50 protein-coding genes and 2 pseudogenes (1 of these 52 only partly in view) are annotated in these 57,111 nt (G+C 70.5%); 32 read left to right on the forward strand and 20 right to left on the reverse strand.

What is annotated here, in order from left to right; all coding sequences use genetic code 11:
* Window positions 1-244: 244 nt before the first annotated feature.
* The 6 genes from ACIBLC_RS34025 to ACIBLC_RS34050 all read right to left on the reverse strand — a co-directional run bounded on the left by ACIBLC_RS34025 (window position 245) and on the right by ACIBLC_RS34050 (window position 6,442).
* Window positions 245-1,234: a zinc-dependent alcohol dehydrogenase family protein gene (locus ACIBLC_RS34025; protein ID WP_399215229.1), complete on the reverse strand. Its 990-nt coding sequence runs from the start codon at window positions 1,232-1,234 to the stop codon at window positions 245-247.
* A complete protein-coding gene (locus tag ACIBLC_RS34030) occupies window positions 1,231-2,109 on the reverse strand; it encodes a carbohydrate ABC transporter permease (protein WP_399215230.1) in 879 nt (292 codons plus the stop codon). The genes ACIBLC_RS34025 and ACIBLC_RS34030 overlap by 4 nt, the downstream gene beginning before the upstream one ends.
* The gene (locus ACIBLC_RS34035; RefSeq protein ID WP_399215231.1) at window positions 2,109-3,047 is read right to left on the reverse strand and encodes a carbohydrate ABC transporter permease; all 939 of its coding nucleotides are present in this window, start codon (window positions 3,045-3,047) and stop codon (window positions 2,109-2,111) included. Before ACIBLC_RS34035 ends, ACIBLC_RS34030 begins: the two co-directional genes overlap by 1 nt.
* Complete coding sequence (locus ACIBLC_RS34040) at window positions 3,044-4,414, reverse strand: ABC transporter substrate-binding protein (RefSeq protein ID WP_399215232.1); 1,371 nt, start codon at window positions 4,412-4,414, stop codon at window positions 3,044-3,046. The genes ACIBLC_RS34035 and ACIBLC_RS34040 overlap by 4 nt, the downstream gene beginning before the upstream one ends.
* 137 nt (window positions 4,415-4,551) lie before the next feature.
* Window positions 4,552-5,322: a DeoR/GlpR family DNA-binding transcription regulator gene (locus tag ACIBLC_RS34045; protein ID WP_399215233.1), complete on the reverse strand. Its 771-nt coding sequence runs from the start codon at window positions 5,320-5,322 to the stop codon at window positions 4,552-4,554.
* 310 nt (window positions 5,323-5,632) lie between these two features.
* Window positions 5,633-6,442 carry an NAD-dependent epimerase/dehydratase family protein gene (locus ACIBLC_RS34050; RefSeq protein WP_399215235.1) on the reverse strand — a complete coding sequence of 270 codons (810 nt, stop codon included), beginning with the start codon at window positions 6,440-6,442 and terminating at the stop codon, window positions 5,633-5,635.
* Window positions 6,443-6,718: 276 nt separating this feature from the next.
* Here ACIBLC_RS34050 and ACIBLC_RS34055 point away from each other — a divergent pair, with 276 nt between their 5' ends.
* Together ACIBLC_RS34055 and ACIBLC_RS34060 are read left to right on the forward strand one after the other, a co-directional pair.
* Window positions 6,719-7,660, forward strand: coding sequence for a 5-dehydro-4-deoxyglucarate dehydratase (locus ACIBLC_RS34055; RefSeq protein WP_399215236.1), 942 nt, complete (start codon window positions 6,719-6,721; stop codon window positions 7,658-7,660).
* Window positions 7,661-7,691: 31 nt separating this feature from the next.
* The gene (locus ACIBLC_RS34060; RefSeq protein WP_399215237.1) at window positions 7,692-8,858 is read left to right on the forward strand and encodes a hypothetical protein; all 1,167 of its coding nucleotides are present in this window, start codon (window positions 7,692-7,694) and stop codon (window positions 8,856-8,858) included.
* Here ACIBLC_RS34060 and ACIBLC_RS34065 read toward each other — a convergent pair.
* The gene (locus ACIBLC_RS34065) at window positions 8,834-10,030 is read right to left on the reverse strand and encodes an MFS transporter (protein ID WP_399215238.1); all 1,197 of its coding nucleotides are present in this window, start codon (window positions 10,028-10,030) and stop codon (window positions 8,834-8,836) included. The genes ACIBLC_RS34060 and ACIBLC_RS34065 overlap by 25 nt on opposite strands.
* A gap of 61 nt (window positions 10,031-10,091) precedes the next feature.
* A complete protein-coding gene (locus tag ACIBLC_RS34070; RefSeq protein WP_399215239.1) occupies window positions 10,092-11,060 on the reverse strand; it encodes an NAD(P)-dependent alcohol dehydrogenase in 969 nt (322 codons plus the stop codon).
* A 160-nt stretch (window positions 11,061-11,220) separates the two neighbouring features.
* On the opposite strand from ACIBLC_RS34070, the gene ACIBLC_RS34075 reads away from it, so the two are divergent.
* The 16 genes and pseudogenes from ACIBLC_RS34075 to ACIBLC_RS34150 all read left to right on the forward strand — a co-directional run bounded on the left by ACIBLC_RS34075 (window position 11,221) and on the right by ACIBLC_RS34150 (window position 28,976).
* Window positions 11,221-11,808: a TIGR03086 family metal-binding protein gene (locus ACIBLC_RS34075; protein ID WP_399215240.1), complete on the forward strand. Its 588-nt coding sequence runs from the start codon at window positions 11,221-11,223 to the stop codon at window positions 11,806-11,808.
* Between the two features lie 170 nt (window positions 11,809-11,978).
* On the forward strand, window positions 11,979-12,755 hold the full coding sequence (locus ACIBLC_RS34080) for a GntR family transcriptional regulator (RefSeq protein ID WP_399215241.1): 777 nt from the start codon (window positions 11,979-11,981) through the stop codon (window positions 12,753-12,755).
* Window positions 12,752-13,666 (forward strand): dihydrodipicolinate synthase family protein, encoded by a 915-nt coding sequence (locus tag ACIBLC_RS34085; protein ID WP_399215242.1) that lies wholly within the window; start codon window positions 12,752-12,754, stop codon window positions 13,664-13,666. Before ACIBLC_RS34080 ends, ACIBLC_RS34085 begins: the two co-directional genes overlap by 4 nt.
* Window positions 13,663-15,384: an L-arabinonate dehydratase gene (araD, locus tag ACIBLC_RS34090; protein ID WP_399215244.1), complete on the forward strand. Its 1,722-nt coding sequence runs from the start codon at window positions 13,663-13,665 to the stop codon at window positions 15,382-15,384. Before ACIBLC_RS34085 ends, araD begins: the two co-directional genes overlap by 4 nt.
* 100 nt (window positions 15,385-15,484) lie before the next feature.
* Window positions 15,485-16,423 carry a carbohydrate ABC transporter permease gene (locus ACIBLC_RS34095; RefSeq protein ID WP_399215245.1) on the forward strand — a complete coding sequence of 313 codons (939 nt, stop codon included), beginning with the start codon at window positions 15,485-15,487 and terminating at the stop codon, window positions 16,421-16,423.
* A complete protein-coding gene (locus ACIBLC_RS34100) occupies window positions 16,420-17,316 on the forward strand; it encodes a carbohydrate ABC transporter permease (protein ID WP_399215246.1) in 897 nt (298 codons plus the stop codon). Before ACIBLC_RS34095 ends, ACIBLC_RS34100 begins: the two co-directional genes overlap by 4 nt.
* Entirely contained in the window at window positions 17,313-18,473 is a 1,161-nt protein-coding gene (locus tag ACIBLC_RS34105) for a Gfo/Idh/MocA family protein (RefSeq protein ID WP_399215247.1), read from the forward strand. Before ACIBLC_RS34100 ends, ACIBLC_RS34105 begins: the two co-directional genes overlap by 4 nt.
* On the forward strand, window positions 18,470-19,324 hold the full coding sequence (locus ACIBLC_RS34110; RefSeq protein ID WP_399215248.1) for a PmoA family protein: 855 nt from the start codon (window positions 18,470-18,472) through the stop codon (window positions 19,322-19,324). The genes ACIBLC_RS34105 and ACIBLC_RS34110 overlap by 4 nt, the downstream gene beginning before the upstream one ends.
* A complete protein-coding gene (locus ACIBLC_RS34115; protein ID WP_399215249.1) occupies window positions 19,324-20,889 on the forward strand; it encodes a family 43 glycosylhydrolase in 1,566 nt (521 codons plus the stop codon). Before ACIBLC_RS34110 ends, ACIBLC_RS34115 begins: the two co-directional genes overlap by 1 nt.
* Before the next feature lie 106 nt (window positions 20,890-20,995).
* Window positions 20,996-22,348: an ABC transporter substrate-binding protein gene (locus ACIBLC_RS34120; protein ID WP_399215250.1), complete on the forward strand. Its 1,353-nt coding sequence runs from the start codon at window positions 20,996-20,998 to the stop codon at window positions 22,346-22,348.
* 125 nt (window positions 22,349-22,473) lie between these two features.
* Window positions 22,474-23,262, forward strand: coding sequence for a rhamnogalacturonan acetylesterase (locus ACIBLC_RS34125; RefSeq protein ID WP_399215251.1), 789 nt, complete (start codon window positions 22,474-22,476; stop codon window positions 23,260-23,262).
* 161 nt (window positions 23,263-23,423) lie between these two features.
* Entirely contained in the window at window positions 23,424-24,734 is a 1,311-nt protein-coding gene (locus tag ACIBLC_RS34130) for a polysaccharide lyase family 1 protein (protein ID WP_399215361.1), read from the forward strand.
* Between the two features lie 2 nt (window positions 24,735-24,736).
* Window positions 24,737-25,840: pseudogene (locus tag ACIBLC_RS34135) on the forward strand (pectinesterase family protein); the annotation flags it as partial.
* 9 nt (window positions 25,841-25,849) lie between these two features.
* A pseudogene (locus tag ACIBLC_RS34140) lies at window positions 25,850-26,788 on the forward strand (pectinesterase family protein); the annotation flags it as partial.
* 180 nt (window positions 26,789-26,968) lie between these two features.
* The gene (locus ACIBLC_RS34145) at window positions 26,969-28,081 is read left to right on the forward strand and encodes a pectate lyase (protein ID WP_399215252.1); all 1,113 of its coding nucleotides are present in this window, start codon (window positions 26,969-26,971) and stop codon (window positions 28,079-28,081) included.
* A 100-nt stretch (window positions 28,082-28,181) separates the two neighbouring features.
* The gene (locus tag ACIBLC_RS34150) at window positions 28,182-28,976 is read left to right on the forward strand and encodes an HAD family acid phosphatase (RefSeq protein ID WP_399215253.1); all 795 of its coding nucleotides are present in this window, start codon (window positions 28,182-28,184) and stop codon (window positions 28,974-28,976) included.
* Here ACIBLC_RS34150 and ACIBLC_RS34155 read toward each other — a convergent pair.
* Window positions 28,973-31,183 carry a family 43 glycosylhydrolase gene (locus ACIBLC_RS34155; RefSeq protein WP_399215254.1) on the reverse strand — a complete coding sequence of 737 codons (2,211 nt, stop codon included), beginning with the start codon at window positions 31,181-31,183 and terminating at the stop codon, window positions 28,973-28,975. The genes ACIBLC_RS34150 and ACIBLC_RS34155 overlap by 4 nt on opposite strands.
* Window positions 31,184-31,436: 253 nt before the next feature.
* Between ACIBLC_RS34155 and ACIBLC_RS34160 the strand changes: the two genes are divergently transcribed.
* A complete protein-coding gene (locus ACIBLC_RS34160) occupies window positions 31,437-32,594 on the forward strand; it encodes a right-handed parallel beta-helix repeat-containing protein (RefSeq protein WP_399215255.1) in 1,158 nt (385 codons plus the stop codon).
* A 208-nt stretch (window positions 32,595-32,802) separates the two neighbouring features.
* Here the strand turns inward: ACIBLC_RS34160 and ACIBLC_RS34165 are convergent, their stop codons facing one another.
* Window positions 32,803-33,666, reverse strand: a complete 864-nt coding sequence (locus ACIBLC_RS34165) for a hypothetical protein (RefSeq protein WP_399215256.1) — start codon at window positions 33,664-33,666, stop codon at window positions 32,803-32,805.
* Entirely contained in the window at window positions 33,663-34,229 is a 567-nt protein-coding gene (locus tag ACIBLC_RS34170) for a SigE family RNA polymerase sigma factor (RefSeq protein WP_399215257.1), read from the reverse strand. Before ACIBLC_RS34170 ends, ACIBLC_RS34165 begins: the two co-directional genes overlap by 4 nt.
* A 256-nt stretch (window positions 34,230-34,485) precedes the next feature.
* On the opposite strand from ACIBLC_RS34170, the gene ACIBLC_RS34175 reads away from it, so the two are divergent.
* Window positions 34,486-35,937: an NCS2 family permease gene (locus tag ACIBLC_RS34175; RefSeq protein ID WP_399215258.1), complete on the forward strand. Its 1,452-nt coding sequence runs from the start codon at window positions 34,486-34,488 to the stop codon at window positions 35,935-35,937.
* A 59-nt stretch (window positions 35,938-35,996) separates the two neighbouring features.
* Here the strand turns inward: ACIBLC_RS34175 and ACIBLC_RS34180 are convergent, their stop codons facing one another.
* Complete coding sequence (locus tag ACIBLC_RS34180) at window positions 35,997-37,448, reverse strand: peptidoglycan D,D-transpeptidase FtsI family protein (protein WP_399215259.1); 1,452 nt, start codon at window positions 37,446-37,448, stop codon at window positions 35,997-35,999.
* 100 nt (window positions 37,449-37,548) lie between these two features.
* Complete coding sequence (locus ACIBLC_RS34185) at window positions 37,549-38,322, reverse strand: IclR family transcriptional regulator (RefSeq protein WP_399215260.1); 774 nt, start codon at window positions 38,320-38,322, stop codon at window positions 37,549-37,551.
* Window positions 38,323-38,454: 132 nt separating this feature from the next.
* On the opposite strand from ACIBLC_RS34185, the gene ACIBLC_RS34190 reads away from it, so the two are divergent.
* The 7 genes from ACIBLC_RS34190 (at window position 38,455) to ACIBLC_RS34220 (ending at window position 45,136) form a co-directional block, all read left to right on the forward strand.
* Complete coding sequence (locus ACIBLC_RS34190) at window positions 38,455-39,984, forward strand: aldehyde dehydrogenase (NADP(+)) (protein ID WP_399215261.1); 1,530 nt, start codon at window positions 38,455-38,457, stop codon at window positions 39,982-39,984.
* Window positions 39,985-40,032: 48 nt separating this feature from the next.
* A complete protein-coding gene (locus ACIBLC_RS34195; protein WP_399215262.1) occupies window positions 40,033-40,641 on the forward strand; it encodes a DUF1349 domain-containing protein in 609 nt (202 codons plus the stop codon).
* A 224-nt stretch (window positions 40,642-40,865) separates the two neighbouring features.
* The gene (locus tag ACIBLC_RS34200) at window positions 40,866-41,372 is read left to right on the forward strand and encodes a GNAT family N-acetyltransferase (RefSeq protein WP_399215362.1); all 507 of its coding nucleotides are present in this window, start codon (window positions 40,866-40,868) and stop codon (window positions 41,370-41,372) included.
* A 75-nt stretch (window positions 41,373-41,447) separates the two neighbouring features.
* On the forward strand, window positions 41,448-42,167 hold the full coding sequence (locus tag ACIBLC_RS34205) for a DsbA family oxidoreductase (protein ID WP_399215363.1): 720 nt from the start codon (window positions 41,448-41,450) through the stop codon (window positions 42,165-42,167).
* A 97-nt stretch (window positions 42,168-42,264) separates the two neighbouring features.
* Entirely contained in the window at window positions 42,265-43,314 is a 1,050-nt protein-coding gene (locus tag ACIBLC_RS34210) for an aminotransferase class V-fold PLP-dependent enzyme (RefSeq protein ID WP_399215263.1), read from the forward strand.
* A gap of 57 nt (window positions 43,315-43,371) precedes the next feature.
* On the forward strand, window positions 43,372-43,968 hold the full coding sequence (locus tag ACIBLC_RS34215) for an RNA polymerase sigma factor (RefSeq protein WP_399215264.1): 597 nt from the start codon (window positions 43,372-43,374) through the stop codon (window positions 43,966-43,968).
* A gap of 97 nt (window positions 43,969-44,065) precedes the next feature.
* Window positions 44,066-45,136, forward strand: coding sequence for a maleylpyruvate isomerase family mycothiol-dependent enzyme (locus ACIBLC_RS34220; protein WP_399215265.1), 1,071 nt, complete (start codon window positions 44,066-44,068; stop codon window positions 45,134-45,136).
* Window positions 45,137-45,255: 119 nt separating this feature from the next.
* On the opposite strand, the gene thpD is transcribed toward ACIBLC_RS34220, so the two are convergent.
* The 5 genes from thpD to ACIBLC_RS34245 all read right to left on the reverse strand — a co-directional run bounded on the left by thpD (window position 45,256) and on the right by ACIBLC_RS34245 (window position 49,996).
* The gene (gene thpD / locus ACIBLC_RS34225) at window positions 45,256-46,143 is read right to left on the reverse strand and encodes an ectoine hydroxylase (protein WP_399215266.1); all 888 of its coding nucleotides are present in this window, start codon (window positions 46,141-46,143) and stop codon (window positions 45,256-45,258) included.
* Between the two features lie 3 nt (window positions 46,144-46,146).
* Entirely contained in the window at window positions 46,147-46,551 is a 405-nt protein-coding gene (locus ACIBLC_RS34230) for an ectoine synthase (protein WP_399215267.1), read from the reverse strand.
* A gap of 62 nt (window positions 46,552-46,613) precedes the next feature.
* The gene (gene ectB, locus ACIBLC_RS34235) at window positions 46,614-47,888 is read right to left on the reverse strand and encodes a diaminobutyrate--2-oxoglutarate transaminase (RefSeq protein ID WP_399215269.1); all 1,275 of its coding nucleotides are present in this window, start codon (window positions 47,886-47,888) and stop codon (window positions 46,614-46,616) included.
* 70 nt (window positions 47,889-47,958) lie between these two features.
* Window positions 47,959-48,498, reverse strand: coding sequence for a diaminobutyrate acetyltransferase (gene ectA / locus ACIBLC_RS34240; protein ID WP_399215270.1), 540 nt, complete (start codon window positions 48,496-48,498; stop codon window positions 47,959-47,961).
* Between the two features lie 397 nt (window positions 48,499-48,895).
* Window positions 48,896-49,996, reverse strand: coding sequence for a pyridoxal-phosphate-dependent aminotransferase family protein (locus ACIBLC_RS34245; protein WP_399215364.1), 1,101 nt, complete (start codon window positions 49,994-49,996; stop codon window positions 48,896-48,898).
* 204 nt (window positions 49,997-50,200) lie between these two features.
* Here ACIBLC_RS34245 and ACIBLC_RS34250 point away from each other — a divergent pair, with 204 nt between their 5' ends.
* The 5 genes from ACIBLC_RS34250 to ACIBLC_RS34270 all read left to right on the forward strand — a co-directional run bounded on the left by ACIBLC_RS34250 (window position 50,201) and on the right by ACIBLC_RS34270 (window position 55,050).
* Window positions 50,201-51,133: a transporter substrate-binding domain-containing protein gene (locus tag ACIBLC_RS34250; protein ID WP_399215271.1), complete on the forward strand. Its 933-nt coding sequence runs from the start codon at window positions 50,201-50,203 to the stop codon at window positions 51,131-51,133.
* Entirely contained in the window at window positions 51,130-51,963 is an 834-nt protein-coding gene (locus tag ACIBLC_RS34255; RefSeq protein ID WP_399215272.1) for an amino acid ABC transporter permease, read from the forward strand. The genes ACIBLC_RS34250 and ACIBLC_RS34255 overlap by 4 nt, the downstream gene beginning before the upstream one ends.
* Window positions 51,960-52,781, forward strand: a complete 822-nt coding sequence (locus tag ACIBLC_RS34260; protein WP_399215273.1) for an amino acid ABC transporter ATP-binding protein — start codon at window positions 51,960-51,962, stop codon at window positions 52,779-52,781. Before ACIBLC_RS34255 ends, ACIBLC_RS34260 begins: the two co-directional genes overlap by 4 nt.
* A 10-nt stretch (window positions 52,782-52,791) precedes the next feature.
* Entirely contained in the window at window positions 52,792-53,883 is a 1,092-nt protein-coding gene (locus ACIBLC_RS34265; RefSeq protein WP_399215274.1) for an amidohydrolase family protein, read from the forward strand.
* Between the two features lie 258 nt (window positions 53,884-54,141).
* The gene (locus tag ACIBLC_RS34270) at window positions 54,142-55,050 is read left to right on the forward strand and encodes an SCO1860 family LAETG-anchored protein (RefSeq protein WP_399215275.1); all 909 of its coding nucleotides are present in this window, start codon (window positions 54,142-54,144) and stop codon (window positions 55,048-55,050) included.
* Window positions 55,051-55,163: 113 nt separating this feature from the next.
* On the opposite strand, the gene cobC is transcribed toward ACIBLC_RS34270, so the two are convergent.
* Both cobC and ACIBLC_RS34280 read right to left on the reverse strand, forming a co-directional pair.
* On the reverse strand, window positions 55,164-56,255 hold the full coding sequence (gene cobC, locus ACIBLC_RS34275) for an Rv2231c family pyridoxal phosphate-dependent protein CobC (RefSeq protein WP_399215276.1): 1,092 nt from the start codon (window positions 56,253-56,255) through the stop codon (window positions 55,164-55,166).
* Window positions 56,233-57,111, reverse strand: the 3' portion of a protein-coding gene (locus ACIBLC_RS34280; RefSeq protein ID WP_399215277.1) for a sirohydrochlorin chelatase. Its footprint extends 51 nt past the window's final position; the window shows 879 of its 930 coding nt (coding positions 52-930); its start codon lies off the right edge, out of view; the stop codon is at window positions 56,233-56,235. Before ACIBLC_RS34280 ends, cobC begins: the two co-directional genes overlap by 23 nt.

A 57,111-nucleotide genomic window follows, 5' to 3' on the forward strand; every position in this document is an offset into this window, starting at 1 on the left:
CATGGGTCCACTGGGGGGCCCCCGGGGGGGGGCGGGGGGGCGGCCCCCCCCCCGGGGGGGGGGGGGGGGGGGGGGGGGGGGGGGGGGGGGGGGGGGGGGGGGGGCCGGGGTTTTCGCCCCCTCCGCCCCTTCCCGTCCCTTGTTCCTGGGGCTCCGCCCCAGACCCCGCTCCTCAGACGCCGGAGGGGCTGAAGGCACGCCGGAGGGCTGAGAAGCACTCCGGAGGCTGAGGATCCGCCGCCCGTTACGGCACCACCACGATCTTCCGGCCCACCCCCGACGCGAACTGCTCCAGTGCCTGGGGATAGCTCGTCAGGGGCAGGCGGTCGCTGATGAAGACGTCGGGGTCCAGGACACCGGTCGCGAAGAGTTCCGCCGCTCGTTCGAAGCTGTGCAGGACGGCCATCGAGCCGGTGATGGTGATCTCCTGGTTGTAGATGCGGTACGGGTCGATCGTGACCCGGGTCGCGTAGTCCGCCACTCCGAACTGGAGGAAGGTGCCCGCCTTGGCCACCCGTTCCAGGCCGTCCTGGATCGCCGCGGCGTTGCCGGTCGCGTCGATGACCAGGTCCCAGCCCTGTGGGCGGTCGAGTTCGTCGGCGTTCGTGGCCGAGGCGGAGACGCCCAGCTGCTGGGCCGTCACCAGGCGCCGCTCGTTGAGGTCGACGACGTCCACGCTCGCCGCACCGGTGCGCTTGGCCAGTTCGAGCATCATCAGGCCCATCGTTCCGGAGCCGTAGATGAGGACGTGGGCGCCGAGGCGGGAGTTGAGGACGTCGTAGCCGCGTACCGCGCAGGACAGGGGTTCGACGAGGGCCGCGTCCTGGGTGCGGACGTGCTCGGGGAGCTTCACGCAGTTGGCGACGGGAGCGACGGCGAACTGGGCGGCGCCGCCGGCCGTGGTGACGCCGATGGCGGCCCAGCGTTCGCAGAGGTTGTTGTGGCCCGTACGGCAGTACCGGCACTCGTAGCAGTAGAGGGAGGGGTCCACGGCCACGCGGTCGCCGACCGAGAGTTCGGTGACCTGGGTGCCGACCCCGACCACCGCGCCGGCGAACTCGTGCCCCGGCACGATGGGCAGCTTGGGGGCGAACTCGCCCTGGAGGATGTGCAGGTCGGTGCCGCAGAGGCCGCAGGCGGCGACCTCGACGACGACCTCGCGGGGGCCCGGCGTCGGGTCCGGGACCTCGGCCACCACGGCGCGGCCCACGGACTCGATGACTGCGGCCTTCATTTCACGGCTCCCAACGAGAGGCCCTGGACCAGCTTGTCCTGGGCAGCGAACCCCGCGGCGAGTACCGGCAGGGAGATGACGAGCGACGCGGCGCACACCTTCGCCAGGAACAGGCCCTGGCTGGTGATGAAGCCGGTCAGGAAGACGGGGGCCGTCTCGGCGACCACGCCGGTGAGGACCCTGGCGAAGAGGAGTTCGTTCCAGCTGAAGATGAAGCAGATCAGGGCCGTGGCGGCGATGCCGGGCAGCGCGATGGGGCCCACCACCCGGCCGAGGATCGTCGGCAGCCTCGCGCCGTCGATCTGGGCGGCCTCGATCACCGCCACCGGGACCTCGGCGAGGAAGGACTGCATCATCCACACCGCGATCGGCAGGTTCATGGAGGTGTAGAGGATGACCAGGAGCCAGATGTTGTCGAGCATTCCGGCGTTCTTGGCGAAGAGGTAGATCGGCAGGAGGCCCGCCACCACCGGGAGCATCTTCGTCGACAGGAAGAAGAACAGGACGTTCGTCCACTTCTTCACCGGGCGGATGGACAGCGCGTACGCCGCGGGGAAGGCCAGGAGCAGGACGCAGAGGGTGGAGACCAGCGACGCGACGGTCGAGTTGAGGAGCGCGGGCCAGGGGCTCGCGCCGCCGCCGGTGCCGAAGAACTCGCGGTAGCCGTCGAGGGTGAGGGCCGCCCCGAAGGACGGCGGGTTGGTCGCCGCGTCCGTCTCGGAGTGGAAGGACGTCAGCGCCATCCAGGCGATGGGGAGGAAGAAGACGATGCCTGCCAGCCAGGCGGCCAGGCCGAGGCCCGCTCCCCGGCCTCGGCGAGTGGGACGGGCGGGAACGGCAGGAGCGGTACGTGCGGGTGTCGCTGTGGTGGCCATCAGCGGGACCCCTCCTCGCGGAACAGGGACGAGACCACGCGCAGTGCGAAGGTCGCGATGATGATCGAGCCGATGACGACCAGGACGCCGGCCGCGGAGGCGAGGCCGTTCTCGTGGGCCTGGTAGAAGCTCTGGTAGACGGTGTAGGGGAGGTTCGCGGTGCCCAGGCCGCCCGAGGTGATCGTGAAGACCGCGTCGAAGTTCTGGACGATGTAGATCGAGCCGAGCAGGGCGCCGAGTTCGAGGTAGCGGCGCAGGTGGGGGAGTGTGAGGTAGCGGAAGACCTGCCAGCCGTTCGCGCCGTCCACCTTCGCGGCCTCGATCTGCTGGTGGTCGCGGCTCTGCAGCCCCGCGAGCAGGATCAGCATCATGAACGGGGTCCACTGCCAGACGAGGGACGCCTCGACGGCCAGCAGCGGTGTGTTGGAGATCCAGTCGGGTTCCGGGCCGCCCACATAGTGCAGCAAGCCGTTGAAGAGGCCGTACTCCGGGTTGTAGAGCACGTGTTTCCAGAGCAGGGCCGCGGCGACGGGGACCACCAGGAACGGTGCGATGAGGAGGGTGCGGACGATGCCCCGGCCGCGGAACTTCCGGTCCAGGAGCAGGGCGAGCAGCAGGCCGAGGACCAGGCTGACCAGGACCACGGTCACGGTCAGCAGGATCGTCGTCCAGACCGAGTGGCGCAGGTCGGCGTCGGTCAGTACGTCCGTGTAGTTGCCGAAGCCGGTGAACTCGCGGGCGTCCGGGTAGAGGGCGTTCCAGTCGAAGAAGGAGATCACCAGCGTGGCCACGAAGGGCAGCTGGGTCACCACGACCATGAAGATCAGGGCCGGCAGGAGAGGGGCGCGGGTGGCCCAGGCGCGCAACCGGTCGGAGGGCGGCCTTCGGGTGTCGGGTACCGAAGTGGTGGCCGGGGGTGCTGTCGTCGTGGCGGTCATCGTCCCTCGTACTCCTTCGAGATCTCTTCGGCGAGACTCTGGGACTTCTTCAGGGCCGACTCGACGGACTGGCGTCCGGCGATGGCCGCGCTGATCTCCTGGGAGACCCTGGTGCCGAGGTCGGTGAACTCGGGGATGCCGACGAACTGGATGCCGGGCGCGGGGCGCGGCTGGACTCCGGGGTCGGTGGGCTTGGCGCCCTCGATGGCGTCCTTCGTCATCTCCTGGAAGGCGCCGGCCTCCTTGAGGTAGTCGGCGTTCGTGTAGGTCGAGGCGCGCTTGCCGGCCGGGACGTTGGACCAGCCGATCTCGTCGCCGACCAGTTCCTCGTACTCCTTGCTGGACGCCCAGGAGACGAACTTCCAGGCCTTGTCCGGGTTCCGGGACGCGTCCTGGATGCCCCAGGCCCAGGTGTAGAGCCAGCCTGAGGAGTCGGTCTTCTCCACGGGGGCGGGTACGTAGCCGATCTTGTCCTTGACCGGAGAGTCGGCCGCCTCCAGCGAACCCGCGGCGGAGGTGGCGTCGTACCACATGGCCGTCTTGCCCTGGGTCAGGTTGTTGAGGCACTCGGCGAAGCCGGACTGGGCGGCGCCGGCCTCGCCGTGCTCGCGGACGAGGTCGACGTAGAACTTCGTGGCCGCCTCCCACTCGGGGGAGTCGAGCCGCGCGTTCCAGTCCTTGTCGAACCAGGTGCCGCCGAAGGTGTTCACGACGGTGGTGAGGGGGGCCATGATCTCGCCCCAGCCGGGCAGGCCGCGCAGGCAGATGCCCTTCATGCCGGACTCGGCGCCGTCGACCTCGGCGGCCAGCTCGCCCACCTGCTGCCAGGTGGGGTGCGCGGGCATCGTGAGGCCCTTCTCCGCGAAGACGTCCTTGCGGTACATCAGGAAGGACGACTCGCCGTAGAACGGCTGCCCGTAGAGCTTGCCGTCCTCTGCCGTGAGGGACTGCCGCATCGGCTTGAGGATGTCCTCCTCGTCGTACGCGGAGTCGCCGCGCACGTAGGAGTCCATCTCGTGCAGCCAGCCGTTCTTGGCGTAGATCGGTATCTCGTAGTTGCTGAGGGTGGCGACGTCGTACTGGCCCGCCTGGTTGGCGAAGTCCTGGCTGATCTTGTCGCGGACGTCGTTCTCCGGCAGCACGGTGAAGTTCACCTTGATGCCGGTCTCCTTGGTGAAGTGGGCGGCGGTGAGCTTCTGCAACTCGACCATCTGCGGGTTGTTGACCATCAGTACGTTGATGGAGTTCCCGCCGGAGCCCGCCCCGCCCGCTCCGGTCCAGCAGCCGGAGAGCAGCGGGGTGAGCAGCGTCCCTGCGGCGGCCGCGGCGAGCAGTGCGCGCGGCCTCCGTCGGCTCGGGGTTCGCATGGATCACTCCTGGACATAGACATAAGGGGAGATAAGGGATGTGGAGCGGTGTGCGTGTGCCCTGGGTGGGTGAGTTGGGTTCTCGGACTCGGGTGGGTTGGGTTCTCGGACTCGAGTGAGTCGGGTGAGTCGGGTTTTCAGACGCGGATGACCTGCGGGCCCTGCAGTGAGTACCGGTGTGCCTCGGAGGCCGGCAGCAGCGTGCTGGTGACGATCGCCTCCAGGGAGCTGATGTCGGCGAACCGGCAGAAACTGACCGCGCCGAACTTGGTGTGCACGCCCGCGAAGACCGTGCGCCGGGAGGCCCGGATCGCCTGGGCCTTGACCTCGCTGACCGCCGGGTCGGGGGTGGTGAGGCCGTGTTCGCGGGAGATGCCGTTGGCGCCGATGAACGCCAGGTCGATGACGAAGCCGGCGAGCATCTTCGTCGTCCAGTGGTCCACGGTCGCCAGCGTGCCGGGGCGGACCCGGCCGCCGAGCAGCAGGACGCTCGTGTTGTCGGCCTCGGCGAGCGCGCCCGCGGTGGCCAGGGAGGCGGTGACCACGGTGAGCTGGCGGTCCCTGGGCAGCGCCTCCGCGATGAGCTGCGGAGTGAAGCCCTCGTCGACGAAGACCGTCTCGGCGTCTCCGAGCAGCTCGGCCGCCGCGGCCGCGATCCGGCGCTTCTCGGGCACCTGGCTCGTGGTGCGGAAGGCGAGCGTGGTCTCGAACCCGGCGCTCTCCACGGGATAGGCGCCGCCGTGGGTGCGGCGTACCAGGCCGTGGTCCTCCAGGGTGCGCAGATCGCGCCGTACGGTCTCCTTCGCGACGCCCAGTTCGGCGGCGAGCGCGGTCACGTCGACCGAGCCCGTACGGCGGGCGGCCCGGACGATCTCGCGCTGACGCTCCTCCGCCGTCATGGCTGCCATGGCCGTCACCCGCTCCCTTGCCCGGTGTGCGAGACCGCTCCGGGTGAACGCGACGCCGCGCACTGCCCGTTCGGGCCCGGTGGGTTCTTGTAGGGAAGTTCTACAGCGGGTATCGGCCACTGACCAGGCTTGTTGCATGCCCGATGGTGCCCGGCTGGGCCCGTTTCACGTCACGGGTGCCCGCGGCGGACCAGGGGCGGAGCGGCTGGGGAGGTGGGATCGGGCAGGGGCTGTGCCCGAACACGGGAGCGGGCGGGCCCGTTCGGTGCCCGCCCGCCCTCGGACGTTTCGCCTTGGTGCCGCCGTGGCCTCAGTACGGCCAGATCGGCGGGTGCGTGGTGAAGTGGCCGCCGAGGTGGGCGTGGTCCGGGTTGTCCGGGTCGAGCTCGCCCTGTTCGGCGATGATCTTCTCCGCGTACGGCTCGGAGTCGTCCCGCGGTTCGTAGCCGAGCGCCCGGGCGGTCGAGAGGTCCCACCACAGGCGGGTGTTGGCGGAGGAGCCGTAGACGACCGTGTGCCGTACGTCCTCGGCGGTCAGGGCCGCGTGGAAGAGGCGGGCGCCGTCCTCGGGGCTCATCCAGACGGAGAGCATGCGCACACTCGACGGCTCCGCGAAGCACGAGCCGATGCGGACCGAGACCGTCTCCTGGCCGTGCTTGTCCCAGTAGAACTGGGCCAGGTCCTCGCCGAAGGACTTCGACAGGCCGTAGAAGGTGTCCGGGCGGCGCGGGGTGTCGATGGGGATGAGGGGGTCGTCGCCCCGCGGGCGCGGGGTGTACCCCACCGCGTGGTTGGAGGAGGCGAAGACGATGCGCCGTACGCCCTCCTCGCGGGCCGCCTCGTACAGGTTGTACGTTCCCTCGATATTGGCCTTGAGGATCTTGTCGAAGGAGGCTTCCAGGGAGATGCCCGCGAGGTGGATGATCGCGTCGACGCCCCGTACCGCCTCGCGCAGTGCCGCCCGGTCGGCGAGGTCCGCGGTGATCGCGTCCGGCTCGCCCTCGACGGGGAGCAGGTCGAGGAGGCGCAGCTCGTAGCCGTACTTCGGGAGCAGGCCCCGCATCAGGGTGCCGAGGCCGCCGGCGGCGCCGGTGAGCAGAACGGTTCGGGGAGCGGGCATCCTCGGGTCTCCTTGAATCGGCACCGTAGGTCATGCGCATGTATGTACGAGATTCACATCCATGGACACGCTAGGGATTGTCGACGGTTCACGTCAAGTCTCGCGCGGAGGGGGGAAATCCGCCTCCGTGAAGCGAGTGTGCGCGCTTGACCGGCCCCAAGGTCGCGGCTTAGCGTGGATCCGTTCAGAAATATGGACATGGATCAGAAACGTGCACCGAAAGACGGTCACTGAGATACGTGCGCTGATGAAGAGTGCACCGCATAGGGAGAGTCCGTGACGTCAGCCCCCCTTGCCGCTCGGCTCAGCATCCCCAGCGGGCCGCTGTTCTTCCCCGTCACCGCGTACGGCCCTGACGGCGCCGTCGATCTCGACGTCTACCGGGAGCATGTGCGGCGCGGCGTCGAGGCCGGGGCCGCCGCCGTCTTCGCCTGCTGCGGCACCGGGGAGTTCCACGCGCTCACCCCCGAGGAGTTCGAGGCGTGCGTCGGCGCGGCGGTCGAGGCGGCGGACGGGCGCGTGCCGGTCGTCGCGGGCGCCGGGTACGGCACCGCGCTCGCCGTGCGGTTCGCCCGGCTCGCCGAGACGGCCGGGGCCGACGGACTGCTCGCCATGCCGCCGTATCTCGTCGTGGCCGGGCAGGAGGGGTTGCTGCGGCACTACCGCGAGCTCGCGACGTCGACCTCGCTGCCGGTGATCGTCTATCAGCGCGACAACGCCGTGTTCACACCGGAGACCGTGGTCGAACTGGCCCGCAGCGAGGGGATCATCGGGTTCAAGGACGGGCTCGGGGACCTGGACCTGGTGCAGCGGATCGTGAGCGCGGTGCGCAGTGAGGTCCCGGGTGAGTTCCTCTACTTCAACGGGCTGCCGACGGCCGAGCTGACCGGGCTCGCGTACCGCGGGGTGGGCATCACGTTGTACTCCTCCGCCGTGTTCTGCTTCGCTCCCGAGGTCGCCCTGGCCTTCCACAAGGCGCTCAACACCGGGGACGACGAGGTCGTGAACCGGCTGCTCGACGGTTTCTACCGGCCGTTCGTCGACCTGCGGGCGCAGGGGCGCGGGTACGCCGTCTCGCTGGTCAAGGCGGGAGTACGGCTGCGCGGGCTGGACGTGGGCGAGGTGCGGCCGCCGTTGCACGAGCCTGCCGCGGACCATGTGAAGCGGCTCGCGGAGCTGATCGAGCGCGGCTACGCGCTGATCGAGGAGGGCGCGTGACCGTGCCGCAGCGGATCCCCCGGGAGGGCAAGTGAGATCGTCCGCGTTCGTCTATCCCTGGGACGTCGTCGGAGACCCGGAGGCCGCCGGCCGGATCGCCCATCTCGGCGTACGGCAGGCGACACTCGCCTCCGCGTACCACTCCACCCGCGCGCTGACGCCACGCCACCCCCGGCACCGGATCGTCACCGCCTCGCACGCCGCGGTGCTCTACCCCGTGGGCGAGCGGTGGGAGGGGCGGACGCCGCGGCCGTACGCGGCGGGGGACTGGGCGCCGGGTGACGCGTACGGGGAGGCCGCCGACGCGCTCGCCGGGGCCGGACTCGACGTGCACACCTGGGTGGTGCTCGCGCACAACTCCCGTATGGGGGAGGAGTTTCCGGAGACCTCCGTGGTCAACGCCTACGGGGACCGCTATCCGTGGGCCCCCTGTATCGCCCAGCCCGGCACGCGCGCCTACCTGGTCGACCTGGCCGTCGAGGCGGCGGTGCGGCCCGGGGCCGGCGGTACCGAACTGGAGTCACTCGGCTGGTACGGGCTCGCACACCTGCACGGCCACGACAAGACGGCGGGGGTGGGGCTCGGGGAGGCTGGGCAGTACCTGATGTCGTTGTGCTTCTGCCCCTCGTGCCGGACCGGCTTCGGGCAACAGGGTCTGGATCCGGACGAGTTGGCGGCCTCGGTCCGGCGGGCCCTGGAGCCCGTGTGGCGGGGCGAGACTCCCGGCGGGGGCTGGGAGGCCGTGGAGAAACTGCTCGGCGGCGAGCCCGCGGCGGCCACGCGCGCCTGGCGGGACTCCGTCGCCCGTTCCCTCCAGGCGGAGACCGTCGCCGCGGTGGGCTCGGCCGCCCCCGAGGGGTTCCGGATCCTGCTGCACGCGGACCCGGTCTCCTACCACTGCGGCGCGAACGCCGGCGTGGACCCCGGGCACATCCTGTCCGTCGCCGACGGTGTCGTCGTCCCGTGCGCGGGCGGGCCCGGACTGCTGACTCCCTTTGCCGAGAGGGGTGTTGAGGGAAGCGTGCTCGCGGCGAACTTCACCGTGGTGAGCGGTATGGGGGGCCGTCCGGCGGAGCTCGGCGAGGACGTGGCGGGGGCCGTCGGGCGGGGAGCCACCGAGGTACGGCTGTATCACGCGGGGCTGGCGTCCGACGAGGACCTGTCGCTGGTGACTCAGGCGCTCGCGCGGCTCGGCTGAGACCGCAGCAGGGGCACGACCGTCACCAGTCGCACAAGGCCGAGTACCGCCAACAGCACCTGGTGGTCGATGAGTTCGACCAGGCCCGCGCCCACCGCGAGGCCGGCCGCGTTCGGGGCGAACATCAGGGTGTTGGCGGTGGCTGTCGCCGTGCCCAGCAGTGCGCCCGGGGTCTCGCGCTGGACGGCGGTGAGCGCGGCGATCAGCACACAGGGGAGGCCGGCACCGATCACCGCGGCCGAGGCGAGGGCCACCGCGTCGTACGGGAGGGCGCGCGCCGTGACGGCCAGGGCGGTGAGGGCGATGCCGTATCCCGCGAAACGGCGCTCGCCCAGACGGCGCAGGAGAGGGCCCGCGGCCACCCCGGTCACCACCGAGCCGGTGCCCTGCACGGCGTACAGGAGACCGACGTACGCGGGTGAGTGGCCGAGGCCCTCGGCGACCGCGTAGACCGTCGCGCCGTTGACGCCCGCGAAGAGCATGGTCGTGCCGCCGGCCAGCACGAGCGGGCGCAGCCGGGGGTGCGCCCAGAGGCGGCGGGTGCCCTCGGCGGTCCGCGCGCGCCAGTCCGAGGCGGCCTTGGGCGGCGGTGCCTCATGCGTCCGCAGCAGCGCGTACACACCCGCGGCCAGCGCGAACGTCACGGCGTCCAGGAGCGCCACCCGCGCCCCGCCGTACACGGCGTACAGGCCCGCGCCGGCGAGCGGAGCCAGCAATTTCATCCCCTCGTTGGCCGTCATGCGCAGGCCGTTGAAGTCGCCGAGGAGCGACCTGTCGACGGCCGAGACGATCAGCGCCGACTCCGCCGCGTCATGGACGACGCCCGCGGCGCCGTACACCAGGAGCACCGTGAAGAGGATCCACAGGCGGTCCGGCGCGTCCACGGCGAACAGGACCGGCAGCAGCGCGGCGAGCAGCAGGTTCGTGCCGATGAGGAGCGGCCGCCGGCGGGTGCGGTCCGCGAGGGTGCCCAGGGCGGGGCCGACGAGGGTCGGCGCCCAGAGCGCGAAGACGCAGAGCGCGGCCAGGCCGTCCGAGCCGGTCAGGTCCTTGACCCAGACGCCGGACACCAGCCACAGCGCCGACGAGCCGAAGCCGGAGACCACGACCGCACTCAGACACAGACCCGCGTTCCGGTCCCGTAGGACGCGTGTGACCACCCATGTCGCCATGCCGTCATCGTGCGGCTAAGGACCTGGTCCGGGGATCGGGCAGATGCCCTGTACATCCTCGTCAGACGGTGAGGACGAGCTTCCCCCGCGGGTGGCCCTTCTCCAGGTGCCGGACCGCGTCGGCTGCCTCGGCGAGCGGGTAGGTGCGGTCGATGGCCGGGGTGATCTTCCCCTCCTCGGCAAGGTTCTTGAGGGTCAGGAGGTCCTCGTGGCGGGGGAGGGAGACGAGGTTGCGGAGGTTCTGGCCGACGAAGGGCGAGAGCAGGGACGCCCGGAGTTCGCGGCTCATCCCGCCGAAGAAGGCGCTCCCGCCCTCTCCGCCGACCATGACCAGGGTGCCGCGCGGTGCCAGGACCCGGCGCAGCAGGGGCAACGGTCGCTGCCCCGCGCAGTCCACGATGACGTCGTACCGGTGCGGGCCTGCGGTGATGTCCTCATGGGTGTGGTCGAGGACGTGGGTGGCGCCCAGGGACCGTACGAAATCCGTGCCGGTTGGACCGCAGACGCCGGTCACCACGGCGCCGTACATCGCGGCAAGTTGGACGGCGAAGGACCCGACGCCGCCGGAGGCGCCGATGACGAGCACCTGGTCGCCCGGCGCCGGGCGGGACCTGCCGCTCAGGGCCTGGAGGGCGGTCATGCCGGAGACGGGGAGGGCGGCGGCCTGTTCGAAGGTGAGGCCGGGAGGCTTGAGGACGAGCCGCTTGGCCTTGGCACGCGCGAACTCGGCGAACGAGCCGTCGCAGTTGCCGAACACCTCGTCGCCCGGCTTGAACGCGGTCACCTTCGCGCCGACCGTCTCGACCCGGCCCGCGCCGTCCCAGCCCCGGACGGGATTCCTGGGCCTGCGCACCCCGAAGGCGGCGCGGGCGACCAGCGGCCTGCCCGTCATGAGGTGCCAGACGCTCGGGTCGACCCCCGCGGCGCGCACCTCGACCAGCACCTCGTCGTCCCGGGGCGCGGGCCGGTCGATGTCACGCAGTTCCAGCAGGTCGGCGCTGCCGTAGGCATCCTGGACGATGGCTTTCACGGGGGTTCCCCTTCTCGCGGGCTGTGGCATCGAGCATCCCGGCGGCTCGAACGCCTGACCAGCCTCCGGAGGGCCGTCCTCAGGGCGCGGGCGATGAGTTTTCGTACGTTCGCCGGTCTACCCAGCAGTGGAGACACGTACGAACTCTGAGGAGAAGCGGATGACCGACGGGATGCTCGACCTCGGGCCCCAGACCCGGATCCTCGCGCGGTTGGGGGCGGGAGTGACCGACGGGCAGCTGACGGCCGCGACCCCCTGTCCGGACCTGGCCGTGCACAACATGCTGGGCCACCTGATCGGGCTCGCCACCGCCTTCCGGGACGCCGCGCGCAAGGATCTCGGGCCCACCACGGACACCAGCCCGGAGGCCGCCGTGCCGGACATCGAGCCCGGCTGGCGCGAGGCGCTGCCCAAGGTGATGGACGAGCTGGCGGAAGCCTGGCGCGACCCGGCCGCCTGGACCGGTGACACCCGGGCGGGCGGGGTGTCGCTGCCCGGCGCGGTCGCGGGCGCCGTCGCCGTCGACGAACTGGTCGTACACGGCTGGGACCTGGCCCGTGCCACCGGCCAGCTGTACGAACCCGACCCCGCCGCCCTGCGGATGGCGCACGAGTTCCTGCTCGCCGCGGCCGCGGATCCGGGCCGGGGCGGAGGCATCTTCGGGCCCGTGGTGCCGGTTCCCGACGACGCGCCGCTGCTCGACCGGACGATCGGGCTCAGCGGGCGTGATCCCGGCTGGAAGCCGTAGCGCTCCGACACCCAAGAAGGCGGTGTGACAGGCCGATTGGCCCGTCACACCGCCTTCTTTTGTGAGAAGCGTTGACGAAACAAAGGCGCGCCCCTACTTTCAACGCGTCGTACTTCGTACGTCATATATGAGACGCGATATGTGAGATCCGAGAGATCCGAGAGGCGCGCATGACCTCTGTGCCCACGCCGATTCCGTCCCGCACGCAGTTCGTGCTGGAAGGCATCAAACACCGCATCCTCACCGGGCAGTTGACCCCGGGACAGGCCCTTGTCGAGACCGAGCTCGCCGCGCAGTTCGGGGTGTCCAAGACGCCCGTGCGCGAGGCGCTCAAGACCCTGGCCGGTACCGGGCTCGTCGTGATGAACCAGTACAAGGGCGTCACGGTGCGCATGGTGGACGCGGACATGGCGCGCGAGGTGTACGACGTACGGCTGCTGCTCGAACCGGAGGCGCTGCGCCGGGCCGTCCGCCGGAAGGCCTCGCTGGAGGCCGCGCGCGACGCCCTGACCCGTGCCGACGAGGCCTCCGACACCGCCGAACGCTCCCTGGCCAACCGGGAGTTCCACCGCGCCCTGTACGTGCCCTGCGGCAATCCGCTGCTCGGCCGGATGCTCGACGAGGTGCGGGACCAGGCCGCGCTGGTCTCCGCCGTGGCCTGGGCCGCCGATCCCTCCTGGGAACGCGAGGCCGGCGAGCACCGGGAGATCCTGCGGCTCGCCCTCGACGGAGACGCCGACGGCGCGGCGGCGGCGCTGCACGGCCACATCGCGTCGTTCGTACGACGGGCCTTTCCCCAGTTCCAAGAAGGGGACTTCCCGCAGGGCCGGGACGGGAATCTCCCGCAGGGCCGGGACGAGAACCTGCCGCGGGGCCGGGTCGGAAACCTCCCCCAGGGCCAGGACGCCGCCTTCTCCCAGGGCCCGAGCGAGGACGGACAGGCATGACAGCGTCAGCGACGTACGAGACCCAGCGGGCGGCGCTCGCCGAGGTCGTGGCGATCCCCGTGACTCCGTTCGCGCAGGACGGGACCATCGACCGCGACACCCACCGGGCCCTGCTGCGCCGACTGCTCGACGGAGGGATCACGACCCTCACGCCCAACGGCAATACCGGCGAGTTCTACGCCCTCACACCCCAGGAGCGGCAGCTCGTCACGGAGTTGACCATCGAGGAGTCGGGGGACCGGGCGGTCGTCCTGGCCGGAGTCGGGCACGACGTGCCGACCGCCGTGGCCACCGCACGGCACGCACGTGACCTCGGGGCGCAGATGGTGATGGTCCATCAGCCCATCCACCCGTATGTGTCGGAGAGCGGCTGGGTCGACTACCACCGGGCGATCGCGGAGTCCGTGCCCGAACTGGGAGTCGTGCCCTACATCCGCAATCCGCTGCTCCCCGGCGAGCGGCTCGCCGAGCTCGCCGACGACTGCCCGAACGTCATCGGCGTGAAGTACGCCGTGCCGGACGCCGCCCGCTTCGCCGCCTTCGCCAGGGACGCGGGACTCGAACGGTTCGTGTGGGTCGCGGGTCTCGCCGAGCCGTACGCGCCCTCGTACTTCTCCGCGGGCGCCACCGGCTTCACCTCGGGGCTCGTGAACGTCGCCCCGTCCGTTTCGCTGAACATGATCGAAGCGCTTCGATCGGGCGACTACCCGGCCGCCATGAAGGTCTGGGAGCAGATCCGCCGCTTCGAGGAACTGCGCGCGGCCAACGCCTCCGCCGACAACGTGACCGTGGTCAAGGAAGCCCTGGCCTCCCTGGGCCTGTGCCGCCGCGACGTGCGCGCGCCGAGCAGCCCGCTGCCCGAGGACGCGCGCGCCGAAGTCGCCGAGATCGCCGCGGGGTGGTCCATATGAAGCGCCCCGAGGAGCTCAGAAGCCACCAGTGGTACGGCACCGAGGGGCTCCGCTCGTTCAGCCACCGGGCCCGGACCCGCCAGCTCGGCTATCTGCCCGAGGAGCACCTGGGCAAGCCGGTCATCGCGATCCTCAACACCTGGTCCGACATCAACCCCTGCCATGTGCACCTGCGGGACCGTGCGCAGGCCGTCAAGCGCGGGGTGTGGCAGGCCGGCGGCTTCCCGCTCGAGTTCCCGGTCTCCACGCTCAGCGAGACCTTCCAGAAACCGACCCCGATGCTCTACCGCAACCTGCTCGCGATGGAGACCGAGGAACTGCTGCGGTCCTACCCCGTCGACGGGGCCGTGCTGATGGGCGGCTGCGACAAGTCCACGCCCGCGCTCCTGATGGGGGCCGCCTCCGTCGACCTGCCGGCGGTCTTCGTGCCCGCCGGGCCCATGCTGCCGGGACACTGGCGCAACGAGGTCCTCGGCTCCGGCACCGACATGTGGAAGTACTGGGACGACAAGCGGGCCGGTCTCATCGGGGACTGCGAGATGACCGAACTGGAGAGCGGGCTCGCCAGGTCGCCGGGGCACTGCATGACGATGGGGACGGCGTCCACGCTGACCGCCGCGGCGGAGGCGCTGGGGGTGACGGTGCCGGGCGCGTCCAGTATTCCCGCCGTCGACTCCGGGCACGACCGGATGGCCGCCGCCTCGGGCCTGCGGATCGTCGAACTCGTCCGCGAGGACCGGAAGTTGTCCGAGCTCCTCACCCCGGAGGCCTTCGAGGACGCCGTGACGACCGTCCTCGGGCTCGGCGGTTCGACCAACGCCGTGATCCATCTGATCGCCATGGCCGGCCGCGCGGGTGTCACGCTCACGCTCGACGACTTCGACCGGATCGCGCGGACCGTTCCGGTACTGGCCAACGTCCGCCCCGGCGGCGGCCCTTACCTGATGGAGGACTTCCACTTCGCGGGCGGCCTCCCCGGGTTCCTGTCGCGGATCACCGACCTGCTGCACCTGGACCGGCCGACGGTGTCCCACGACAGCATGCGCGAGCAGCTCTCAACCGCCCTGGTCCACAACGACGATGTCATCCGGACCAGGGAGAACCCCGTCGCCGACGAGGGCGGAGTGGCGGTACTGCGCGGCAACCTCTGCCCCGACGGCGCCGTCATCAAGCACATCGCCGCCGAGCCGCGCCTGCTCAAGCACACCGGCCCCGCCGTCGTCTTCGACGACTACCGGACCATGCAACGCACCATCAACGAACCGGAGCTGGGCATCACGGCGGACAGCGTGCTGGTGCTCCGCAACGCCGGACCCAAGGGCGGTCCCGGCATGCCCGAGTACGGGATGCTGCCCATCCCCGACCACCTCCTCAAGCAGGGCGTACGGGACATGGTGCGGATCTCCGACGCCCGGATGAGCGGCACGAGTTACGGCACCTGTGTGCTGCACGTGGCACCCGAGTCGTACGTAGGCGGACCGCTCGCCCTGGTGCGGACCGGCGACACGATCACCCTCGACGTCGGGGCGCGGTCGCTCCGGCTCAACGTGGACGACGCGGAGCTTGTGCGACGCGGGGCGGAGTGGACGCCGCCCCCCGAGCGGTACGAGCGCGGCTACGGAGCGCTCTACAACGATCAGATCACCCAGGCGGACACCGGCTGCGACTTCGCGTTTCTGGCCCGGCCGGGCAAGGTGCAGGACCCGTACGCAGGCTGAGGGCAACCTGAACCCCACCTTCCTCGGTCGATATGTCGAACGACGTACGTGAAGCGCTTCACCGCGAGGCCGCTTCCATGCACAGGAACGGAGAACAGTCATGGCCCAAGCCGCAGCCGTGGCGAAACAGCCACCGGCGCCACCCCGGCGGCGCCGTGGCTCAGCGACGCCCCGCAGGCTCCCGTACCTGCTGATCGCACCGGCGGCCCTGCTGATGCTGGGCTTCATCGCCTACCCGGTCATCAGCGTCTTCTACTACAGCCTGCAGAACTACAACCCCACCAAGCCGTGGCGCAACGGCTACGCGGGCCTCGACAACTTCGTGCACGCCTTCACCGACGACCCGCAGTTCTGGGACACGCTCACCTTCAGCGCCAAGTGGGTCGTCGTCGAGGTCGGGCTGCAACTCCTCTTCGGCCTCGCCCTCGCGCTGATCGTCAACCAGACCTTCGTGGGCCGCGCCATCGGCCGCGCACTGGTGTTCTCGCCGTGGGCCGTGTCCGGTGTACTGACCTCCGCGATCTGGGTACTGCTCTACAACTCCCAGACGGGCATCACCCGTTACCTCGCCGACGCCGGCATCGGCACCTACGGCACGAGCTGGCTGTCGGACACCTCTACCGTCTTCCCGGCCGCGGTCGTCGCCGATCTGTGGCGCGGAGTCCCCTTCTTCGCGATCCTGATCCTCGCCGACCTCCAGTCCGTCTCCAAGGACTTGTACGAGGCCGCCGAGGTCGACGGCGCCGGCCGGTTCCGGCAGTTCCTGCACATCACGCTGCCGCACCTCAAGGACGCCATCGTGCTGTCCACGCTGCTGCGCGCGGTGTGGGAGTTCAACAACGTCGACCTGCTCTACACCCTGACCGGCGGCGGGCCGGCGGGCGAGACGACCACCCTGCCGCTCTACATCGCCAACACCAGCGTCGACGCGCACAACTTCGGCTACGCGTCCGCCCTGACCACCGTCGCGTTCGTGATCCTGCTGTTCTGCTCGATCGTCTACCTGCGGCTGAGCAAGTTCGGAGGCGGAGACAAGTGATCACCAAGGAGGCCGTCGAGGTCGCGCCCGTCGCCACGCCCCTGACCGCCGAGCCGCAGCGCCCGCGGAAGCACCGCCGGGCCTGGGACGAGGTCCCGCGCTGGCAGATCTACCTCCCGCTCGGCATCTACCTGCTCTTCACCCTCATCCCCTTCTACTGGATCCTCCTCTTCGCCCTCCGCCCGCCCGGCTCGACCTCGCTCCTGCCGTGGCCCATGACCTTCGAGCACTTCGACAAGGTGTGGACCGAGCGCAGCTTCGGGACCTACTTCCAGAACAGCGTCCTCGTCGGCCTCGCCACGCTCGTGATGACCACGGTCGTCGCGCTCGCCGGCGGATACGCCCTGGCCCGCTTCGACTTCAGGATCAAGCGCGCGTTCATGCTGGCGCTGCTCTGCTCCCAGTTCGTGCCGGGCGCGCTGCTTCTCGTGCCCCTCTTCCAGATCTTCGCCGAGCTCCAGATGCTCAACTCGCTCGGCAGCGTCATCATCGCCGAGACGGTCTTCCAGCTCCCGCTGTCGATGATCCTGATCAGCGGCTTCATCAGGAACGTGCCGTACTCCCTGGAGGAGGCCGCCTGGGTCGACGGCTGCAACCGCTTCAGCGCCTTCCGGGTCGTCGTACTGCCTCTGCTGCGGCCCGGGTTGATCGCGGTCGGCTCCTTCGCCTTCGTGCACTCCTGGAACCACTTCCTGTTCGCCCTGATGTTCCTCAGCAACCAGGACAAGCAGACCCTCCCCGTCGGTCTCAACACCCTGATGAGCTCCGACAGCGTCGACCTGGGCGCCCTCGCGGCGGGCGGCATCATCGCCGCCGTACCGGTCGTCATCGTCTTCGCGTTCATCCAGAAGTGGCTGATCACGGGCTTCAGCGCGGGGGCGGTGAAGGGATGAGCACGCTCGACAGGGCGCTTCCGCTGCCGGTCGTGCTGGCCGGGGCCCGCGGTCACGGCCACTGGCATCTGGAGAACATCCGCCGGCTCCAGGACAAGGGGATCGTGCGGCTGGCGGGGATCTGCGAGCTGACCCCGCTGACCCAGGAGGAGCTGGGCCTGGACGAACTCCCGCAGCAGTCAGCCGACTTCGGGGCTCTCCTCGACTCCACCGGCGCCGCGATCGCGGTGATCTGCACGCCCATTCCCACCCACACCGACCTGGCGCTGACGGCCGCCGCGAGGGGCGTACACCTGCTCCTCGAGAAGCCGCCCGCGCCGTCGTACGCGGAGTTCCGCAGGATGGCCGACGGGGTCGCCGCGGCCGGGGTCGTCTGCCAGATCGGCTTCCAGTCTCTCGGATCGCACGCCGTGCCCGCGATCCGGGAGCTGATCGCCGAGGGCACCCTCGGCCCGGTCCTCGGGATCGGCGCGGCCGGGGCCTGGGCGCGGGACGAGGCGTACTACCGCCGGGCGCCGTGGGCGGGCAGGCGGCGCCTGAACGGCGCCGAGGTGATCGACGGGGTGCTGACCAACCCGCTCGCGCACGCCGTCGCCACCGCGCTCGCGCTGAACGGCGCCACCCGCGCCGAGGAGGTCGAGCGGATCGAGACCGAGCTGCTGCGGGCCAACGACATCGAGTCCGACGACACCTCGTGCGTGCGCGTCACCACCGCGACGGGCCGGATCACCGTCGCCGCCACCCTCTGCGCCGAGCGGCCCGGCGAGCCGTACGTCCTGGTGCACGGCGGCAGCGGGCGGATCACCTTCTGGTACAAGCAGGACCGCGTGCTGGTGCAGCGGTCCGGGCGCGGCCCGCAGGAGATCGAGTACGGCAGGACGGACCTGCTGGAGAACCTCGTCGAGCATTTGACGGACGGGGCCGAGCTGCTGGTACCGCCCGACTCGACGGGCGCGTTCATGAGGGTCGTCGAGGCGATCCGCCTGGCGCCGGACCCGGCCGCGCTCCCCAGGGACGCCTGGGACCCGGTCCCCGGTGAGAACCGCCGGGTCGTCCACGGCATCGACGCGCTCGTGACCGCCGCCGCCGAGAACCTCGCCCTCTACTCCGAACTGGGCGCCTCCTGGGCGCTCCCGAACGAGGTGAGCACGCGTTGAACACGTCGAACAGCAACGACTCGCTGGTCCTGCGCATAGGGGAGCGCCCGGTCGGCCGCTACGTCACCCGGCCCGAGCTCTCGCCCCGCCTCTCGCCGCGCCCGTATCTGCACCCCGTCACCACCCTGGCCGGCACGGCTGTCACCGAGCTCAGCCCCGCCGACCACCTCCATCACCTCGGCGTCGGTGTGGCCGTTCCCGACGTCGAGGGGCACAACTTCTGGGGCGGGCGCACCTATGTACGTGAGCAGGGGCCGACCGAGCTCGACAACCACGGCGCCCAGCGGCACACGAGCTTCCAGTTGCGGGACCCCGACGGTTTCGTGGCGGAGCTGCGCTGGGTGGCGGCGGGCGGCGAGCTGCTGCGCGAACGGCGTACGGTCGCGGCCACCGAACTCACCGACACCGCTTGGGCGTTGGACTTCACCTTCTCGCTGACGAACACGACTTCCGGCGCGCTGTCCTTCGGCAGCCCCGCCACGAACGGGCGGCCCGGCGCGGCCTACGGGGGCTTCTTCTGGCGTGCCCGCAAGGAGGCCGAGGCCCCGCTCGTCTTCACCGCCGGTGCCGAGGGCGAGGACGCGGTCCACGGCAGCCGCGCCGACTGGCTCGCGCTCGCGGGCGCCACCTGGACCCTCGTCTTCGCCGGGGCCACCGAACAGACCCGTCGCGACCCGTGGTTCGTGCGCACCGCCGAGTACCCGGGCGTCGGCTCCTCCCTCGCGCACGGCGAACGGCTGCCGGTCGCGCCGGGCGGGACGGTCGTACGGCGGGTCGTCACCGTCGTCGCCGACGGCCGCCTCGGACGGGCCGAGGCCGCCGCGCTCGTACGGAAAGCGGTGAGCCCGTGATGGCGCTGGCCTCCTCCGACCTGGGCGACGGAACCTACCGCAACCCCGTCCTCGACGCCGACTGGTCCGATCCCGACCTGCTGCGGGTCGGCGACGACTTCTACCTCACCGCCTCCAGCTTCGGCCGCGTCCCGGGCCTGCCGCTGCTGCACTCCCGTGACCTGGTCAACTGGACGCTCGTCGGACACGCCCTGCAACGCCTTGAACCCGCGCGGGAGTTCAGGAGGCCGAGGCACGACTGCGGGGTGTGGGCGCCGTCCCTGCGGCACCACGAGGACCGCTTCTGGATCTTCTGGGGCGATCCCGACCAGGGCGTCTTCCAGGTCAACGCCCCCGAGATCCGGGGCCCTTGGACCCGGCCGCATCTCGTCAAGCCGGGCAGGGGACTCATCGACGCCTGCCCGCTGTGGGACGCGGAGACCGGCGAGGCGTACCTCGTGCACGCCTGGGCCAGGTCCCGGTCCGGGATCAAGAACCGGCTCACCGGCCACCGTATGCGGCCCGACGGCACGGGACTGCTCGACGACGGCAAGGTGATCGTCGACGCCGACCGGCTGCCCGGCTGGTTCACCCTCGAAGGGCCCAAGCTCTACCGGCACGACGGCTGGTTCTGGATCTTCGCCCCCGCCGGGGGAGTGGAGACCGGCTGGCAGGGCGCCTTCCGCTCGCGCGACTTCTTCGGGCCGTACGAGGAGCGGGTCGTCCTCGAACAGGGCTCCACCGAGGTCAACGGCCCCCACCAGGGCGGCTGGGTGCGCACCCGGCACGGCGAGGACTGGTTCGCGCACTTCCAGCAGCGCGGCCCGTACGGCAGGGTCGTCCACCTCCAGCCGATGCGCTGGGGCACGGACGGCTGGCCCGTACTGGGCGACGAGGGCACCCCCGTCGCCGTACACAGGAAGCCGGAACTGCCCGCCCAGCCGCCGTCCGCGCCCGCCGTGGACGACGACTTCCCCGGCGGCCGGTTCGGACGTCAGTGGCAGTGGACCGCCAACCCGCAGGACGGCTGGGCCACCCAGCACTCCGGGGACGGACTGCGGCTCACCTGCGTACGGTCGGCCGACGCGCACGATCTGCGAAAGCTGCCGAACGTGCTCACCCAGCGGCTGCCCGGGATCGCCGCCACCGTCGAGGTCGAACTCTCGCTCGGCGGCGAGGGCGTGGGAGCGGGCGCCGGACTCGCCGTGCTCGGGGACGCGTTCAGCTGGATCGGACTCGAGCGGCAGGAGGGCGGATCGGTACTGCTCGTGCACCGGTTCGCGGAGTCCGTGGCCACGGGGGCATCTCCCACGCCTACAGGGCAGTGGGGGAGCGAACGGGACGCGGCCCGTCCGGTCGAGGCGCCCGAAGGACGGGCGCGGCTCTGGATCGAGATCGGCGCGGGTGCCCGCTGCCGTTTCTCCTACGACGTCGGCGGCGGCCGGCAGCCCTCGGGCCAGGTCTTCGCCGCCACCCCCTGGCGCTGGGTCGGCGCCCTGCTCGGGCTCTTCGCGCTCGCACCCGCCGGCAGTGGCCCCGCCGGCGCGGCCACGTTCACGCGGTTCCGGATCTCCGCCCGCACCTGAAGTCACCTCACTCGTAAGCCTGTTGGGAGCCGCAATGACGCACCTCCGTAGCAAGCGCTTGCCAGATCACGCAACCCCGTTGGATCCAGAAGAAGAGAGCCGATCAATGAAGATCACTACGCGAAGTGGCAGCCGAGGCGCGCGACGTGCGGCCGCGGCCGTCGCGGTGGGCGCCGTGCTCGCGCTGACCGCCACCGCCTGCGGTGACGACGGCAGCGGTGCCGGCGGCGACAAGGGCGACGAGGGCTCGGGCAAGGGCGAGATCACCTTCTGGGACAACAACACGGCCGTCCGCCGTGACATCTGGATGGAGATCATCAAGGACTTCGAGAAGAAGTACCCCGACATCAAGGTCAACTACGTCGGGGTGCCCGCCGAGAGCGTCCAGTCCAAGTACGACACCTCCATCCAGGGCGGCGGCCTGCCGGACGTCGGCGGGGTCGGCGCGGCGATGCTCGCCGGGATCGCCGCGCAGAACGCCCTCGACCCGCTCGACGCGCGCCTGGCGAAGAGCTCGCTCGACGGCAAGCTGAACGAGGGCATGGTCGAGTCGGTGACCGCCGCGGGCGGCCAGGAGAAGCTGTTCACGATCCCCACCTCGGCCAGCAACGGCGTGCTGTACTACCGCACCGACCTGTTCGAGGCGGCGGGCCTGGACGCGCCCACCACCTGGAGCAAGTTCTACGAGGCCGCGGACAAGCTGACCGACCGCGACAAGAACGAGTTCGGCTACACCATTCGCGGCGGCGCGGGCTCCATCGCCCAGGCCCTGGACGCGATGTACGGCCAGACCGGGATCACCGAGTTCTGGAGCGGCGACAAGACCACGGTCAACGACCCTAAGAACGTTGCCGCGTTGGAGAAGTACGCCGCGCTCTACAAGAAGGACACCCCCGAGGCGGACGTCAACAACGACTTCACCAAGATGGTCGCGCAGTGGGACAGCGGCACGATCGGCATGCTGAACCACAACCTGGGCTCTTACCAGGACCATGTGAAGGCGCTGGGCACGGACAAGTTCCGGGGGCTGGCGAACCCGACCACGGACGACGGCACGCGCGTCCAGGTCTCCAACCCCGTCGACGGACTCGCCCTGTTCAAGTCCAGCAAGAACAAGACGGCGGCCTGGAAGTTCATCGAGTTCGCCGCCTCGCACGAGTCCAACAGCAAGTGGAACGAGTCGGCGGGCGCGATTCCCGCCAACACCGAGGCCGCGCAGGATCCGTGGATCGGCGAGGCCGAGCCGACGAAGCTCGCGGCCGAGGCGCTGAGCAGTGGCAGCACCAAGATTGTGCAGCTGCCGTACTACCTGCCGGACTGGAACACCATCTCCAAGGCCGACAACGAGCCGAACTTCCAGAAGGTGCTGCTCGGGAAGATGTCGGCGAAGGAGTTCCTGGACACGGTGGCCGAGCAGCTCAACACGGCGCAGGCCGAGTGGAAGCAGCAGCAGGGCTGAACTTCGTAAGGCCGTGGGTCGGTCCGTGGTCCGAACGGTTGTCTTCCGGCCGCGGACCGGCTGTGGCTGGTCGCGCATTTCCCCGCGCCCCTTGAATCGCACCCCCTGTTGAAAGGCACAGCGTCGTGTCCCTCAGCCGCAGACAAATCACCACCGCAGCCCTTGCCGCCGTTCCCCTCACCGTCGCCCCGGAATCCCCCGCGTCGGCACGCCCGAACCGTCGCACCCTCTACATCGCCGGTGACTCCACCGCCGCCCAGAAATACGCCGACGCCGCCCCCGAGACGGGCTGGGGCATGGCCCTCCCCTTCTTCCTCCGTGAGGGCATCGTGGTCGCCAACCACGCGGTGAACGGGCGGAGTTCGAAGAGCTTTGTCGACGAGGGCCGCCTCGACGCGATCCTCGGAGTCATCAGGCCCGGCGACCTCCTGCTCGTCCAGTTCGGGCACAACGACGAGAAGAGCGCCGACCCCGTCCGGTACACCGAGCCCTGGACGACGTACCAGGACCACCTCCGTCTCTACCTGGACGGCGCGCGGGCCCGGGGCGCCCGCCCGGTCCTGGCCACCTCCGTGGAGCGCAGGAAGTTCGACGCGGACGGCAACGCCGTGCCGACCCACGGCGACTACCCGGCGTCGATGCGCGCCCTCGCCGCGGACGAGCGGGTCGCGCTGCTCGACATCCAGGCCCTGTCGCTCGCCCTGTGGCAGCGGCTCGGCGTCGAGGAGACGAAGAGGTACTTCAACTGGACCGCGACCGAGCAGGACAACACGCACTTCAACCCGCCCGGCGCGATCGCCGTGGCCCGGCTCGTCGCGGCAGGGCTGCTGCGCCGGAGGGTGCTCGCGCCCCGGGACGTACGCCGTCTCGGCGAGGTGATCCCCGAGTCGTGGATCACCTGGCCCACCGCCTGACCCCGCCACGCACCGCTACTCGAGCCTGACCCCGCCACCCACCGTCCGAACGCGCTACCCGACGCCGAACGCGCTACCCGACGCCGGACCCGCTACCCGACGCAGGAACCCGCCTCCCGACCCGCTGGAAAGAGAGCCGCACCATGAGCACACGCCGCACGATGAGCACACAGATGTGTCATGCACGCGTCATGGGATCGCTCGTGGGCTGCACCGCCCTGGTGCTGGCCCTCACCGGCACCACCGCCCAGGCCCACACCCGCGACCCCGGCCGGCAGACCCTCGCCGCCGGTGACGGCTGGGCCTCGGAAGGCGCCGGCACCACCGGCGGTTCGGCCGCCGTCGCCGGCAGCGTGTACACCGTCGCCACCTGGGCCGAGTTCAAGGCCGTGCTGGCCGTCGGCGGCACGGCGCCGAGGATCATCAAGGTCAAGGGCACCATCGACCCGGTCGCCGAGGGCTGCGCGGCCTTCCATGCACCGGGATACGACTTCGCCGCCTACCTGGAGAAGTACTCCCCGGAGAGCTGGGGCCTGGACACCGACCTCTCCGGCGAGCCCGCCGACAGCCCCGAGGGACTGCGCGCGGCCTCCGCCGCCAACCAAAACAAGATCATCAAGGCCGACGTCCCCGCCAACACCACCATCATCGGAATCGGCGAGAACGCCGGAATCAGAGGCGGCAGCCTCCAGATCAAGGGCGTCGACAACGTCATCGTCCGCAACCTGACCATCGAGGCGCCCCTCGACTGCTTCCCGCAGTGGGACCCCACCGACACCGAGACCGGCGCCTGGAACTCGGAGTACGACGCGGTCGTCGTCTACGGCTCCAACCATGTCTGGATCGACCACAACACCCTCACCGACGGCCGCTACCCCGACAGCACACTGCCGACGTACTTCGGCGAGGTCTACCAGCAGCACGACGGCCTCCTCGACGTCGTGCGCGGCGCCAACTACGTGACAGCGTCCTGGAATTCCTTCCAGGACCACGACAAGACCCTGCTGATCGGCAACAGCGACAGCGCCGCCTCCACCGACGCCGGCAAGCTCAAGGTCACGCTGCACCACAACCTCTTCGACGGCATCGTGGAGCGTGCGCCACGCGTCCGCTTCGGGCAGGTCGACGTCTACAACAACCACTTCGTGGTCGGCGAGGGCCAGTCGTACTCGTACTCATTCGGCGTCGGCGTCTCCTCCCAGCTCTACGCCGAGAAGAACGCCTTCTCGCTGCCGGACGGCATCAGCCCGGCCAAGACCCTGAAGAAGTGGAGCGAGGCCCCGCTCACCGCCCGGAAGAACTACGTCAACGGCGCACCCATCGACCTGATCGCCGTGCACAACGCGGAGATCCCGGCCGAGACCCTCCAGTCCGGCGCCGGCTGGACACCCACCCTGCGCACGAAGGTCGACTCGCCGCGGGCCGTTCCGGGCGTCGTCGACCACCGTGCGGGCGCCGGAGAGATCTGCTGACCATGGCCGAACCCGGGATCGACAGAAGGACGTTCATCGTCGCGAGCACCGGGGCCGCGCTGGCTCTCGGGCTCGCGGCCCCCGCCGCCCGCGCCAACGACCGCGCCCCCTTCGGGCGTTACGGTTCGCCGTCCGCGCGACTCACCGGACAGACCCTGTACGTCCACCCGGGCGGCCTCGGCGACCACACCACCGTGCAGGCCGCCGTGACCGCCTCGACCGGCGCCGGCCGTACGCTCGTCATCGCGCCCGGCACCTACCGCGAGACCGTCGCAGTCGGCGCCGACCGCACGGAGATGACCTGGATCGGCGCCTCCGAGGACCCCCGCGCGGTCGTCATCGTGTACGACAACGCCAACGGCACCCCCAAGCCCGGCGGCGGCACCTACGGCACGACCGGCTCCGCGACCACGACCGTGCAGGCCGACGGCTTCACCGCCCGCTGGATCACCTTCGCCAACGACTGGCTGCGCGCCGACCACCCGGAGATCACCGGCACGCAGGCCGTCGCCATCAAGGTGCAGGGCGACCGCTCGGCCTTCACGCACTGCCGGTTCCTCGGGCACCAGGACACGCTGTACGCCGACTCCCTGGCGCTCGGCACGATCGCCCGCCAGTACTTCGCGCACTGCTACGTCGAGGGCGACGTCGACTTCGTCTTCGGCCGGGCCACCGCCGTGTACGAGGACTGCAACTTCCACACCCTGAACCGTACGGACCTGGCCGGCGCCCCGTACGGCTTCGTCTTCGCGCCGTCCACCGCCGTCGCCAACCCGCGCGGCTACCTGGTCACCCGGAGCCGCGTCACCAGCGAGGCCCCGGACGGCCACTACAAGCTGGCCCGCCCCTGGGTGCCGGGCTCGGACACCACCGCCCGGCCCATGCTGACCGTCCGGGACTCCCGGCTCGGCGCCGGCATCGACGCGGTGGCGCCCTACACCAACATGTCGGACACCTACCCGTGGCAGAGCCAGCGCTTCGCCGAGTACCGCAACACAGGACCCGGTGCCGAGATCAGCGTCCCGGCCAACCGCCCCCAACTCACAGACCAGCAGGCCGTGTTCGCGACCCGCGAGGAGTACCTCGGCGACTGGACGCCCTGGCGGACACGCGGTCGCACCCTCCATGTCCGGCCCGGGGGCTCGGTCCAGGCCGCCGTGGACGCCGTGAGCGGCAGCGGCTGGACGATCGTCGTGCACCCCGGCACCTACCGCGGGACCGTCAACATCCCGGCCGACAAGCGGGACTTGACGATCCGGGGCGCCCATCACGACCCCCGCGCGACCGTCATCGTGTTCGACAACGCCAACGGGACCCAGCGGCCCGACGGTTCCGGGACCTACGGCACCGCGGGCTCCGCCACCTTCACCTCCGCCGCGCCCGACCTGACCGTGCGCGGGCTGACCATCGCCAACGACTGGCTGCGCGCCGACCACCCGGAGATCACCGGAACGCAGGCCGTCGCCGCGTACGTCACCGGAGACCGCTCGCACTTCTCCGAAGTCCGCCTGCTGGCCCACCAGGACACCCTGTTCGCGGACACGACGGCGCTCACCGCCTTCGACCGGCAGTACTACCGCGACTGCTACATCGAGGGCGATGTCGACTTCGTCTTCGGCCGGGCCACCGCCGTCTTCGACCGCTGCCACTTCCACACCCTCGACCGTGACGTCACCTTCCGGCCCGAGGGAATGGTCTTCGCACCGTCCACGGCGCGCGCGAACCCGCGCGGATTCCTGGTCACGGACGGCCGGATCACCTCCGGCGCCGAGGACGGGGCGTACAAGATCGCACGGCCCTGGGTGCCCTCGTACGAGACGACGGCCCGGCCCTCGCTCGTCGTCCGGGAGACCCGGCTCGGGCCCGGCATCGACGCGGTAGCGCCCTACGTCGACATGCGTGAGGCCTACCCGTGGCAGTCCATGCGCTTTCGCGAGTACCGCAACACCGGCCCCGGCGCGGAGATCACCGTGCCGGAGAACCGTCCCCAACTCACGCGCGCGGAAGCCGAGTCGCACACCCGGGCGACCTACCTCGGTGACTGGCGGCCGTGAACCTCCCGGCGTGAACCCCCGAACCCCCGAACCCCCGAACCCCCGAACCCCCGAACCCCCGAACCCCCGAACCCCCGAACCCCGGCACCCCCGAACCGCCGGACACCGGATCCTTCCGGACCCCGAATCCCCGCATCCCGAAGTCCCCGAATCCCGAATCGACGAAAGGACCCGCACTCCATGTCTCGTCGTACCGCTCTCTCCCTCGGCGCCGCCCTGGCGCTCGGCGCAGGCCTCGCCGCACTTCCCACCCAGGCCCAGGCCGCGACCGTCGTCGTGGACACCACCGCCGAGCTGACCAGCGCGATCTCCGGCGCCTCGGCCGGCACGGTCATCCAGGTGCGTGCCGGCACCTACTACCCCACGGCCACCCTTCAGTCGACGGCCAACGGCACCTCGTCGAGCCCGGTCACCCTCCAGCCGTACGGCTCGGAGACGGTGAAGATCGACGGCTCGTCGCTGCCCGACGGCGACTGGATCTTCAAGCTGACGGCCGACTACTGGAACGTCTCCGGCATCACCTTCCAGAACTCGCCCGACAGCGCCGTCGTCTGCCAGTCCTGCACCGGAACGGTGTGGAGCAACATCAAGACCATCAACGGCGGCGACTCCGGCTTCACGCTCACCGGCGACGGCACCGTCAGCAACACGGTGAGGAACATCGACTCCTACGGCAACTACGACGCCGCCACCCATGGCGAGAACGCGGACGGCGTGGCCGTGAAGTTCGGCTCGGGAAGTGGGAACCTGATCACCGGCGCGCGCCTCTACAACAACTCCGACGACGGCCTCGACTTCTGGTCCTTCTCCTCGCCCGTCACCGTCGAGCACACCTGGGCCTTCGGCAACGGCAGGAACCGCTGGTCCGACTCGGCCTTCGCGGGCGACGGCAACGGCTACAAGCTGGGCGGCGACGGCGAGGTCGTCGCGCACGTCGTCAACAACTCCGCCGCCTGGGACAACGCCGGCAGCGGCTTCACCGAGAACTCCAACACCGGCGCGATCGTCATCAACCGCACCACTGCCTACGCCAACGCCAAGTACGGCTACTACTTCGCCACCGGCGCCGCCAGGCTCGGCAAGAACCTCGCCGTGAGCAACGGCACCGCGGCCGTCTCCAAGGGCTCCTCGGTGACCTCGGCAGGCAACAACTGGGACTCCGGCATCGCCACCCCCGCCTTCGTCTCCACGAACGCGTCCACCACGTACAACGCCCGCCAGTCGGGCGGCACGCTGCCCGCGACCACCTTCCTGACGACGGGCTCCACCACCATCGGAGCCACGATGAACTGAGAGCGAGCACCGGACGCGAGGCTAAAGGTTGCCTATGGATCAGGTATCCATCGGGCAACGAGCCTCGCGTTCGGGCGGGTTACGCGCGTAGAAACCTGTCATGCATAAGCCATTGCGAATAGCGGCCGTCGCCGCCACCTGTGCCGTCGCCGGTGCCGCCCTGTACGGCACGGGTATCGCCACCGCCGGCCAGTCGACGGCGAACAGCACCAAGGAGCCCCACAACATCGGACTCCTGGTGGGGGAGATCGACACCTACTACGGCACCACCCTCGACGCCGACGGCGTGTACCAGGCGTCCAAGAGCAGCCCGTACGCCAAGGACCTGGCGCACATCGAGTCCGACGCGAAGAAGTACATCAAGAAGGTCGCGGACAAGGGCAGGCATCAGGGCGAGAAGCCCGCGGTCGTCTTCGACATCGACGACACGCTGCTGCTCTCCCTCGACTACGAGAAGAAGACCAACTACACCTACAACTCGACCACATGGGCCGAGTACGTGGCCAAGGCGGACCGTCCGGCCGTCTTCGGCACCCCCGAACTCGTCGCGTACGCCGAGTCCAAGGGCGTCGAGGTCTTCTACAACTCGGGCCTCAAGGAGTCGCAGCGCGCCTCCGCGGTCGCGAACCTGAAGAAGGCCGGCGTCGACATCAACCTCGACGCCGGCCACATGTTCCTCAAGGACGCGGCCAACCCGCCGTCCTACCTGAGTGCCTGCGCCACCGCCGCCGCCTGGAACTGCACGACCGTGCAGTACAAGTCCGGCACGCGCAAGCACATCGAGTCCCTCGGGTACGACGTCGTCGCCAACTTCGGAGACCAGTACTCCGACCTGGAGGGCGGCTACGCCGACCGGACGTACAAGTTCCCGAACCCGACGTACTACGTGAGCTAGTCCGTCCGTACGGGCCTGATCGACTCAAGGGTCGGCACCACCGGCTCGATCGTGCCGTCCGCCGCGAACGTCATGCGGTCGATGGTCGTCTCCCGGTTGGTGCCGTCACCGCCCGGCCGGCCGGGGCCGTTCAGGGCGAACCGGTGGTAGACGATGTACCAGTCGTCCGTGCCGGGGGTGTTCACCACGGAGTGGTGGCCGGTGCCCTTGATGCCGTACTCGGGGCGCTTGGAGAGGACGGTGCCCCGCTTGGTCCACGGGCCGAGCGGGGACGGTCCCGTCGCGTAGGCGACGTGGTAGTTCTCGCTGCGGGTGTCGTCCTCGGACCACATGAAGTAGTAGGTGCCCCGGCGCTTCACGACGAAGGATCCCTCGCGGAAGTCCGCCGGGGTGATGTCCTTCACCTGCGAGGCGTCGAACGACACCATGTCGTCGTTCAGCGGCACCACATAGCCGCGCCCGTTGCCCCAGTAGAGATACGACCGGCCGTCGTCGTCCGTGAACACCGCCGGGTCGATCATCTGGCCCGACAACTGCCCCTTCGCCACCAGGGGTTCGCCCAGGGCGTCCTTGAACGGGCCCGCCGGGGAGTCGGCCACCGCCACGCCGATCGACTGCTCGGCGCAGAAGTAGAAGTAGTACTTGCCGTTCCGCGAGGCGATCGCCGGGGCCCAGGCGTTCTTGTCCGCCCACGACACGTCGGGACCGAGGTCGAGGATCACACCGTGGTCCTTCCAGTGCACCAGGTCCTTCGAGGAGAAGGCCTTGAACCGGGTCCCGCTCCAGCCGGGGAAGCCGTCCGTGGTCGGGTAGATCCAGTAACGGCCGTCCAGGTACTGGATGTCGGGGTCGGCGTAGAGGCCCGGCAGGACCGGGCTGCGGGTGGGCACAGCCTCGACCGTCCAGGTGCGGGTGGTGCCGTCGGCCGCCGTCACCCGGTATTTCTGCGGCTTGCGGAAGTCGCGGCGGGTGCCCGACCGCGGGCTCACCGTCGCGCCCTCACCGACCCAGAGCTTCGGCGCGAGCCGCGAGACGTCGGCAGCGGGTTCCATCGGCAGGACGACCTTGGAGGTGTCCTCGCTGACGACCGCGTACCCCTTCTGCCCCTTGGCGGTGGCGTCCACGACCGAGGTGCCGCTCACCGGGTACGCGGCGAGCAGCCGGTCGTACTCTGCCTGCGTCACCGGCATCACCGTGCCGTGGCGCGGGCTCGCGGGCAGTTGGTAGCCCGTGGACATGGTCCAGTCGCCCGAGTCGAGGTCGGTGGTCTCGAAGGGGACATAGCCCCGGCCGCCGTACTCGTCGATGAACAGGTACCACTTGTTCTCGGTGTTGGACTTGAAGACGGTCGGTCCCTCGCCCCGGTCGATGGAGCCGCTGCCGATGCAGTCGGAGACGAAGTCGTACGAGGTGTCGGTGAGCGAGGCCGACTTCTCGCCGGTGATGAACTTCGAGCAGGGGGAGGAGGAGGCAGGGTCGCGCTCGTCCTTGGTGTAGCGGTAGTAAGTGCCCTTGTTCTGTACGACTGTCGAGTCGATCACCGAGTAGCCGGGGTCGTCCCAGACCTTCGGCTCGCTGAAGGTGCGGAAGTCCTTCGTCGTCGCGTAGAGCATCTTGTTGTACGTCGATCCCGTGTGGTCCGGGTCGTCGTCGGCGTACAGCTTCGACGCCCAGAAGACGACGAACTCACCCAGCGACTCGTCCCAGTACGCCTCCGGCGCCCAGGTGTTGCCCGCGGTGTCGGGGGACACCTTGACCAGGCGCTGGTCGGTCCAGTTGACCAGGTCGGTGGACTCCCAGACCATGACGGACTTGCTGCCGTGCCGCTGGACCTGGTCCCAGCTGCCGCTGGAACCGCGGTACATCCGCAGGTCGGTCGCGATCATGTAGAACTTGTCGCCCTTGGGGGAGCGGATCACGAACGGGTCCCGCAGGCCCTTCTCGCCGATGGTGGAGGTGAGGACCGGCTTGCCGGCGTTCAGCTCCCGCCAGTGCAGCGCGTCGTTGCCCCGGCTGAGGGCGTAGCGGATCTGCTCGCCGTCGGCGGTGCCCTCGCCGGTGAAGTAGGCGAAGAGATAGCCGGCGTACTTCTGCTTGGTCACGTGAGGTGCTCCGGGTTGCGCGGCGGGAGTCGGCGGGGCGGCCAACAGGCCCAGCAGGAGGGCGAACAGGGGGAGCAGGAGCGTGCGGGCGGTGCGGCGTCGCATGACACATCCTGTGGGAGTCTGATGGATTCTGTTGAATGAACCGTCTTCGGAGTGTCACCACTTGGGGACGGTGCGTCAATCGGTGCGGACGGGGCGGGCGCGAGCGAAATTTTCGGTCGCTCGAAAATTTCGCTCACTTTCGCGGGAGCTCGGCAACTCTTCGCGGGCCGGCGGCGACCAGGGAACAGAAGCGGGTCGGGGCGGCCCCTCCGGCCCGCTTCGCACCCCCGTTCCCCAGGAAAGGAACCACCCCGTGCGTCAGAGCACCGGACGCCACCGCAGGACCCGCACCCTCTCGATCGCCGCCGCGGTCGCACTCGCCGCGGGGGCGGGCGGCGTCTTCCTCGGCCTCTCCGGCGACGGTGAGGCGCAGGCCGCGGCCACCACGGTCACCGTCTCCAGCACCGCCCAGCTGGAGTCGGCCGTGGCGGGTGCCGCCGCCGGTACGACCATCCAGGTGCGCGCCGGCACCTACACCCCGGCGAACACCCTCAAGTCGACAGCGAACGGCACGAGTTCGGCCCGGATCACGCTCACCGCGTACGGCAGCGAGAAGGTGCGGATCGACGGCTCCGAGCTGGCCGCCGGTTCCTGGCTCGCCGGGATCTACGGCGACTACTGGACCGTCCAGAACATCACCTGGCAGAACTCGCCCGCGCAGGGCTTCGTCGTCACCTCGTCCGTCGGCGGCGTCTTCAGGAACCTCGTCACCGCGAACAACGGCGACTCCGGCTTCACCCTGCGCGGCGACGGAACCACGGACAACCTTGTCCAGAACCTGGACAGTTACGGCAACTACGACGCCGCGGGACACGGGCAGAACGCCGACGGCATCGCCGTGAAGTTCGGGTCGGGCACCGGGAACAGGATCACCGGCGCCCGGCTCTACAACAACTCGGACGACGGCCTCGACCTGTGGCAGTTCTCCTCGCCGGTCACCATCGAGCACTCCTGGTCGTACGGCAACGGCAGGAACCGCTGGAGCGACTCCGCCTTCGAGGGCAACGGCAACGGCTTCAAGCTGGGCGGCGGAGGCGTCACGGTCGCGCACGCGGTGAACAACAACGCGGCCTGGGACAACACCCTGAACGGCTTCACGGAGAACTCCAACACCGGCGCGATCCTGCTGAACCGCAACACGGCGTACGCCAACACCGAGGCCGGCTTCTACTTCGCCACCGGCAAGGCCCGTCTCGCCCGGAACCTCGCCGTGGGCAACAAGGGCGGCCTCGACAAGCTCGGCGCCTCCACCGTCTCCGCGGCCAACAACTGGGACAGCGGCGTCGCGACCCCCTCCTTCAGGTCGACGGACGCGACGACGGCGTACGGCGCCCGTTCGTCGAGCGGCACGCTGCCCGCGACGACCTTCCTCACGACGGGTTCGACGACCATCGGCTCGACAATGAACTGACTTGATCCGTAGGCCTGTTCAGCTTGACCGGCAACCCTGCCGAAGGGGTGAGCCCCCGCCGATCGTCATCGGCGGGGGCTCTTCTGACTGGCCGAGGGGGGCTCAGGCCAGCAGATCATTGTGGTCACTGGTAGAGACGTCGGAAACGAACATCTGGTTGTGTGACCGGTACCGATCAGTGGAGAGAGATCGCGCGGTTCCACGCGTCCTACGAGTCGCCGTCGTCGGTTTCCTGGTTCGCGAAGTCCCCTGCCACGTCCGGCTGTTGATCCTTGGTTTCCGCGCTCGCCGCGTAACTGTCGTCCTTCGCGTCGCGGCCGCCGCGGTCGTGGTCGTACTGGCCCGCGAACACCCACTCGCCCGGCCAGACCGTGCGGCCCGGCTTGAGCACCCAGGTGTAGACGAGGAAGCCGTCCCTCTCCGCGACCGTCGTCGTGAAGTCGTCCTCGGGCGCCGAGCGCCAGGCGCCCGCGTCGGTCACCCCGCCGGTCTGCGCGACCCTCAACTCGACAGTGAGCGAGGTGAGTCGCTCGGAGTTCTTCAGGGTCACATTGCTCTGTGCCCAGAACTCGTTGCTGTGCGGGTCGACCGAGCCGTCGGACCACAGCGGCCCGTCCTCGGTGCCCGCGTCGTGCGAGAGATCCGTGGACGGCGCGGAGGTCCTGCCCGACGGCGTGCCGGCCGGCGACGAACTCGGCGTCTCCGGCGGCTTCGTAATACCGGTACCGGCGGTGGGAGCGGGCGGGAGGGGCGCCCGGCTCGTCGCGTCCGGTGAGGGCTCGGGCGTCGGCGAGACCGCGACCGTCTGCTGCGGCGGGGACTCGTCCTTCACCGCCGAGGCGACCGCGTAGCCGCCCACCGCGAGAACACCGGCGACCGCGGCGGTGGCGCTCACGACCCGCGCCCAGCCGTACACCGGCGGACGCGTCGCGCGCCGCACGGGCCGGGCGTCGTCGCCCGCCATCCCGCGCTCGACCCGGGCCAGGATGCGCGCGCGGTCGGGCTCGTGCGCCTCGGCCGCCTCGCGCAGCCCGGCGCGCAGCTCGTCGTGCACGTCCCGCGCCCTCCTCATCGGTCCATTCCTCCGGCTCCGCCCGAGGGCAGCACCTCCGCGTGCACCCGCATCGGGGCCTCGTCGGTGCCCAGGAGCCGCTTCAATTCGGCCATGCCCTTCGACGTCTGGCTCTTCACCGTACCGACCGAGATGCCGAGGGCGAGCGCGGTGTCCTTCTCCGAGAGGTCGAAAGCATGCCTCAGGACGACACACGCCCGCTTGCGGAACGGCAGTCTGCGCAGGGCGCCCTGGACGTCCACCACCCCGGGTACGTCGGGATTCTCGGTGCTGTCCTCGCGCTGCGACCAGAACAGGGTGATACGCCGACGCTCCCGCACGGCGCTGCGGATCCGGGTGCGGGCCAGGTTGGCGACCACTCCGCGTGCGTACGCCGCCGGATGGTCCGCCGCGCGCACCCGGTCCCAGCGGTGCCACAGCGCGAGCAGCGCGTCGGCCGCGAGATCGTCGGCGGCGTCCGCCTCGCCCGTCAACAGGTAGGCCAGACGGGACAGTTCGGCGTAGTGCCGCTCGAAGAAGGCGTGGAACTCCGCGGCGGCGGCGTCGTCGACGACAGTGCCCACGGGGAACTCTCCTCGCTTCGGCTCTCCGCGCCGTTGAGACGCGTGCGTATACGGCCCCCGTGTCACCCGTGCGCAAGTGGTGTGCCCGTGGGGCGAGATGCGTGAGAGTACCAGCCAGTCGTACAGGGCTTCGAACGGCGTATGGCGGGCCGAACTCCGATTCCGTAACACGGGGAAAACCTGAAAGCGGTTCAACACGTGAACAATCCAGCCATCATCCGCACACCCCAGCACGCAGGTAACGAGGAGTATCGCCATGTCCGATCAGCAGAAGGTGGCCGACCGGCCAAGCGCCGCGCCGCCCCCGGCGAACGGCGTCGACCAGTTCTTCAAGATCACCGCCAGGGGCTCCACCTTCGCCCGTGAGATTCGCGGCGGCTTCGCCACGTTCTTCACGATGGCCTACATCCTTGTCCTGAATCCCATCATCCTGGGCAGCGCCAAGGACAAGTTCGGCCACCAGCTCGACGCCGTCCAACTGACCACCGCCACCGCCCTGGTGGCCGCGGTCATGACGATCATCATGGGCATCGGCGGCAACCTCCCGCTCGCGCTCGCCGCGGGCCTCGGCCTCAACGCGGTCGTCGCCTTCCAGATCGCCCCGCTGATGAGCTGGGACGACGCGATGGGCCTGATCGTCCTCGAAGGCCTGCTGATCTGCGTACTGGTGGTGACCGGGCTGCGGGAAGCCGTCATGCACGCGATACCCCAGCCGATGAAACAGGCGATCAGCGTCGGCATCGGCCTGTTCATCGCCTTCATCGGCTTCGTCGACGCCGGGTTCGCCACCCGCATCCCGGACATCGCCCAGACCACCGTGCCGGTGCAGCTCGGCGGCACGGGCACGCTCGCCGGCTGGCCCGTTCTCGTCTTCTGCCTCGGCGTGCTGCTGACCATCGGGCTGCTCGCACGCAAGGTCAAGGGCGCGATCCTGATCAGCATCGTGACCATGACGATCGTCGCGATCATCATCGACTCCGTCGCGGACATCAAGAGCTGGGGCCTGACCACCCCGAAGGTCCCCGACGACATCGTGGCCTCACCGGACTTCGGACTGCTCGGTCACTTCAGCCTGTTCGGCGCCTTCGGCGAGACCAGCGCGATCACCGTCGTCCTGCTGGTCTTCACGCTGATCCTGTCCGACTTCTTCGACACCATGGGCACGGTCGTCGGCATCACCGCCGAGGCAGGGCTGCTCGACGAGGAGGGCAAGGTGCCCAACCTCGGGCGCGTGCTCCTCATCGACGGCGCCGCGGCGGTGGCGGGCGGCGCGGCCTCGGCGTCCTCCTCGACCTCGTACATCGAGTCGGCGGCCGGCGTCGGCGAGGGATCCCGTACGGGCTTCTCGAACCTGGTCACGGGCGGTCTCTTCGCGCTCGCGCTCTTCCTGACCCCGCTGCTCACCATCGTGCCGCTGCAGGCCGCGGCGCCCGCGCTCGTCGCGGTCGGGTTCCTGATGATGACCCAGGTCAAGCACATCGACTGGGACAAGTACGAGATCGCGATCCCCGCGTTCCTGACCATCGCCGTGATGCCGTTCACCTACTCGATCACCAACGGCATCGGGGCGGGCTTCCTCGCCTACGTGCTGATCAAGGCGGTCCTCGGCAAGGCGAAGGAAGTCCACTGGCTGCTGTGGGGAGCGTCCGCGCTGTTCCTGGTGTACTTCGCGATCGACCCGATCGAGCAGCTGTTCAACGTGAAGTAGCGCGAAGGGCCGCCCTCCAGGGAGGTGAGGGCGGCCCTTGCGTACGGGGTGGCGGCGGCTCAGTCCTTCAGCGCCGCCTGCATCATCGCCTTCGCCACCGGCGCCGCAAGACCGTTGCCGCTGACCTCCGAGCGGGCCGCGTCGGACTGCTCGACCAGCACCGCGACGGCGACCTCCTTGTCGCCGGCGTCGGACTTCGCGTACGACGTGAACCAGGCGTACGGCGTCTGGCTGTTGTTCTCGCCGTGCTGGGCCGTACCGGTCTTGCCGCCCACCGTCGCGCCGGAGATCCGCGCGTTCGTGCCCGTGCCGTCCTCCACGACCGTCTGCATCGCGGACTGGAGCTGCTCGGCGGTGGAGGAGCTGACGATCTCCCTGGTCTCCGTGCTGTCGTCGTAGTCGGTGAGCACATTGCCGTCGGAGTCACTGGTCTGCTCCACCATGTGCGGCGAGACCAGCTTGCCGTCGTTGGCGATGGCGGCCGACACCATGGCCATCTGGAGCGGCGTCGCCGTCACGTCGAACTGGCCGATGCCGGTGAGCGCGGTCGACGACTTGTCCATGTCGGAGGGGTAGACGCTGGTGTACGCCCGCACCGGCACGTCCTGCGACTTGTCGTTGAAGCCGAACTTCTCCGCCTGCGCCCTGAGCTTGTCCTGGCCCAGGTCGACGGCCATCTTCGCGAAGACGTTGTTGCAGGAGTACTGGAGGGCCACCCGGATCGAGGCGTTCTCGCAGGGCGCGGACGCGTTCTCGTTCTCCAGGTCGGTGGTCGTGTCCGGCAGCCTGTACGGGTTCGGGCTGTCCGTCTGCGCGTCGACGTCCGAGTACAGCCCGTCCTCGAGGGCCGCCGCCGCGACGACCAGCTTGAACGTCGAGCCCGGCGGCAGCGGCTGGCGCAGCGCCCGGTTCGTCATCGGCTTGTCCGCGTCCTTGGTCAGCTTCGTCCAGGCGTCCGAGTCGCCGGTGGCGAGCCGCGAAGGGTCGTACGACGGGGTGGAGACGACCGCGAGGATCTTTCCGGTCGCCGGATCGATCGCGACGGCCGCGCCCTTCTTGTCGCCGAGTGCCTCGTACGCCGCCTTCTGCACATCCGGGTCGATGGTGGTGACCACGTCACCCGGGTCGGCGCGCTTGTCGGTGATGGTGTCCAGCGGGGTCTTGAGCTGGGTGTCCGTGCCGTCGAGCAGGTCCTGGTAGATGCCCTCCAGCTGGGTCGCTCCGTACACCTGTGAGCTGTAGCCGGTGACCGCCGCGTACAGACTGCCGTCGGTGTACGTGCGTTTGTACTTGAGGTCGCTGCCCTTCGTCGGCGCGGAACCGGTGATCGCGTCTCCGGCCACGATGATGTTCCCGAGCGGGTTCGCGTACTGCTCCATCGCGTTCCGTCGGTTGTCCTTGTCGTCCGCGAGCGCCTGGCCTTCGTAGAACTGCACCCACGTCGCCCTGACCAGCAGGGCGAGCACGAGCAGCAGTGTGAAGACGGCGGAGCGCCTGATCGTCTTGTTCATCCCGCTCAGAAAGACGAGCGGACGGGAGGGAATCGTTCCCTTCCGCCCGCTTTTCTCATGCGTCGTTCATGAAGCCCGCCGCCCGCGAGCGGGTTCCGGGTCACAGCCTCCGCGTCGCCAGCGTCAGCCGGTCCCGGGCGTCGAACAGGGCGTCCTTGACCATCTGCTCGTGCGCGGGAGTCAGCCGCGCCACGGGCACCGAGCAGCTGATCGCGTCGCGGGCGGGCGTGCGGTACGGGATCGCGACGCCGAAACAGCGCAGGCCCAGCGTGTTCTCCTCGCGGTCCACGGCGAAGCCCTGCTCCCGGACCTGGTGCAGCTCCCCGATGAGCTTCTCCCGGTCGGTGATCGTGTGCTCGGTCAGCGCCGGGAGCGTCTCGGGAAGCAGTTTGCGGACCTGCTCGTCCGTGTGGGTGGCGAGCAGCGCCTTGCCCAGCGAGGTCGAGTGCGCGGGGAGACGGCGCCCGACCCGGGTGAAGGGGCGCAGGTAGTGCTGCGACTGCCGGGTCGCGAGGTAGACGACGTTCGTGCCGTCCAGACGCGCCAGGTGGATGGTCTCCGTCGTGTCGTCGGAGAGGCGGTCCAGCGTCGGGCGGGCCGAGGCGACCACCTCGTCGCCGTCGATGTACGACGTGCCGACGAGCAGGGCCCGCACGCCGATGCCGTACCGCGTGCCCGTCGCGTCCGTCTCGACCCAGCCGAGCTCGACGAGCGTGCGCAGCAGCATGTAGAGGCTGGACTTGGGGTAGCCGACGGCTTCCTGCACGGAGGCGAGGGAGTGCATACCGGGCCGGCCCGCGAAGTACTCGAGCAATTCCACGGTCCGCACCGCGGACTTGACCTGCGCCCCGCCGCCTGTCTCGACTGCCGACATCGCCCTTGACCCCTTCGTTGGACGGGAAATAGTCTCCAACAGCATATTCACCATCAGAAACAGCGTTCAGCATATCGAACGCCCCTGGTGAGTGACACAGAACTGCGGCATCACATCTTGGAGGGACCCGCGGTGGCAGCAGCACCAGTCTGGAGTGTCGACCCCCGAACCGGGAAGCAGCGGGAGCAGGTCGCGGTGGAGGCCACGGCCCAGGAGGTGGGCGAGGCCGTCCGCGCCGCGCACGCCGCGCGCCCGGCCCTCGCCGACCGCACCGTGCGCGCGGCCTTCCTGCGCACCGCCGCCGACCTGCTCGAAGCCGCCAAGGAGCACCTCGTCGAGGCCGCGGACGCGGAGAGCGCGCTCGGCCCGGTCCGGCTCACCGGTGAACTCGCCCGCACCTGCTACCAGTTGCGCGCCTTCGCCTCCATCGTCGACGAGGGCGCCTTCCTCGACGTCGTGATCAACCACCCCGACGACACGGCCACCCCGCCGATCCCGGACCTGCGCCGCTACAAGGTGCCGCTGGGCGTCGTCGCCGTCTACTCCGCCTCGAACTTCCCCTTCGCCTTCTCGGTCGCCGGCGGCGACACCGCGAGCGCGCTGGCGGCGGGCTGCCCGGTCGTGGTCAAGGCCCACCCGGACCACCCGGGGCTCTCCGAGGTGGTCGCGGACGCGCTGCGCCGGGCCGCCGCCCGGCACGACATCCCGGCGGGCGTCGTGGGCCTGGTCCACGGCTTCGAGGCGGGCGTCGAGCTCGTCAGGCACCCGCTGGTCTCGGCGGCCGGTTTCACCGGCTCGATCCGCGGCGGCCGTGCCCTCTTCGACGCGGCGGCCGCGCGTCCCGTACCGATCCCGTTCCACGGCGAGCTGGGCTCCCTGAACCCCGTCGTCGTCACCGAGGCCGCGGCGGCCGAGCGGGCCGAGGCGATCGGCGCCGGGCTCGCGGGCTCGATGACGCTGGGCGTCGGCCAGTTCTGCGTGAAGCCCGGCCTGGTCCTCGCCCCGGCGGGCGCGGCGGGCGACCGGTTCGTCAAGTCGCTCACGGACGCCGTCAGCGACACCGACGCGGGCGTCCTGCTCGACCACCGCATGCGCGACAACTTCATCGCCGGGGTCGCCGAGCGCGCCGGGCTCCCGGACGTGGAGGCCCCGGTGACACCGGGCGCGGGCAGCGAGCACACGGTGAGCCCCGGCTTCCTGACCGTCCCGGCGCAGCGGCTGACCAGTGCGGGCGAGCACGATCTGCTCCTGGAGGAGTGCTTCGGCCCGCTCACGGTGATCGCCCGCTACGAGGACGACTCCGAGGCCAGCGCGGTCCTCGCCCGGCTCCCCGGCAACCTCACCGCGACCGTGCAGCTCTCCACCGAGGAGGCGGCCGGCGAGGGACGCGGCGCCGAGATCCTCGCCGAGCTGACCCCGCTCGCGGGCCGTGTCCTGGTCAACGGCTGGCCGACCGGCGTCGCGGTCGCCCCCGCCCAGCACCACGGCGGCCCCTACCCGGCGACGACGTCCACCTCGACGTCCGTCGGCGGCACGGCCATCGAACGCTGGCTGCGCCCGGTGGCGTACCAGAACACGCCGGAGGCACTGCTGCCGCCGGAACTGCGGGACGACAACCCGCTGGGGCTGCCGCGCCGCTACGACGGCGTGCTGGAACGCTGAGTGGGAGCCGCCCGGGACATGCCAGGGACGACCTGAGAGACTCGGCGGATGGACGTCGAACTCCCCGAACTCCCGTTCCGGCTCCGTACCTACGGGCCCGACGGTCACTGGTCGTACGAGGACGGGGTGCTCACCGGCTGGGCGGGCGCCCGGCAGGACCGCTTCGTGCCGCCCACCGGTGAGGGTCTGGACGCCGCCTCCGACGCGCCCCGGCTGCTGGGCGCGCCGGAGGACGACTTCCAGCTGATCGCCAGGGTCACGGTCGGCTTCGCGGGCTCCTTCGACGCGGGTGTCCTCTACGTCCACGTGGGGGAGCGGGCCTGGGCGAAGCTCTGCCTGGAGTACTCCCCGGATGTCCCCACCGTCTGCACGGTGGTCACCCGGGGGCACTCCGACGACGCCAACTCCTTCACCGTCGAAGGCAGTTCCGTCTGGCTCCGGGTCAGCCGCACCGGCCGAGCCTTCGCCTTCCACGCCTCCCGCGACGGCGTCCGCTGGACCTTCATCCGCCTCTTCACCCTGGGCGACGAGAAGGAGACCTCGGCCGCCCTGGTCGGCTTCATGACGCAGTCCCCGATGGGAGAGGGCTGCGTGGTGACGTACGACGGCATCGAGTTCCGCCCGAACTGGCCGCGGGACCTGCGGGATGGCAGCTGATCTCGCTCCCTCCGCCCAGACCCCGCTCCTCAAGCGCCGGAGAGGCTATTTCCAGCCTGTCCGGCGTTTGAGGACGAGCGCGTCAGCGCGAAGCGGGGGTCCGGGGGCGGCAGCCCCCGGAAACGGGACGGGAAGGGGCGGAGGGGGCGGAAAACCCTTCGGCGTCCGGCAGCCGGCACCCGCCGCGGAACCACACCCCCGCCGACCCCGTCCTCCCCTGCGTGATCAGAACCCACCGCCCCGCCGGCCCCCTGCTGATCAGGACCGCCCTGCCCAGCGAGGCCCCCACCATCGCCGGACTGCACGCCAGGGCCCGCGCCACCTACTACCCCGACGGCCTGCCGCAGGACGGCTTCGACTGGCCCGCGCTCTGGCGCGGCACCATCGAGCGCCCGGACGCCCACGTCCTGTGCGCGGTCCGCGACGGCACCCTCGTGGGCATCGCCTCCTTCCGCACCGCCGAGGCCGCCCCCGCCGACACGGTCACCCTCTTCCAGTTCCACGTCGACCCCGGCCACTGGCGGACCGGAATCGGCGTCGACCTGCACGAGGCCTGCGTCGAGCAATGGCGGGCCGACCGGAAACGGACCGCCGCACTGGACGTCCATGTCGACAACCGGCGTGCGCGGGCCTTCTACGCCCGCCAGGGCTGGACCCAGGACCGGGAACCTGAGGCGGACGAGCACCATGTGACCCTCCGGTTCGCCGTCCGGGCCGGCGCCTGGGAATGAGCAGGCCCGCTTGAACGTTCACGTACCGAGCGGAGGGTGCCTTCGCGGACGTACGACCTGGAGAGAGCCGAAGACATGCGCGTCGAGATCTGGAGCGACATCGCCTGCCCCTGGTGCTACGTGGGCAAGGCCCGCTTCGAGAAGGCGCTCGACGCCTTCCCGCACCGTGACGAGGTCGAGGTGGTGCACCGTTCCTTCGAACTCGACCCGGACCGGACCAAGGGCGACGTCCAGCCCGTGCTGACCATGCTGACCAAGAAGTACGGCATGAGCGAGGCGCAGGCGCGGGCCGGTGAGGAGAACCTGGGCACGCAGGCCGCCGCCGAGGGCCTGGAGTACCGCACCCGGGACCGCGACCACGGCAACACCTTCGACATGCACCGCCTGCTGCACCTCGCCAAGGCGCAGGGCAGGCAGGACGAGCTGATCGGCGCCCTCTACCGGGCGAACTTCGCCGAGGAACGGTCCGTCTTCGGGGACGACGAGCGGCTCGTGGAGCTGGCCGTCGCCGCCGGGCTCGACAAGGACGCCGCCCGCGAGGTGCTCGCCGACCCGTCCGCGTACGCCGACGACGTCCGCGCCGACGAGCGCGAGGCCGCCGAGCTGGGCGCGAACGGCGTCCCCTTCTTCGTCCTCGACCGCAAGTACGGCGTCTCCGGCGCCCAGCCCGCCGAGGTCTTCGCCCAGGCCCTGACGCAGGCCTGGGGCGAGCGCCCGCCGCTGAAGCTGATCCAGGACGACTCCGCCGGCTCCGAGGTCTGCGGACCGGACGGGTGCGCCGTACCGCAGAGCTGAAAAAGCGCAGCTCAGCGGGCATCCATAAGCGGACCTTGGCAGATCTGCGAAGAAATCGGCAATGGACGGGGAGTTCCCGGGGCCGCAGAGTGGTCACATGGAGACCTTCGAGACTCTCGTACGTGCGGAGTTCGCCCCGAAGAACACCTACCTGAACACCGCGAGCACCGGGCTGCTCCCGGCCCGCGCGGTCGACGCCATGCGGGCCGGCGTCGAGTCCGTGGCGGCCGGGCAGCCGCAGGACATGTTCGCGGACGTGGAGGCGGCCAGAGCCGCCTTCGCGCGGCTGGCCGGCGTCCCGGACCGCCGGGTCGCGGCCGGTGCCTCGGTCGCCGTCTACACCGGCCTGATCGCCGCCTCGCTTCCCGTCGGCGCCGAAGTCCTCACCGCCGAGGCCGACTTCACCTCCGTCGTGAACCCGTTCCACATGCGCGGCGACCTCAAGGTCCGCACGGTGCCGCTGGAGCGGATGGCCGAGTCGGTACGCCCGGGCACGGCGCTCGTCGCGGTCAGCGCCGCGCAGTCCGCCGACGGCCGCATCGCCGACCTGCCGGCGATCCGCACGGCCGCCCGCGAGCACGGCGCCCGTACGTACGTGGACGCCTCCCAGGCCGCCGGCTGGCTGCCGATCGACGCGGACGCGTACGACTACGTCTCCTCCGTCGCCTTCAAGTGGCTCGTCTGCCCGCGAGGCGTGGCCTTCCTGGTCGTTCCGGAGGACCTCGGCGGGCTCGTTCCGGTCTTCGCGGGCTGGGTCGCGGGCGAGCACCCCTGGGACAGCTGCTACGGCCCCGTCGAGGAACTCGCCCACTCCGCCCGCCGGTTCGACGAGAGCCCCAGCCTCTTCTCCTACGCGGGCGCCCGGCACTCCCTGGAACTGATCGAGGAACTGGGCGTCGACACCGTACGCGCCCACGACCTCGCCCTCGCCGACCGCTTCCGCACCGGGCTGCACGGTCTGGGCCACGAACCTGTCCCCGCCCCCGGCTCGGCGATCGTCTCGGTGCCCGGACTCGGCTCTCGGCAGCCGGAGTTGAGCCGGGCCGGTGTGGAGGTCTCCGACCGGGCAGGGAACCTGAGGGCGGCCTTTCACCTGTACAACACCCCCGCCGACGTCGACCGGCTGCTCGACGTACTGTCCGGCTGAGCCCCGTCGCGCCCACTGGCGCGGGGTGCCCCAGGACGCTAGGAAGGGCACCACGAGGTGGTGGTGCAGGTGGAACCGACGCTCGTGGACGCCGAGTTGCAGCGGCGGCTGGTGTACGGGGACGAGTCCGCGCTCGGCGAGGTGTACGCCGCGTACGGCGAACTCGTGCGACGGGTGGCCGTCCGGGTCACCCGCAGCCCGGCCGCCGCCGAGGACGTCGCACAGGAGGTCTTCGCCCAGCTCTGGAGCAGACCGTACGCCTACGACGCGCGCCGCGGCTCGCTGCGCACCTGGCTGTCCATGCTCGCCCACCGGCGGGCCGTGGACTGGGTGCGCGGCGAGGCCCGGCACCGCAAGGACCCCCGGGCCGACGACTCCGCGCTGCACGCGATCCCCGACGCCGCGCCCGGCCCCGACGAGACGGTCGTCGACCGCGAACGCGCGCTGCTCCTGCACAGCGCCCTGGCCGAACTCCCCGGCCCCCAGCGCGAGGTGATCCACCTCGCCTACTTCGCCGGCCGCACCTACCGGGAGGCCGCGCTGGAACTCGGCATCCCGGAAGGCACCGCCAAGACCCGGCTGCGCTCGGCCCTGCGCAAGCTCGCGGAGTCGCTGGCCGATCCGCCGGACCCGGCACTCGAAAAGGGGGCGTGATGGCGGCGCTGGTTCCGGCAGGGCCCGCCGTGCGTATGGTGGCAGCGGGGCGAGGTGCGGCCGTCAGGCCGCGCGGGGCCCGGAAGGGCGGCATGCGATGAGCACCGAGCACGAGGACGTACGGGACCTGCTGGCGGCCTGGGCCTTCGACGCGCTGCCGCCCGCCGAACGCCAGAGCGTCTCCGCGCACCTTGCCGACTGCGAGTCCTGCGCGGCGGAGGCACGGCGGCTGCGGGAGACGGTACGGCTCCTGGACGGGCCCCTCGGAGAGGCCCACGCGGGGCTTCCCGACGAGGCCGACGCCGGGCTTCCGGGAGCGGCCGGCAGCGGTGAACGGTCCGAGAGCACGCTCGCCCTCGCCCTGCGCAGCCGCCGTGCGGCGCCCCCGGTGGCCGCGCACGCCGCCCCCTATGCCGCCGCCGTCTCCGGACTCCGGGCGCTGCTGCGGGAGTTGGACGGCCGCGGGCCCTGGGGCACGCCGGTCGTGCACGACTGGGACGTGCACAGCACCGTCGCCCATCTGATCGCCGCCGACGAACCGCTGGCCGTCACGCTCGGCCTCGACGCACACCTGCCCGCGCCGGGACCCGTACCGGACGGGACATGGTGGCAGGACGCCTGGGCCGCGCGGACCGCCGAGGTGATCGCCCACGAGTTGGGGCGCACGCCCGAGGAGACCGTCGCCGCGTGGAGCGACCGGGCCGCGGCACTGCTGGCCACGCCCGAGGCGAGGAACCCCGAACCGGCGTCCCTCGCCCCGACGTTGATGGGCGCACGGCTGCCCGTCGCGGACCACTTCGTCGTGCGGGCCTTCGAGGCGTGGATCCACACCGACGACATCGGGCGCGCCCTCGGCATCGCCGTACCCCCGCCGCCCGATCCGCACCTGTGGCAGCTCGTCCGCCTCGCCGTCCGCGTCCTCGGCAGGGCACTGGGGGCCACGGCGCCCCCGGTGCTGTTCACGGTGGCCGGGACAGGCGGGGAAGGCCAGTGGGTGCTGGGCTCCGAGGACGAGCCCGTACGCGCCGAACTCGTCCTGGACCCCGTCGACCTGTGTCTGCTGATGGGCGGGCGGCTGGCCCCCGCGGACGTGCCGCGGGGCGCGGCCGGCGACGACGCCGCCATCGACAACGTACTGACGAGGGCGGCGTCGCTGGCGTGGCTGTAGCGCCGAATACTTCACCGGCGGCCGTAGCGCCGGTTACCTCACCGGCGTGAAGTCGCGCGCTCCGATGCTGTGTTTGACCGCGGCTTCGCCGCTGGTCGGCTCCGCCGACCGGGAAAGCGTCAGCGCACCGGCGTGAAGTCGCGCGCTCCGATGAACTCGGGTCGCCGCACCGGCGCCGCGAACGGCTCGACCGCCGCGTTCTCCACGCTGTTGAAGACGATGAAGACGTTGCTGCGCGGGAACGGGGTGATGTTGTCGCCCGAGCCGTGCATGCAGTTGCAGTCGAACCAGGTCGCCGAACCCGCCTTGCCCGTGAAGAGCTTGATGCCGTGGCGGGTGGCGAAGGAGGTGAGCGCCTCGTCGGACGGCGTGCCGGCGTCCTGCATCTGGAGGGACTTCTTGTAGTTGTCCGTCGGCGTTTCCCCCGAGCAGCCCAGGAACGTCTTGTGCGACCCCGGCATGATCATGAGGCCGCCGTTGGTGTCGAGGTTCTCGGTCAGCGCGATCGACACGGACACGGTCCGCATGTTCGGCAGACCGTCCTCGGCGTGCCAGGTCTCGAAGTCCGAGTGCCAGTAGAAGCCGCTCGCCCCGAAGCCGGGCTTGACGTTGATCCGCGACTGGTGGACGTACACGTCGGAGCCGAGGATCTGCCGGGCCCGGCCGACGACCCGCTCGTCGCGCACCAGACGGGCGAAGACCTCGCTGATCCGGTGCACCTCGAAGACCGACCGGATCTCCCGCGACTGCGGCTCGACGACGGAGCGTTCGTCGGCGCGGATCGCCGGATCGGTGACGAGCCGCCGCAACTCGCTCTGGTAGACGCCGACTTCGTCCGGGCGGATGAGCTCCTCGACCGGGAGGAAGCCGTCACGTTCGTACGCCTGGAGTTCGGACACCGCGATCGGCCCCGGCGTGCCGGGGGCGCCCCAGACGACCGGGTCCTGGCGGGGCGCGGACACCTCGGTGGCGCCGCGGCTGGGGTACAGGTCGGTGATCGTGCTCATGGCTCAGACCTCCTCGGGTTCGGTGAGCAGCGGGTATACGCCGTTCTCGTCGTGGTCCTCCCGTCCGGTGACGGGCGGGTTGAAGACGCAGACGCACCGGAAGTCGGTCCTGGGACGCATGGTGTGGCGCTCATGGCCGTTCAGCAGGTACATCGTCCCCGGCGCGATCCAGTGCGTCTCGCCGGTCTCGTCGTTGGTCAGTTCGGCCTCGCCCTCGACGCAGAGGACGGCCTCGATGTGGTTCGCGTACCACATCGACGTCTCGGTACCCGCGTACAGCGTCGTCTCGTGCAGGGAGAAGCCGACCTTCTCCTTGGCGAGCACGATGCGCTTGCTCTCCCAGGTACCGGTTGCCGCCTTCACATGCCGGTCGGTGCCTTCGATGTCCTTGAACGAACGGACTATCACGGTGACTTACCGCCTTTCCGCTGGAGTGAGTGTGCTGGTGTGGGTGCCGGCGCGGTACGAGGTCAGGCGACCGTCTCGCGGACGGCGCGGGCGAGGATACGCAGCCCCTCGTCCAGCTCCTCGGGTGTGATCGTCAGTGCCGGAAGCAGCTTGACGACCTCGCTCTCGGGGCCGGAGGTCTCGATGAGGAGCCCGAGTTCGAAGGCGCGGTGCGCGATGCGACCGGCGCGCTCCTTGTCCTTGAACTCCAGGCCCCAGACGAGGCCCCGGCCGCGGTACTCCCTGATGTCGGCGAGGTTCTCCTCGGTGATGGAGATCAGCGCCTGCTCGACCTGTTCGCCGCGGGCGCGGGTCTGCTTCTCCATCGCGGACCCGTCGGTCCAGTACGTCTCCAGCGCGGCGGAGGCGGTGACGAACGCCGGGTTGTTGCCGCGGAAGGTGCCGTTGTGCTCGCCCGGCTCCCAGATGTCCAGCTCGGGCTTGAACAGGCACAGCGACATGGGCAGTCCGTACCCGGAGATCGACTTGGACAGGGTGACGATGTCGGGCACGATGCCCGCCTCCTCGAAGGAGAAGAACGCCCCTGTACGGCCGCAGCCCATCTGGATGTCGTCGACGATCAGCAGCATGTCCTGCCGCTCGCACAGCGCGGCCAGCGCCCGCAGCCACTCCGGGCGCGCGGCGTTGATGCCGCCCTCGCCCTGCACGGTCTCCACGATCACGGCGGCGGGCTTGTTGAGCCCGGAGCCGTTGTCCTCCAGGAGCCGCTCGAACCACAGGAAGTCCGGGACCTGGCCCTCGAAGTAGTTGTCGAACGGCATCGGGGTGCCGTGCACCAGCGGGATGCCGGCGCCGGCCCGCTTGAACGCGTTGCCGGTCACGGCGAGCGAGCCCAGCGACATCCCGTGAAAGGCGTTGGTGAAGGACACGATCGCCTCGCGGCCCTTCACCTTGCGGGCCAGCTTCAGCGCGGACTCGACGGCGTTGGTGCCCGTCGGACCTGGGAACATGACCTTGTACGGCAGGTCGCGCGGCCGCAGGATCACCTTCTGGAAGGACTCCAGGAAGGCGCGTTTGGCGGTCGTCGACATATCGAGACCGTGGGTGACACCGTCCCGTTCCAGATAGTCGATCAACGCCCGTTTGAGTACCGGGTTGTTGTGCCCGTAGTTGAGTGAGCCGGCGCCCGCGAAGAAGTCGAGGTACTCGTGGCCGTCCTCGTCGTACATGCGGCTGCCCCGCGCACGGTCGAAGACGGTGGGCCAGCTGCGGCAGTAACTGCGCACCTCCGACTCCAGGGTCTCGAAGACGCTCAGGTCGGGCTGGGTGATGGTCACAGTGGATCTCCTCCCGGGAGACAGAAGTCGTGGGGGCAGGGAAGTCGTGGGGTTCAGAAAGTCATGGGGCTCAGAACGCAAGGGGCCCGATGCGGTACAGCACCTCGGGGTCGTGCGAACCGTCCGGGAACTGCCCCGCCGCGAACAGCACCTCACGCTCGACGCCCGCGCCGTGGCGACGCGCGAACGAGGTGAACAGCCGCTCGGAAGCGGTGTTGCCCGGCGTGATGGTGGTCTCGACGGCGGTCGTCCCCTGCTCCGCGGCGACTCGCGCGGTCAGCCCGTCCAGCAGCGCGGCGGCCAGCCCGCGCCCGCGGTACGCGTTGTCGACGGCCACCTGCCACACGAGCAGCGTGCCGGGCCGCTCGGGCCGTACGTATCCGGTGACGAAACCGACGGGCGCGCCCGCCGCGTCCCGTGCCACCGCTGACGTACCGGCGAAGTCACGGCACCACAGCAGGTAGCTGTACGAGGAGTTCAGGTCGAGGGTCCGGGAGTCCTTGGCGATGCGCCAGAGGGCGGCCCCGTCGGCCACCTCCGGGCGGTCGATCCGTAGGCCCTCCGGCATTTCCAGGAATTGCGCTTGCGGTTCTGCGTGTGCGGCGGTCATGCGGATTGAATTTACCCAGGGGAATTCAAAATTGCATCGCCGAGAGAGGTTACACGCGAAGGGGTCTTGTGTTATCACGCGAGCGCGCATGTCCGCGCGGCCTGCCTCCGTTTAGTACATTTTTGCCCGGAAAATTAGGCAGAAAAGGGACGTCTTGTGGAGTGTGTCACAGCCACGTAATCACCACATGATGTGCTCGAATTGCGAGGTCGGTGTTCGCGAAATCTTGGCGTTTACGCCCGAAAAAATCGGGCAGGAGAATGCTGTATTGAAATAATGGCGGGGCGGCTTTATAAGTGATGCGAGTCGCTGTATTCAGCCCGTCCGGAATTCGGGGGCGAGCGCGCCGACGCGATGCCGGGGGTGCGGGAGCCCGGCCCACGCCCAGGCGTCGGCCTCACGCCCAGGCGTCGGCCACCGCCCGCCGCGCCGCCTCGAGGTCGACACTCCGCCCCGTCTCGGCCAGCGCGGCACCGAGCGCCGCGAGGCTGGAGTGGACGACTCCCCGCGTCGCGTCCGGACCGTAGTGGTTCACCCGGATCATCTCCTTGGCGAGCGCGCCCCCGCCCGCGGCCAACGGCAGCACCGGATCCGCGGCCAGGGCCTTGGCGACCAGCCCGGACGCGTCGACGCCCGGCGGGGTCCGCAGCGTCGTGGCGACGGGCGCCGCGTCGGCGGCCTCGTACACATACGGCTCAAGCCCTCCGCCCAGGGCCAGCGCCCCCGCCCGGGTGGCCGCCGCGGCCGACGCGTGCCGTGCCATCACCGCGTCCAGCCCCTCGCCCTCGATCCGCTCCACACACGCCTCGAGAGCCAGCATCTCCAGCTGTGCGGGCGCCTGCAGCAACGCCTTGCGGCCGCCGTCGATCCACCGCTGCTTCCAGTCGAGGAGCGAGAGGTAGGACCGGCGCGGCGCCAGCGGGTTCGCGGCCATCCGTGCCCACGCCCGCTCGCTCACCGACACGGCCGACACCCCGGCGGGCCCGCCCATCGCCTTCTGCGCCCCGATCACGCACAGGTCGACACCCCAGGCGTCCGGCAGCACCGGCTCGGCCCCGATCGAGGCGACGGCGTCCAGGTAGAAGAGGGCACCGTGCTCCCGTACGACCTCGCCGATCTCCGCGACGGGGTTCGTGTTCCCCGTCGCCGCCTCCGCGTGCACCAGCGACACGAAGTCGATCGAGGGATGCCCGGCGAACGCGCTTCTCACCTGCTCGGCGGTGACCGCCGTGTGGAACGGCACCGCCAGGTCGATCACCGTCGCCCCGCAGTCCCGCAGCCAGTCCCCGAAGGTCTGCCCGTACGGTCCGGTGATCACGTTGAGCGCGGTCGTGCCGGGTCCGGCCGTCCCGCGGATGGCCCCCTCCAGCGGCAGCAGCGCCTCGCCCTGCATGATCACGACGTCCTGCTCGGTGGAGAGCAGCCGCGCCACCCGGTCCTCGATCGCCGCGAAGTGCGCCGCGCCGAGCGGGGCCAGGTCCAGGAAGGGGTGGGTCACGACGGTGCTCTCTTCGCTCACGGGGTCTAACGGGGCCCACGAGGGGCAATGAATCGGATGGGTCAGAGCGTAACCGCCCCTGCCGCACAGCCCTGGACGGGCGATTTCCGAGGCCGGACAGCTCAGTGACCATCGGATTGGTTTGAGAGACTCAAACCTTTCCTTATAATCAGACGCCCACAGTCCCCCCACAGGAGGTCCCCCGTGAACCCGGTCCTCGGACGCCGATCCCGCTTTCTGGCCGCCACCACCGCGACGGCCGGGCTGCTGCTCGTGGCCGGCTGCTCCTCGGACGACGGGGGCGGCTCGACCACCGTCAAGGGCGTCAAGCTCGTCAAGGGCGGACAGCTCACCACCTGCACCCACCTCCCGTACCCGCCCTTCCAGTCGGAGATCGACGGCAAGGTGCAGGGCTTCGACGTCTCGCTGATCGACCTGGTCGCCAAGGACCTCGGCGTGAAGCAGGAGTTCATCGACACGCCCTTCGAGAACTTCAAGACCGGCGCGTTCCTCAACTCCGGCGAGTGCGACCTCGCCGCGGCCGGCATGACGATCACCGAGGAGCGCAAGAAGAACGTCGACTTCTCGGACCCCTACTTCGAGGCGACGCAGGCCGTCCTGGTCGACAGGAAGAGCGGCATCACCTCCGCCACGGACCTCAAGGGCAAGAAGGTCGGCACCCAGGCGCAGACGACCGGCGAGGACTACGCCAAGAGCCAGGGCATCGACCCCGTCTCCTTCGAGTCCTCCGACGCCGTCCTCAACGGCCTGCGCACCGGCCAGGTCCAGGCCGTCGTCATCGACTACCCGGTCGTCCAGGGCTGGCTGAAGGACAAGGCCAACGCGGACGCCTTCGAGGTCGCCGACAACATCAACACCGGTGAGGAGTACGGCTTCACGGTGAAGAAGGGCAACACCGCGCTCCTCGCCGCCGTCAACAAGGCGATCACGGACGCGAAGGCCGACGGCACGTACAAGACGCTGTACGAGAAGTGGATCGGCCCCTACGACGAGTCCGCGGCCTCCGCCTCCCCGTCGGCCTCGGCGTCCCCCTCGCCGTCCGGCTCGGCCGCCTCCACCCCGTCGGACTCCGCCACCCCGACAGACGCCGCCTCGGCCTCCGTATCCGCCTCATGAGTGGTACCGACACCCGACTCCAGCCCCGCAGAAGCGGCCTGACCCGGCGTCAGAAGCGGGCGCTGTCACGCGGTGTGCAGTACGTCGTGTTCGTCGCGGCCGTGATGGCCTTCGCGTTCACGGCCGACTGGGGACGGCTGAAGAACCAGTTCGCGCAGTGGGACCTGGTCACGCAGATGTTCCCGGACGTCATCACACTGGCGCTCAAGAACACCGTGCTCTACACGATGTCCGGCTTCGTCTTCGGCCTCGTGCTCGGCATGGTCGTCGCCCTGATGCGGCTGTCCTCGGTGGGCCCCTACCGCTGGGTCGCCGGCATCTACATCGAGATCTTCCGGGGCCTGCCCGCCCTGCTGATCTTCGTCTTCGTGGGCGTCGCCGTGCCGCTCGCCTTCCCGGGCACCGAGATTCCCGGCGGCACCTACGGCAAGGTGGCGCTGGCTCTCGGCCTCGTCTCGGCCGCGTACATGGCCGAGACGATCCGCGCGGGTATCCAGGCGGTGCCCAAGGGACAGATGGAGGCGGCCCGTTCACTGGGCTTCTCGCACGGCCGGGCCATGGTCTCGATCATCATCCCGCAGGCGTTCCGCGTCGTGATCCCGCCGCTCACCAACGAACTCGTCCTCCTCTTCAAGGACTCCTCGCTGGTGCTGTTCCTCGGCGTCACGCTGGAGGAGCGCGAACTCACCAAGTTCGGGCGCGACCTGGCGAGCCAGACCGCCAACTCCACGCCGATCCTGGTCGCGGGCCTGTGCTACCTGCTGGTCACGATCCCGCTCGGCTTCGTCGTACGCCGCCTCGAGGCGAAGGCCGGGGAGGCCACCAAGTGAGCAGCACTCCAGAGATCCAGGTCAAGGGCCTGCACAAGTCCTTCGGCGACAACGAGGTACTGCGCGGCATCGACCTGGAGATCGGCTCCGGCGAGGTCGTCTGCGTGATCGGCCCGTCAGGCTCCGGCAAGTCCACGCTGCTGCGCTGCGTGAACCTCCTTGAGGAGCCCACCAGGGGTGAGGTCTTCGTCGGCGGTACGGAGGTCACGCACCCCGACGTCGACATCGACGCCGTACGCCGCCGTATCGGCATGGTCTTCCAGCAGTTCAACCTCTTCCCGCACCTGTCGGTGACCGACAACCTCACGCTGCCGCAGCGCCGGGTACTGAAGCGGGACAAGGCGGAGGCCGGCCGGATCGCCGCGGAGAACCTGCGCCGCGTGGGCCTCTCCGAGAAGGCCGAGGCGTACCCCTCCTCCCTCTCCGGCGGCCAGCAGCAGCGCGTCGCGATCGCCCGCGCCCTGGCCATGGGCCCCGAGGTGATGCTCTTCGACGAGCCGACCTCGGCCCTGGACCCCGAACTCGTCGGCGACGTCCTCGCGGTCATGCGGATGCTCGCCGACGAGGGCATGACGATGATGGTCGTCACCCATGAGATGAGCTTCGCGCGCGAGGTCGCCGACCGGGTCGTCTTCATGGACGACGGTGTGATCGTCGAGGAGGGCGCCCCCGCACAGGTCATCGGCGCCCCGAGCCACGAACGCACCCGCCACTTCCTGTCCCGCCTCCTCGACCCCGCCATGGCGGACGTGCAGGAAGCGGACGCGCGGGACGAGAGCACGGACCGGCCGGGCAAGGGGGAGCAGGGCCCCAACTAAGGTGCGTTCCATGAGCGATCCCACGGTGCTGCACGTGAAGGGCCGGGTGCTGGCCGGCCCCGGCGACGTCCGCGACGAGCTGTGGGTCGTCGGTGGCCGGATCTCCTACGAGCGCCCCGCCGGCGCCCGCGAGATCCGCACCGTCGAGGGCTGGGCGCTGCCCGGCCTCGTCGACGCGCACTGCCACGTCGGCCTCGGCACCCACGGCCCCGTCCCCGAGGACGTCGCGGAGAAGCAGGCGCTGACCGACCGCGAGGCGGGCACCCTGCTGCTCCGGGACGCCGGTTCGCCCTCCGACACCCGCTGGACCGACGACCGCGAGGACCTCCCGAAGATCATCCGCGCGGGCCGCCACATCGCGCGCACCCGCCGCTACCTACGCGACTTCGCGCACGAGATCGAACCCGAGGAGCTCGTCGCGTACGTCGCCCAGGAGGCCCGGCGCGGCGACGGCTGGGTCAAGCTGGTGGGCGACTGGATCGACCGCGGCACCGGCGACCTGAGCGCCTGCTGGCCGCGCGACGCCGTCGAGGCCGCGATCGCCGAGGCCCACCGCCTCGGCGCCCGCGTCACCGCGCACTGCTTCGCCGAGGACTCCCTGCGGGACCTCGTCGAAGCCGGCATCGACTGCGTCGAGCACGCGACGGGCCTGACCGAGGACACCATCCCGCTCTTCGCCGCGCACGGAGTCGCGATCGTCCCGACCCTGGTGAACATCGCGACCTTCCCGCGGCTCGCCGACGGCGGCGAGGCGAAGTTCCCCCAATGGTCCGCGCACATGCGCCGGTTGCACGAACGCCGCTACGACACCGTGCGCGCCGCCTACGACGCCGGGATCCCTGTATACGTCGGCACCGACGCGGGCGGCTCGCTGGCGCACGGGCTGGTGGCGGGCGAGGTGGCCGAACTCGTCCTGGCGGGTATCCCGCCGGTCGAGGCGCTGTCCGCCACGACGTGGGGTGCGCGGCGCTGGCTCGGCCGGCCCGGTCTCGACGAGGGGGCACCCGCGGACCTCGTGGTGTACGAGGAGGACCCGCGGGCGGACGTACGGGTGCTCGCCGATCCCCGCCGGGTGGTGCTGAACGGGCGGATCGTCTCCTGAGGAGCGATGTTGACAGGGCGTGACGTGACGGCTCGCCGTCTCGTTGTCCACCTTCACCGAGCGCGCCCGGCGGCGGCCGGCGCGCCGGGTGAGGTGGGGCTGTGCGAGTGACAGCGTGGAACACCCGTGCCTGGCGATTCGAATGCGCTGACGAAATTGCCACGTTGGAGTGAAGTCACGCAGGATCGCGCACGGTTCACTCTCTGTGCGTAATCCTGACCGGGTCCCAAGCATGTCTCTTACGAGGGGTCCCCCACCTTGAACAGCAACAACTTCCGCATGCCCGCACGCCGTTGCGCCGTCGCCGCGGTCACCGTCCTCGCCGCCGGTCCCGCGGCGCTGGCCGGAGCGGTGTCCGCGCACGCGACCGACGACACGGCCGGGCAGGGCCGTGCGAGCGCCGTCGTCCTGCGCACCGGGCTGGACGTGTCCCTGCTCAACAAGACGGTGAACGTCCCGCTCGCCGTCTCGCTCAACGAGGTTCAGGCGCCGCGGTCCGCCGAGAAAGCCACGCTCACCGCCCGGCTGGACGGCGTCGACGGCGGAAAGCCGTTCAGTGTGCTCGGGGCGGAGGTCGCCACCGCGAAGGCGACGGTGTCCCCGACGAAGGCCGAGGGGTACACGAACCTCGCGCACGCGAAGGTCCACGTCCCCGGGCTTCCGCTGCTCTCCCTCATCGAGGTCGAGTCGGTCACCTCGAAGGCGACCTGCGAGGCTGGCAAGAAGCCCGTCGCCGACTCCCATGTGCTTGGCGCGGTCACGGTGCTCGGCAAGAAGGTGACGCTGTCCGCCGGAGGGCCGACCGTGGTGAACGTGCCCGCCGTCGGAGAGGTCCGGCTCGATCTCTCCAGGACGGAGACCACCTCTCGCACGGCGGCCGCGTCCGCGCTCGAACTCAAGGTCTCCATCAACCCGTTGAAGCTGAACGTGGCCGAGGTGGAGGGCACGCTGACCCTGGCGGGCGCGACCTGCGAGGCGCCGCCGGCTCCCGCCGCCGCCAGTCCTGAGGCGCCGGTGACGGAGGTCGAGCCACAGGGCGCCCCCGCGGAGGCCGAACTCGCCGAGACCGGGGGCGGGTCGATGACACCGTACGTGGTGGGCGGGGCGGCAGTCCTGCTGGTGGCGGGCGGGGGAGCGGTGGTACGGGGCCGCCGCAACCGGACCTGAGGATGTCTTCCAGCCCGTCCGGCGTTTGAGGACGAGCGCGAAGCGCGAAAGAGGGGGGCTGGGGGCGCAGCCCTCAGGAACGGGACGGGAAGGGGCGGAGGGGGCGAAAACCCTCACCCCCCGACCCCCGTCACCGCCCGATCCAGCGCCTGCAAGAACCGATTGACAGTCACCCGGTCCCGGACAGCGATCCGCACCCACTCCTCGTCGAGCCCGGGAAACGTGTCCCCGCGCCGTACCGCGAACCCCAGCCCACGCAGCTGCCGCCGCACGGCAGCCCCCTGTCTGAGCCGCACCAGCACGAACGGCCCCTCCGCCGGCTCGACCAACCGCAGCCCGTCCGACTCGAACTCCCTGAGCCCGGCCACCAGATGGGCCCGGTCCGCCGCGACCCGGTGAGCCGCGTGGGCCGCCTCCGCGAGAGCCCGCGGGGACATGCACGCGGACGCCGCGGCGAGTGCGGGCGTGGACACCGGCCACAGCGGCTGGGCCCGTTCCAACTCGGCGACCGTGTCGGGGGACGCGAGGACATAGCCGATGCGCAGCCCGGCCAGCCCCCACGTCTTGGTGAGGCTGCGCAGCACGACGAGACCGGGCACGTCCGTCCGCCCGGCGAGGGACTCCCGCTCGTCCGGCACGGCGTCCATGAACGCCTCGTCGACGACCAACGTCCGCCATGGCCGGGCGAGTTCGGCGAGCAGGTCGGCCCGATGGAGCACGGACGTCGGGTTGGTCGGATTCCCGATCACGACGAGTTCGGCGTCCTCGGGAACGGCCTCCGGGTCGAGCCGGAAACCGTTCTCCTCACGGAGCAGGACACGGGCGACCGAGTGCCCGGCGTCCCGCAGCGCCGCCTCCGGCTCGGTGAACTGCGGGTGCACGACGACGGGTCTGCGCACCTTCAGGGCGCGCGCCAGCAGCACGAAGGCCTCGGCGGCCCCCGCCGTGAGCAGCACCCGCTCGACGGGCAGCCCGTGCCGGCCCGCCACCGCGGCCCGCGCCTCCCGCCCGTCGGGATAGGCGGCAAGTCCGGTCAGCGACGCGGCGATCCGCTCGCGCAGCCACGGCGGAGGCGTGTCCGCGCGGACGTTGACGGCGAGGTCGGTGAGCTCCGCACCGTCGTCCCGGACCTCGGCGTCCCCGTGGTGGCGCAGATCGTGTCCGTCGCCCCCGGACGCGCCCTCAGTGTGCGTGGGAGTGGGCATGGCCGTCATGGTGGTGTCCGTGGGGGTGGTCACCGTCGTCGTCCGGATGGAAGTGCGGCTGCTGGGGCAGGCCGACCTTGTCCTCGAAGCCGGGCAGGGCGATGCGGTAGACGCAGGAGTCGCAGTTCATCCGCAGGTCCCCCCGCACGGCCTCGTCGTAGCGTTCCATGACCAGGTCGAGCAACTCCGGCTCGGGGCCGATGACATCGGCGGAGCGCACCTCGACCCCGGGGTGCGCGGCGGCCCAGCCCTCGGTCTGCTGGCGCACCCGGTTCGGCAGGATGCCGGTGAAGAGGAAGTAGGGGAGGACGACGATCCGGCGCGCGCCCAGCTTCACGCAGCGGTCGAGCCCGGACGGCACGTCGGGCGCGGCCAGCGACACGAACGCCGTCTCGACACCCGCGTAGCCCCGGCCCTCCCACAGCAGCCGCGCCGCCTTCAGTACCTCGGCGTTGGCGTCCGGATCGGTGGAGCCGCGGCCCACCAGCAGCACGGTGACCTCGGCCCGGTCCTGGGGGGTGCGGACGGTGGAGCCGAGGGCCTCGTCCAGCCGCCGTTCAAGGACGGCGAGGAGCGACGGATGCGGGCCCAGCGGACGCCCGTAGGTGTACGAGATCCCGGGGTGCCGCTCCTTCTCGCGGGACAGCGCCGCCGGGATGTCCCCCTTGGCGTGCCCGGCGGAGACCAGCATCAGCGGTACGGCGGCGAAACGCCGTACGCCCTGCTCGACCAGCTCGGTCACGGCGTCACCCAGCGGTGGCGAGGACAGCTCGATGAAGCCGCCCGCGACGGGCAGCCCGGGGTGCCGGAACCCCAACTCCCGTACGAAGTCACGGAAGGCATCGGCTCCGGCCTC

Source organism: Streptomyces sp. NPDC050535, from assembly GCF_044457665.1.
GTDB lineage: Bacteria > Actinomycetota > Actinomycetes > Streptomycetales > Streptomycetaceae > Streptomyces.

Bases quoted from the DNA above. Each gene is read 5' to 3' on its own strand.
- ACIBLC_RS34025 (WP_399215229.1), bottom strand. From the start codon at position 1,234: ATGAAGGCCGCAGTCATCGAGTCCGTGGGCCGCGCCGTGGTGGCCGAG.
- ACIBLC_RS34030 (WP_399215230.1), bottom strand. From the start codon at position 2,109: ATGGCCACCACAGCGACACCCGCACGTACCGCTCCTGCCGTTCCCGCC.
- ACIBLC_RS34035 (WP_399215231.1), bottom strand. From the start codon at position 3,047: ATGACCGCCACGACGACAGCACCCCCGGCCACCACTTCGGTACCCGAC.
- ACIBLC_RS34040 (WP_399215232.1), bottom strand. From the start codon at position 4,414: ATGCGAACCCCGAGCCGACGGAGGCCGCGCGCACTGCTCGCCGCGGCC.
- ACIBLC_RS34045 (WP_399215233.1), bottom strand. From the start codon at position 5,322: ATGGCAGCCATGACGGCGGAGGAGCGTCAGCGCGAGATCGTCCGGGCC.
- ACIBLC_RS34050 (WP_399215235.1), bottom strand. From the start codon at position 6,442: ATGCCCGCTCCCCGAACCGTTCTGCTCACCGGCGCCGCCGGCGGCCTC.
- ACIBLC_RS34065 (WP_399215238.1), bottom strand. From the start codon at position 10,030: ATGGCGACATGGGTGGTCACACGCGTCCTACGGGACCGGAACGCGGGT.
- ACIBLC_RS34075 (WP_399215240.1), top strand. From the start codon at position 11,221: ATGACCGACGGGATGCTCGACCTCGGGCCCCAGACCCGGATCCTCGCG.
- ACIBLC_RS34080 (WP_399215241.1), top strand. From the start codon at position 11,979: ATGACCTCTGTGCCCACGCCGATTCCGTCCCGCACGCAGTTCGTGCTG.
- ACIBLC_RS34085 (WP_399215242.1), top strand. From the start codon at position 12,752: ATGACAGCGTCAGCGACGTACGAGACCCAGCGGGCGGCGCTCGCCGAG.
- araD (WP_399215244.1), top strand. From the start codon at position 13,663: ATGAAGCGCCCCGAGGAGCTCAGAAGCCACCAGTGGTACGGCACCGAG.
- ACIBLC_RS34095 (WP_399215245.1), top strand. From the start codon at position 15,485: ATGGCCCAAGCCGCAGCCGTGGCGAAACAGCCACCGGCGCCACCCCGG.
- ACIBLC_RS34105 (WP_399215247.1), top strand. From the start codon at position 17,313: ATGAGCACGCTCGACAGGGCGCTTCCGCTGCCGGTCGTGCTGGCCGGG.
- ACIBLC_RS34115 (WP_399215249.1), top strand. From the start codon at position 19,324: ATGGCGCTGGCCTCCTCCGACCTGGGCGACGGAACCTACCGCAACCCC.
- ACIBLC_RS34120 (WP_399215250.1), top strand. From the start codon at position 20,996: ATGAAGATCACTACGCGAAGTGGCAGCCGAGGCGCGCGACGTGCGGCC.
- ACIBLC_RS34130 (WP_399215361.1), top strand. From the start codon at position 23,424: ATGAGCACACAGATGTGTCATGCACGCGTCATGGGATCGCTCGTGGGC.
- ACIBLC_RS34145 (WP_399215252.1), top strand. From the start codon at position 26,969: ATGTCTCGTCGTACCGCTCTCTCCCTCGGCGCCGCCCTGGCGCTCGGC.
- ACIBLC_RS34150 (WP_399215253.1), top strand. From the start codon at position 28,182: ATGCATAAGCCATTGCGAATAGCGGCCGTCGCCGCCACCTGTGCCGTC.
- ACIBLC_RS34155 (WP_399215254.1), bottom strand. From the start codon at position 31,183: ATGCGACGCCGCACCGCCCGCACGCTCCTGCTCCCCCTGTTCGCCCTC.
- ACIBLC_RS34165 (WP_399215256.1), bottom strand. From the start codon at position 33,666: ATGAGGAGGGCGCGGGACGTGCACGACGAGCTGCGCGCCGGGCTGCGC.
- ACIBLC_RS34175 (WP_399215258.1), top strand. From the start codon at position 34,486: ATGTCCGATCAGCAGAAGGTGGCCGACCGGCCAAGCGCCGCGCCGCCC.
- ACIBLC_RS34180 (WP_399215259.1), bottom strand. From the start codon at position 37,448: ATGAACAAGACGATCAGGCGCTCCGCCGTCTTCACACTGCTGCTCGTG.
- ACIBLC_RS34185 (WP_399215260.1), bottom strand. From the start codon at position 38,322: ATGTCGGCAGTCGAGACAGGCGGCGGGGCGCAGGTCAAGTCCGCGGTG.
- ACIBLC_RS34195 (WP_399215262.1), top strand. From the start codon at position 40,033: ATGGACGTCGAACTCCCCGAACTCCCGTTCCGGCTCCGTACCTACGGG.
- ACIBLC_RS34205 (WP_399215363.1), top strand. From the start codon at position 41,448: ATGCGCGTCGAGATCTGGAGCGACATCGCCTGCCCCTGGTGCTACGTG.
- ACIBLC_RS34210 (WP_399215263.1), top strand. From the start codon at position 42,265: ATGGAGACCTTCGAGACTCTCGTACGTGCGGAGTTCGCCCCGAAGAAC.
- ACIBLC_RS34220 (WP_399215265.1), top strand. From the start codon at position 44,066: ATGAGCACCGAGCACGAGGACGTACGGGACCTGCTGGCGGCCTGGGCC.
- thpD (WP_399215266.1), bottom strand. From the start codon at position 46,143: ATGAGCACGATCACCGACCTGTACCCCAGCCGCGGCGCCACCGAGGTG.
- ectA (WP_399215270.1), bottom strand. From the start codon at position 48,498: ATGACCGCCGCACACGCAGAACCGCAAGCGCAATTCCTGGAAATGCCG.
- ACIBLC_RS34255 (WP_399215272.1), top strand. From the start codon at position 51,130: ATGAGTGGTACCGACACCCGACTCCAGCCCCGCAGAAGCGGCCTGACC.
- ACIBLC_RS34265 (WP_399215274.1), top strand. From the start codon at position 52,792: ATGAGCGATCCCACGGTGCTGCACGTGAAGGGCCGGGTGCTGGCCGGC.
- cobC (WP_399215276.1), bottom strand. From the start codon at position 56,255: ATGCCCACTCCCACGCACACTGAGGGCGCGTCCGGGGGCGACGGACAC.